The sequence below is a fragment of the Aquicella lusitana genome, from assembly GCF_902459475.1.
In the GTDB taxonomy this organism is placed as follows: Bacteria; Pseudomonadota; Gammaproteobacteria; order DSM-16500; family DSM-16500; genus Aquicella; species Aquicella lusitana.
In genome coordinates, this window is record NZ_LR699114.1 from 1,843,300 (window position 1) to 1,900,970 (window position 57,671).

The window sequence follows — 57,671 nt, forward strand, 5'->3', positions numbered from 1 at the left end:
ATAGCATCAGATCCATCGTAAACAAAAGCTGGTTCTGCTTTGTGGTTTTAAGTGCAAAACTGGATATCAACGCCGATTCCGCAAGCCCGGTTACAAAAGGAAACAATGACTGAAAGCCGCCTTCAATCGCAAAATAAATACGTAAGTGATTGACCGCATCCAGAGAAGTGCCTGTTAATAAGCGAACAGCTCGAACGGATATTTCGTTGAGGTCAGCTTGCACCAGCAAGTCAGACAAATTATCGGCCGGCGCTGCTAAATCTTCATGCGTCTGTTTTTTATTTGCCTTTTCATCTCGCTTTTCTTTTAACATAAACCGATTAATAGCCGCGTATTGTTGAGCCAATTGCTGCGTTCTTGTCGTGAGCTCTTTTAACCTGGCGAAGTGCGGCTGTGTATCATAAAAAAAGCCACAAGCGATCACGATCAGGGTGACAACAAGGGCATACAACCAACGATAAGGATAGAAACGCATGCGACTACTCATCCTTTAGTAGATTTTCCTGTTTCGCCTGAAAACGAAACCGTATTGAATGAAACGCCGAATCATATTCAAGCTGCTCGATTTTAATTTCTGAAAACAGATAAGCCGCGTGCCAATTTTTAAGAAACTGCGTCAAATCAGAAGCGGTACGAGCATAGCCTGAAAAAGTTATATTCTGGTTGGCGCGTACAATCTCACTGAAACAGACGCTGGTTCCCGTTTGCCTCCCCAGCTCCATTAATAGTTGCCTGGCAATCTGCTGGCGAGGGTCGTTAGTTTCCCGTTCTTGAACGGCCGCCATTGATTTTTTGTGTTTTATGTTGTCTTGCATAGCCGGGTAGCGTGCCAACGCGGATTCCAGCTGAATGAGTTGATTACGCTTATTGGTTTCAAGTCGAGAAGCAGCAAGATGCAGCATAAACACAACCAGTAAAGCAAAACCCACGCTTGCAACCAGCATTTTTCTTATCGTGACCGCCCGGTAAATGCGCGCTTTTTCCCGCCAGGGCAACAAATTAATGGCTACCATGGCGTCATCTCCCTCATGGCTAAACCCAGGGCAACTAGAAAATCGCTACCATTTGCCTTCATGTATTCCGCATCACCTGCTGCAGAATAGTCCAGAAACGGAATCATATCGTGATAATGAACCGGATACGGCAATTCATTCACTATCCGGCTGATCTCATCAAAGCGGAGGCCAGCGCACACAATCAACTGGTGAATTTGCAGATGGGGAAATGTCGCAGAGAATAACTGCAAATTCTGATTCAGGCGAATAGAAAAGTCATCAGCATTCGTGCCATCCCACTGTTGATAAAAATGAATTTCATGTTCGTCAAAAACCAGTAAAGTCACATGTTCCTGCATGACATGAACCAGGAGACGGATAGCTTGCGGCTTGTCTAAAAAAAAAGCATGGAAGCAGACAGCGCGCTTTAGCGCATGGCATTCCACGTCTATTATTTTCAATTTCAAACCTGACTGATCAATCAACTCGGCATATTGGCATAAATACTCTTTTCGTGTAGCAGCAAAAAGCACCGTTGAATAGCCTGAATTATTTTGCGGCATGACAGTAAAATCAATGCAAAGGGCTTCGCTAAAACCCGGTTGCGCGTGCTGAATCACTGCTCTGATTTCATTCTCAATCGCTGACGCCTTCATACCGACCGGTATCTGCATTTTTTGCATTCTAACCAGATTGGCTGGCAAACTGGCTGCCACAGGCAAATCACGTAGGCGATGGCAGGAAACCACTTCTGACAGAATCGCTTGCAGAGCGTCCCAACGCCTGACTTTGCCTTCCGCAAAAACATCGCCTGGTAAATCCTGCATGATTACGCGCTCGATCCGTAACCGCTGTTTTATTTTTTTTAACTGTACCAGCCGAATCGCATCCGGTTGTATATCTAGCCCAAGCGACGAGGGGCGGGTAAAAAAATTAAATCTCACGGCGTTATATTTCCTTAATCAGATAAGTTGAATACGAAAAGTAAATGGCTTAAAAGAGGGGACAGAAGGAGACGAAGACGGATATCATTCAGCTTCCGAGGCGAAAGAAGAATGGGCGCCCGCTGCGCGGGAATGTCATGAAGTACCGCTTCCGAATAAAGATCAAGAGGGAAATAACAACGTTAGAAAGTCAGGAATGAAGCTGGTACAATAAGAGGCCACACGAAAAAGACAGGTTGCGCAAACCAATACGATGTTAATATACTTTACGCCTCATAAAATGCAAGAATTTTTATAACTTATGAATCACTTTCTTGGCCTTATCCGAAAAACCATTATTTTTACCCTCCTTTTAAGCGTCGCCATTGTTATTGGCGCACTTTATTATATGGAGTACGAGCTGCCCGACATTGATGCGCTCAACACGGTTCAGCTGCAAGTGCCGCTGCAGATTTACACCCAAGATGGTAAGCTGATTGCCACCTTTGGCGAAAAACGCCGCGTCCCGGTTCCCTACGACAAAATACCTAAGCCGTTGATTGAAGCTGTTTTAGCCACAGAAGACCAGCGTTATTTTCAGCACAATGGCGTTGATATCCAGGGCCTCGGACGCGCTGCGCTGCAGCTTGTCATGACAGGCAAAAAATTGCAGGGCGGCAGCACCATTACCATGCAGGTCGCGCGCAGTTTTTATCTGACTCGACACAAAACCTTCGGGCGTAAATTGCGCGAAATTTTACTGGCCATCAAGATTGAACATAAGCTGAAAAAAGAAAAAATTCTGGAGTTATACCTGAATAAAGTTTTCCTCGGTAACCGCGCCTACGGCGTAGGCGCCGCTGCTGAAGTGTATTATGGCAAACACCTGAGTGAACTGACGATTGATCAATACGCCATGCTGGCAGGGCTGCCTAAAGCACCCTCCACATTAAATCCGCTTGCCAATCCTGAAGCTGCCAAAAAGCGGCGCGATCACGTGCTGGCACGCATGCATGAACAGGGCTATATAGATGATGCGACTTACAAAAAAGCCATTGAAGCTCCGCTTGATGCGAGCTATCACGATCTCCAAACAGAAGTCAAAGCACCTTACGTGGCAGAACTCGTACGCGAACAACTGGAACAAATGTACGGCGACAGTATTTACACAGATGGATTCCGGGTATACACCACCATTCTAAGCCGCCTGCAGAATATCGCCAACGTTTCTGTACGCGACAATCTGCTGGCTTATGACCAACGCCATGGTTATCGCGGCGCCAGCCAGAATATGGGCATCCCCTCGATTGATAATATGGATGACTGGGAAAAAGAATTACGTAAAATCCCGGTTCTCAACGGGCTTGAACCTGCCGCAGTGGTAGAGATGACAACAAAATCCATCACGGTCTTGCGTAGCAACGGCGACCTCACCATTATTCCCTGGTCCGGCTTGTCCTGGGCGCGCAAACAGGTAAATGCAGATTATCTGGGGCCACGGCCAAAACAGCCCAATCAGATTGTAAAACTGGGCGATGTCGTACGAATCATGCCCACGACTCACGGAAACTATCAGCTTGCCCAGGTACCTAAAGCAGAAGCGGGCCTGGTAGCGCTCAACCCGCAAAATGGCGCAATCCTCTCCATGGTGGGTGGATTTGATTTTCAGAACAGTAAATTCAACCGCATTACCAGCGCCAATCGTCAACCCGGCTCCAGCTTCAAACCATTTGTTTACTCCGCCGCACTCGAGAAAGGATTTACCCTTGCCACGGTTATTAACGACGCACCCATTGTGATTGAGCAAGCAGATAACAGTCTGTGGCGGCCACAAAATGAATCTCACAAATTCTACGGGCCCACCCGTCTGCGCACGGCCATTATCGAATCCCGCAACCTGGTTTCCATTCGCCTGCTGGCGCTGATGGGTATGCCTTATACGGTTGATTACCTGAAACGCTTTGGCTTTATGGGTTCCCAGTTACCGCCGGGTCTCTCACTGGCACTGGGCACAGCCCTGGTAACTCCCTTACAGATGGCACAAGCCTATGCCATCTTTGCCAATGGCGGGCTGAAAGTCGTGCCTTACATTATCGATAATATTCGCAACTCGCAGGATCAAGTCATTTATCAAGCACGTCCGCTCATTGCCTGTACGAAAAATTGCAGCAAAGATACAGCCGTTGCTCCACGCGTTATTTCGGCACAAAACGCCTTCCTCATCACCTCCGCACTACACGATGTGATTGAACGCGGCACGGCAAAACGCGCCAAAAATATAGGCCGCACTGATCTCGCAGGTAAAACAGGCACCACTCAAAACCAGGTCGACGCCTGGTTTGCAGGCTATAGCCCGGATATTGTCGCTGTTGCCTGGGTTGGTTTTGACTACAACCAGTCACTGCATGAATACGGCGCTCAGGCGGCACTTCCCATGTGGATGCAGTTCATAGAATCGGCGCTAAAAGGAAAAGCGGAACGCATGATCGAACAACCACCCGGCATCGTCAGCATCCGAATTGATCCTATCACGGGCAAACGTGCTTCAGCCAATGATCCCGCTGCCTTGTTTGAATATTTCATGTTGCCGCATGTGCCGGAAAAGGAAAATATGACAGAGGACACTGTTCCTTCCTATATGGAACATGACCAGGCGAGTGATTCCCTGTATTAAATGCGGCAACTCATGGCTGCTAACAGGCTATCCTGCCCGTAAGCGGCGAGCAGCGAGAGACCGACAGGAATACCGTTCGATTCTCCGAGCGGTATTGAAATCTGCGGAGCACGTGACAATCCTGAAATGGCACCAATTGCTAACGCCCTCGGGTAGTAGATTCCGCCTGCTCTCGCATGCTTTGTTATTGTTCCCCGCTTGGGCGGCAAAGCCGGCACAGTTGGAAAACAAAGCAGGTTACCGCTACTTAAAAAAGTATTCAGCTCGGCAGCAAACTTTTCCCGCTTTTCAACAAAGCGCTGTATGGTTAAGCGATCGGCCCCTTTTGCAAGCTCAGTAAAATTATTTTCCGCAATCTCGCCCAGCACCGGTTGAGCACCTTCAATCCAGCTGCCGAGGCAACTCCATATTTCAGTGGATTGTAAAAGCACATACGTCTCTAATAACCAGTTAAAATCGAGCGGAAGTCCAGCGATTTTTTGTAGCGAAATTCTCTTAACGCTAAATTTTGCCTGCAATCTTTCCACTGCCGGTAGTAAAGCCTGCTGCACTTCGGGATCACAAATCGCAAAAATATCTTCTAATAGAAAAATTGATGTCGAGACCGTTTCTTGCGTGATGGGCATACCCGTTAAAATGGCAATCACTTTTTCCAACTGCTTTCCTTCTCTTGCAAGAACACCGATTGTGTCAAATGAAGGTGCAAATGCGCTCACGCCGGCAACGGAAATGCGCCCATGTGATGGTCGATATCCCCAGATTCCGCAGTTACTGGCAGGCACCCGCACCGAGCCGCCGGTATCTGTCCCAAGCGCAAAATCAACCAAGGAACAAGCCACTGCTGAAGCGGAACCACTTGATGAACCGCCAGGTACGCGATCAGGCGCTTTGGGATTGACAGGCGTACCGTAAAAAGGATTTTCGCCAATTAAACTGTAAGCTAACTCATCGCTCACGGTTTTTCCGCGGCACGCAGCTCCTTCCGATAAAAGCTGATCAACACAAACTGCATTTATAACAGCTTTAGGATGCGTCTCCGCCCAGGAGGGATTGCCAAATCCCGTGATTTCGCCCGCAATATCAATTAGGTCCTTCACAGCGAAACTCAATCCGTCAAGCCGGCCTGATTGATAAGGCTGGATTTGAAATGGCTTCATAAAAGCATACGATGATTCAAAATCGTAAACTTGCATAATAAACTCCTTTTCCGAATCGCTTCCTAGCACTCTATTCCCAACCGTCGCAGTATGCTGATATCTTCTGAGACCAGTTGGGTTCCCACTATTTTGGTATAAGCAAATTCATGGCGGTAATTAAACTGATTGCGCATTTCATCAAAAAGACGCCCCTCATCTTCCGATGGCAAGAGCCGTGAACGCATCATTGCCGTCATGATGAGCGGATTAAAAATGCCAAGGACAATGTCTTGCCAATGGTGTTTTTCGCCCGCGAAAGCGAGCTGTTGTTGCGGCATGATAAATGGCGGGATGGATTGGGGTGCAATGATTTTTTTTTCACAGGCCAGTCTGTAAATCATTTCAATGCCGCGAATCTTGCTCTGAATAGAGTAACCAGCAATGTGCGGTGTCGCGATGAGGGCAGTTTCAAGCATCGCCTTGTCAATGTTAGGCTCGTGCTCCCACACATCATAACAGCCGTGCAGATGAGCACCATGCTGGATCACTGCCTTGGTATCCACCACGGCGCCACGGCTTGCGTTCAGCAAAATACAGCCTGTTTTTTGGCGCGCTAAAAAGGATTGATCGATAAGATGGTAAGTAGGATAAGGACCTGTGCGTGTCAGCGGAACATGCAACGAGATCAGGTCAACATCTGCCAGCGATTCGATGGGTGCAGAAATAAAATCAGGCTCTTCCGCCGCGCGAAATGGATCGCACAAAGTTACTTCAAAGTTTAATAATCGCAACCGTTCAACCACCAGGCGTCCCACATTGCCTACGCCTATTACTGCTGCACGAGGCTGCTGGCGCAGCAGCATCCCCCTTCTTTGCAAGGCTGCAATGACACTCACAACATAATCCGCAACAGGCGGTGCATTAAATCCGGCTGCCACCCCCCATGCTATACCGGATTCATTCAGCCAATTCACATCCAGGTGGTCTGCGCCCGCTGTGATACTGCCCACCAGCTTCACCCTGCTGCCGGCCAGCAAGTGTTTATTGACAGGTGTGATCGAACGGACCAATAGTATATCCGCCTGCTTAACATCGTCATGCGTAATAGCACGGCCCGGCTTTAAAACCAGTTCACCGTAAGAACCAAAATAATCTTTCACATAAGGGATATGGGCATCAGCAACAATCTTCATTGCGGATAGCTCAGAAAGATACCAAGAAAAATAAGCAGGCCGACCCAATTATTATTTTTAAATGCACGAAAACAGGCTTGCGGATCACGACTTTTAATGAGCCACTGTTGATAGATAAACAGGACGCCAACCGCAGCCAGCGCAAGATAATAGATAAAATGCAGCCTGAACATTAAACCCATAATGACCAGCAAAACCACAAACAGCATTTGCAGCAACCCAATAATGAAAGTATCCATCTCGTCAAACAAGATGGCGGTTGATTTTACGCCAATCTTGCGGTCATCCTCTCTATCCACCATGGCGTACATGGTGTCATAAATCACCGGCCAAATTAAACAGGTTAAAAATAAAAACCAGGCGGCGTTGCCAACAGATCCAGTCACCGCAGCAAAGGCCATGGGAACACCCCAGGAAAAAGCAAGGCCTAATCCGAACTGTGGTAAATGCGTATAGCGCTTCATCAAAGGATAGATGATCGTGAGCGCTGCGCCTATAAAAGCCAGTTTAATAGTCAACGCATTGCATAACAGCACACCGGCAAAAGCGGTTAATGCCAACAATGCGGCGAGTACCAAAGCTTCCACTGGTTTTACTCGTCCGCTTGCCAGCGGACGTTCGCGTGTCCGTTTTACATGGCCATCAAAATGCCGGTCAGCAAAATCATTGACCACGCACCCTGCCGACCGCATCAGAACCACCCCCGTCACAAATATTAACAGGATTTGGCTATCCAGACGGCCGTGGCTAGCGAGCCACAAAGCCCATAAAGTAGGCCAGAGTAAAAGAAGCACGCCGATGGGCTTGTCCAAGCGCATCAGATAAACATATTGCGGTAATCGTTCACGTATTTGCATGGTGCAACAGTATAACCCAGCAAGGCGCCTATGCTAAAGAAATTGCGTTGGCGCTTAGTAAAGTGCACTTTCGACTTCCTCATGTTATCATTACAAATCAAGAAAAAGTTAAGCGCATTGCTGTAACATCACATTAATCAACAGTCGACAAACATGACACTTTATTCAGCCACAATAACTTTGATTCTGGTAATGGATCCGCTGGGAAACATTCCTCTGTTCCTCTCGGTTTTAAATCATGTCGACCCCAGAAAACGTCAACGGATTATTCTGCGTGAAGCCACGATTGCGCTGGTGATTCTTGTTATCTTTTTGTTTTTTGGCCAATACATTCTGGAAGGCATGCACATCTCGCAACCGGCACTTGAAATTGCCGGCGGCATCATTCTTTTTCTGATTGCCATTCGCATGATCTTTCCACATGAGAGTCATGAAGAAAGAGCGAGGCGCGATACTGATCCCTTTATTGTTCCGCTCGCCGTGCCGCTCATCGCCGGGCCTTCTACCATGACCATGGTAATGCTGCTGGCAAGCCAGGCACCTTATAACCGATTTGGCCTGTCGCTTGCATTGATGATTGCCTGGTCTATCACCACGGTGATTCTTGTCTTTGCTGATGCCTTGCGCAAAGTGTTGGGCGAACGCGGCCTGACCGCAATAGAACGCTTAATGGGAATGATACTGACAACCATGGCCGTACAAATGTTTCTTTCAGGCTTCGAGCAATTTTTGCATGCATAAGAGAATGTCTATGGCTATCCCCTTAACCACTCCGCCACACGTTTTGCATAATAGGTGATAATAAAATCAGCACCGGCACGATGAATAGCCGTGAGCACTTCCAACACGCCTTTGCGCTCATCAACCCATCCTTTTTCCGCCGCCGCTTTAATCATCGCGTATTCACCGCTGGTATGATAAGCGCCGAGCGGCAGGCCGGGATGCGCTTGTTTCACACGGTAAATAATATCTAAATAGGCATGAGCTGGTTTTACCATCAGCATATCAGCGCCTTCTGCCACGTCCAGCGCGCACTCTCGCATCGCCTCGCCGGCATTTGAAAAATCCATCTGATAGGTGCGTCGGTCGCCAAATTGGGGCGCCCCTTCCGCTGCTTGTCTGAACGGCCCATACAGGGAAGAGGCATACTTAACGGAGTAACTCAGAATGGGAATATGCTGATAGCCAGCCGCATCCAATGCTTCACGTATTGCCTGTACCATCCCGTCCATATTGCCGCTAGGCGCGATCACATCCGCGCCTGCTTTGGCGTGGCTGACGGCCTGCTTGGCAAGAAGAGCCAATGTTTTGTCATTATCCACGTTGACTTCTTTTTCCGTGTGATCATGCTCCACCACACCGCAATGTCCATGGTCAGTATATTCACAAAAACAAAGATCCGAGATGACCAGCAAATCAGGGTTCGCTTTTTTAATCACTGGAATGGCTGTTTGCACAATACCCTTATCCGAATAAGCGTCCTGGCCTAAGGGGTCTTTTTCCGCTGGAATACCAAATAGAATGACGCTGCGAATACCCAAAGCCGTGATGGCTTGAATCTCTTCTTCCAGCCTGTCTACGCTAAATTGAAACTGTTCCGGCATCGAAGCAATGGGGTTTTTAATTCCGGCACCGTGGCGAATAAAAATCGGCAGCACTAACTTATCGGCATCCAGTCGCATTTCGCGAACGAGATTCCGCACCTGTTGGTTCTGCCTCAATCTTCTAAGCCGGGTTTGGGGAAAAAGACCATCGCGCATAAAGAAATCCTCGAATTTTTACCAATTTTAAAGAGATAAATACGATTCGTATAGATAATTTTCATTTCACTTCCTTTCAGGCAAAATAGGAGCCAAAGCACATGATATAAGCCCATGAAATAAACCCAGGAAACAAATGATTCCTCAGCGTATCGCTGTATTAGCCACCTCCCCTCAAAAACGGCCGGAAGCGCAGGCGCTGGCTGTCCGTCTTGGGATCCCCTATATAGCGGATCTTAAAGAATCCGCTGCTTTGTATGATTATTTGCTGGTGCTAACGCCTGACTATCTGGCACTACAGAAAACCAGCGATACAAAGCAGGCGCCTTTTCATATCGACTACCTGTCAGGAAAATTGCGCTATCGAAGTAAACAGGCAGGACTGCGTAACGAATTATTGGCACGTGCAATGGGCATCAATCCACGCTGCCAGCCTGTCATTGTGGACGCTACCGCAGGGCTTGGCAGAGACAGTTTTATTTTGGCCACCCTGGGCTTTCACATCATCTTGCTAGAACGGTCGCCTATCTTATATGTCCTGCTGGAAGATGCACTCCAACGTGCCCAGAAGGATCCTAACATAGCACTCATTACGAACAGGCTGCGCTTGATCGAAACCGATGCGATAACTTGGTTGCAATCCCTTCCTCGTTCCCAACGACCAGATATCATTTATCTTGATCCTATGTTCCCACCACGCAAAAAGTCAGCATCTGTCAAGAAAGAGATGGTAATTTTACAGAATCTGTTGGGAAAAGACGAAGATGCTAATATGCTTTTTGAGGTGGCCTTATCTTGTGCAGCTTCTCGGGTTGTGGTAAAAAGACCGCGAACAGCTGTGAATATCGCTGAACGTGCACCTCATTTTTCGATATTGGGTAAAAGTAACCGATTTGATATTTACTTAACGTCATAAGGCATTATGGAAACCATACAACAACTCTTGCAATATATTCTGCATATAGACAGCTACCTAATTTCCTTTGTTTCTACCTATGGCGTGTGGACTTACATTGTCCTATTTCTTATCATTTTTTGCGAAACAGGCCTAGTGGTAACACCTTTTTTGCCAGGCGACTCGCTTCTTTTTGCTGCTGGGAGCATTGCCGCCAATGCAAGCCATGCCCTTGATATTCAACTCCTTTTTCTACTTTTGACCCTTGCCTCTATTCTAGGCAATAAAGTGAATTATCTCATCGGCAGAATGCTGGGCCCGCGTGTTTTTGTTGCCAATCAATCCTGGCTGCTTAACAAAAAACACCTGGAGGAAGCACATCGTTTTTATGAAAAACACGGTGGAAAAACCCTGATATTGGCACGTTATATCCCCATCATACGCACATTTGCACCTTTCGTAGCCGGCGTGGGCTACATGAGCCTCCGCACTTTTTCGTTCTATAATATCGCAAGCGCCATCCTCTGGATTGGCAGTCTGCTCGGCGCAGGGTATTTCTTCGGCAGTCTTCCTTTCATTAAGGATAACTTTTCTCTGGTGGTTTACAGCATCATTGCCGTCTCTCTTGTACCGCCTATATTTGCCTTTGTTTATCGCAAGGCTTTTTCCGCCTGTCATTAAAAGTGCAAAATTCTGCATGCAATGAGCAATAAATTCCGGTATCTTGTTTTCATCTAGACAAAATTGAGGCGATCATGCAGAATGCTTGCCTCTTTAATAGTCCCATTAAAACAGAGGAGACTACTGTTCCTATGGACATGCGCAAGATTAAAAAGCTCATTGAGCTTATCCAAAGCACAGGAGTGGCAGAAATTGAGATTCGAGAAGGTGAAGAATCCGTACGAATAACCCGGGAAATCCACAAAACCGCGCCTGTCATGATGGCGCCGCAAATGATGCCGCCCCCCATGCAAACTGCGCCTGAAAGCAAGCCGGAACCAGGCCCTGCCAGCAAACAGACGGAAACCCCGGCAGCCGCCAGTGACAAACATACCCTAAAATCCCCTATGGTAGGCACGGTCTACTTATCGCCTAACCCGGGTGCCAAACCCTTTGTCGAAATTGGCCAGACTGTCAAACAAGGCGAAGTCATCTGCCTGATTGAAGCCATGAAAATGTTCAACCAGATTGAAGCCGATAAAGCAGGTACGGTAACAGCAAGATTAGTTGATAATGGTACGCCTGTTGAATTTAACCAACCGCTGTTTGTCATTGAGTAGTAGCCCTAGGTGAAGTGAGAGGACAAGAACAAATGCTAGATAAAATTCTCATTGCCAATCGCGGAGAAATTGCATTACGCATTCTGCGCGCCTGCAAGGAATTGGGTATCAAAACGGTCGCTGCGCACTCCACTGTTGACCGCGATCTTTTGCATGTACGCCTGGCGGATGAATCCGTTTGCATTGGCCCGCATCCCGCAGCCCAAAGTTATCTCAACATTCCCGCTATCATTAGCGCCGCTGAAATCACCGATGCCATAGCCATTCATCCTGGCTATGGGTTTCTGTCAGAAAACGCTGACTTTGCCGAGCAAGTAGAAAAAAGTGGCTTCACATTTATTGGGCCAGACCCTGACACTATCCGTCAGATGGGTGACAAAGTCGCCGCCATCAAACTCATGAAAAAAATTGGCATCCCCTGCGTACCCGGCTCGGGCGAACCTATTGGCGATGACGATGTTGAAACCATCAAGCTCGCACGCTCCATCGGCTATCCTGTCATCATCAAGGCGGCGGGCGGTGGTGGTGGCCGCGGCATGCGCGTTGTGCATACCGAGTCGCACCTGATTAATGCCATTGCCTTAACCCGCAGCGAAGCCAAGGCCGCTTTCAATAATGACAAAGTCTATATTGAAAAATATCTGCAAAATCCCCGCCATATCGAAATACAGATCCTGGGCGACGGTCAGGGTAATGCTGTTTACCTAGGCGAACGCGACTGCTCTATACAGCGCCGTCATCAAAAAATCATTGAAGAAGCGCCAGCGCCAGGCATCACACCTGAACAGCGCAAGGAAATCGGTGAGCTCTGTGCGGCCGCCTGCCGCAATATGAAATATCGTGGTGCGGGCACCATGGAATTTTTATATGAAGACGGCAAATTCTATTTTATTGAGATGAATACGCGTATCCAGGTAGAACATCCTGTTACTGAAATGATTACCGGTGTTGATCTGGTGAAAGAGCAATTGCGCATTGCTTCGGGTGAAAAAATGTCTATTTCACAAAGCGACATCGTTATTAACGGCCACGCCATTGAATGCCGCATTAATGCAGAAGATCCGCGTACTTTTGCACCGTCTCCTGGCACGATCACCTATTTCCATGCCCCTGGCGGCCCTGGCATTCGAGTCGACTCCCATATCTATGGCAGCTATAAAGTCCCGCCATACTACGATTCGCTTATCGCCAAAATCATCGCGCACGGAGAAACTCGTGAGCTCGCGCTTGCGCGAATGCGGCAGGCCTTGGATGAAACCGTTATTGAAGGCATTCGGACCAATATCCCGCTACATCAGGATATTCTACGCGGCAACTCATTCCAGAAGGGGCTGATTAATATCCATTATCTGGAAAAATGGATGAATATGTAGAAGGCATTTTATCCTCTCAATGCCCCTGCCAGCGAAGCCTCATTTTACCGCTGAAGTCATCCTCCGTTGACTTGTCGCAACGCAATGTGGACCTCCGAAGAAATTAACCCGCATTGTGGGCAAAAAGTGATTGATCTAACAAAGAACAATGGATAAAATAGTTGCTGTATCGTGAACAACCCCGCTAGATCGAGGGAAATTATGGCTACTAATACTTTAGAAAAAACATCATTAGCATTTGAATTGACCCAAAAAAACCAGCCGCTGCATGATAGCGTCCGGCAAGCGCTTGAGAATTATCTTTCTCAGCTGAATGGTCAGATGCCTAGCAATTTATATGAATTAATTCTGGCAGAAGTTGAAGCTCCTTTAATGGAAGCCGTGATGGAATACACGAAGAACAATCAGTCTCGTGCTGCCATCGTTTTAGGCTTAAGCCGTGGTACATTGAGAAAGAAACTCAAAATGTACGGCATGCTCGATTAATTCTTGCAACAGAAGATCAAGGCACCACCCTTCGCATCCCCGCTTCTGCGGGGATATTTGTTTGTGTATAATGTCGCGAAAATACAGATTTTTTTGTGAATCCGTGATGCGCTCGCTCAAACGGCGTTTGACGGATTTAGCAGTATAAGGATGGCAATGTAATGCGCCTGACTGACTAATACGAAGGGATGAGCAGGATGATCGCAACACATAACCAACAAGCATCGACAGACGATCTTTCGCCCCCGCTACCACATGAGGTGAATGACTCGCCTGAGCCTGAAAATGACATCGCCATCAGTGTAGTCAAAAACTCACCGCCCGCTTCGCAATTATTATTGCCAAGTCGCATCGTGACACACACGCCTAAAGCTGGATTAAATCCATTAGTTGACGCAGCAGGCTATCTTTTCTCCGTATTGGGCAAATTGAAACAGCTTAAATCGTATCGCCAGCTCAATAAATTGCAAAAAGAATTAATTCAGGAGATTAACACCTTCCAGGAGGCAGTTAAAAATCAAGGCTATAATGCAGAGTATATTGTGGTTTGCCGCTACGCGATTTGCGCCACCTTCGATGACCTGATCAGTAATACCGTCTGGGGCGGACATGGCCAATGGGATAGTTTTTCGCTGCTTGCCACCTTCAATCAGGACACACAACACCAGGACAAATTTTTCACCATTCTTGAACGCGCCATCAAAGAGCCTGCGCTCTATATCGACCTGATGGAACTCATGTATATTTGTTTAAGCATGGGCTATAAAGGACAATATCGGTCAACGGAACATAGCCAATTCCAGCTTGATCAGATTACGAATAGTCTTTACAAACACATCCGAGCTTACCGGGGTAGTTTTAGCAAAACACTTTCTCCCACGCCACTTAAGGCACAAAAGTCCGCAACTGAAACTATTAAAGAGCGCCCCTTGTCACTACTCTTTATTTTCTTTATTACGGGCTGCATCATCATGACTATCTTCATAAGCTTGGGCTATCTAATGGATGTAATTTCGAATGAAGCTTATAAACACATTACACAAATTGAAGATCCGGTTTCTGACAAAACTTACAGGCAATGATGTTTATTTAAAATCGCTTATCTCTCTCGGTGCTTTAGTATTGGTTTCTGCAGTTATCTGGGTAGGCGGCCCTTTTTTCGCATGGAAGGGCTACTTCCCGCTAGCCCAGGCAGATAAACGTCTCTATCTCATTCTTTTCTTTTTTCTTGTTGCCCTACTCAAATTTCTCATATGGGATCTTGCGACGCCGAATCCGCTGCAGCATGCGGATGCACGCATGCGAAAAAAATTGCAGTCGCTGCAAAATCGCTTTCAGGGCGCCTTACAATTTTTAAAAAAAACCACCGTTACCAAACAGGGCAAACTGTCTTCGCTTAACGACCTTCCCTGGTATCTGTTAATTGGTCCCTCTACAGGCGGCAAAACATCCCTTTTGCTTAATTCTAAAGTCAATTTCATCCTTCAACGGCAATTTCAAGGTTCGGATAGGCAGATTGAAGCATCGGAAAATTGCGACTGGTGGATAACACGCGATGCGAGCATTATCGATGTACCCGGAAAATACTTGTCCGCGTGGAGCGCAACAGATAATCCTGCAAAACCGCCGTATCCCATTCTATGGAAGTTATTTTTGCGCCTGATTAAAAAATTTCGCGGCAAAAATGGTTTAAACGGTATCCTTATCACATTGCCCTTACCTGAGATAATGCGGCAGAACGACGCTAAAAAATATCACCTGCTGCTCCGCGATCTATTTCAGCGTCTTTATGAATTAAAAAAAATTTTCTCGCAGCCTATTCCTTGCCAAGTCATTATTACCAAATGCGATTTATTATCGGGATTTAGCGAATTCTTCTCAGAATCCGCCGATGACGAAATTACCCAGGCGTGGGGTGTGACACTATCTCCGCCTAAAAACGGCGAAAAAATACATGAGCAATTCGCGCAACGCTTCAACGGGCTGATCAAGAAACTTAACCAACAACTGCTTTGGCGGCTGCATCAGGAAAGAAACCCAATGGCGCGCCCTTATATAAAAGACTTCCCATTACAAGTTGAACGGCTCAAGGAATTTACTATCGATTTCATTAAAAAATTTGACGCTACTCATTTAGCGTTTTCCCTACAAGGTGTTTACTTGACAAGCTCGCTGCAAACCAAGTCTGAACCAGAAATAAATGTCCTGGACGAGAGCAGTAACACAACACAACGCGCTGTTCAAATTTTCAGGGAACCTTTGCCTGTCTCCCGCGCCTACTTTATCAAACAGTTTCTTAGCTATGGCATTGCCCCCAATCAACGGGCCACGCATACGCCTTCGGCACCTGCGCTACCTGCCTGGAAACGCTATGGCACCATCGCGGCTGCGGTGACGATTATCACGGGTGCGGCATGGATCATGGGTAAAGATTTTGAGCAGGGTATCAAACAAACTTATGCCATACAGAATGAATTGTCCGACTATCGACTGACCATCCAACAATTCCACAACCCGGATGAACATTTGGCACAAACGCTCAAACTGCTCGATTCACTACATCAGTCAGCCAAGCAGATTGAATTTAAACTTGATTTGGCACACTTATTTTCCTTTTACTCACAGAAATCACAATTAAAAGCAGGCGTCGCTTACCGCCAGGCATTACAAACTATCCTGCTACCGGAGATTAAAAATTACTTGCAAGAATATTTAAAAAACCCTGTTAATAAAAATATTGATAAGATATATGCGGTATTAAAAGCCTATCTTATGCTGGGCGACACCTCGCATCTGGAAGCTGAATATGTGCTGGAAACGCTACAAAAAATATTGCCAAAATCAATGAGTGAAGCTGAAAGCAGCCGCCTGATCGACCATGCAACACTTGCCTTGCATTCCTCTCCCCGTGCGGTGCCGCTTGATCCCGCTTCCGTTGATCAGACAAGAAAATTTCTAACCGGTATGCCCAGTCCGAAGCTTGGGTACATCATTCTCAAAAATATCAATGCCAATACAATCGAAAGCGAGATTACCCTGGGCAACAGCCCAGAGACCAATCCTATTTTTGTCACTCAACAGATAAATAATCCCATTCCACTCATGTTCACCGCAAAGGTATTTTCCAACATCTTTTCCCGCGAAATTAATCTGGCAGCAGAAGAAGCCGTTACTGGAAACTGGGTGCTAGGTACAATATCCGCCACTCGTGACCCGGAAAGCATAAGTACCCTCGCAGACCAGCTGCGAACAGCTTATGTTGCCAGTTACATTGAGACTTGGGAAAACCAACTGGCAAACATTGACTTGGCTTCGCCAAAAGACCTCATGCAAGTCGATTCAGTTATCATGAATTTGGTCAGCAACAATTCGCCGCTCTTACAGTTGCTTCAAACTGTATATGAAAATACCTATTTTGAACCTATCATTTCGTCAAGCCAGAAATTGCAAAACCTGGGTTTGTTGCTGGATAAAAGCAAACAGACAAATAATTTGCTTTATGAAATATTTTCGAGTCTGCAATCGCTGCATCAGTATGTTCAATCCGTCCTGAAAGCAGATGACAAAAAGAAAGCGGCATTTGTCATCATTTCTAACCGCGTTAAAAATCTCGGCACTCCTGACGCTATCACTCAGCTGAGGGTGGTCGCGATGAAAAGTCCGGAGCCAATCAAAACTTGGCTGGAAAAAATAAGTAATGACACGTGGCATTTGCTCATGCAGGAGGCGACTCGCTACCTTGATATCTCCTGGCAGGAAAAAGTCATGCGGGCTTATCAGGCAGAAATTGCAAATCGCTATCCCTTTAACATGAATACTGAACGAGAAGTAGAATTAAAAAAATTCGCCAGTTTCTTTGGAAACCCTGGCATCGTTCTAGATTTTTACGCACATTACCTACAGCCTCTGATTGACACCTCCACACCTGACTGGCGGTGGAAAACTACCGACAATGGCAAGCTGCCTTTTTCGGATGAAACCCTGCGGCAGATTCAACAAGCGGTACGCATTCATCGCACCTTCTTCCCGAACGGCGACAATAAATTGCTTGTGCAATTTGGTCTGCAGCCCTACAAATTTGACAAGCAGATTAAAAACGTGAAACTCAGCATCAGTGATAAACAGATTATTGATGAAGGTACTAAATCAAAAGCACCGCACATTATTACTTGGCCAAGCCATAACAAATTAAAAACGACTTCCGTCCAGCTGACGCTGCAAAATCAAAAAGTGATTCAGCGAAATTTCCCAGGGGACTGGGGATGGTTCAAGCTGATCAACCAGTCTTTTGAAAGCGCAGCATCACGAAAGCAGATGCTCATCAACCTTTCATCCAATGAACAGTCCGCCGAGTATTTACTTTTTACGGAAGGACAATTTAATCCCTTTCTGTCACTCAACTTGCGCCATTTCCGTTTACCACAACGATTGACGGAGCAAAAATAATTGCTAACATTAGCTTCCTTTCACAATCTTGTGATTGGAGCATTACCGGTTTTCAGCAGCAAGGAGATGTGTTCTCATGATAAAGACAGAAAAAATTGAATATCAAGACGGCGACGTTTTGCTGGAAGGTTTTTTCGCTTATAACGGTCAAACTACGGGAAAGCTGCCGGCTATTTTGGTTTGTCATGACTGGTCTGGCAAAAATGCCTTTGCCTGTGACAAAGCAGAGCAACTGGCTAAACTTGGTTATGCAGGTTTTGCGCTGGATATGTACGGCAAAGGCAAAACAGGTAACACAAAAGAAGAAAAAGCCGCGCTCATGCAGCCCTTGATTGATGACCGCACAAAATTACAGCAACGCATTCTGGCAGCTTTTGATACAGTAAAAAACCTCGCTCCCGTTGATAGCAAGCGGATAGGTGCGATAGGTTTCTGTTTTGGCGGCCTCTGCGTGCTGGATTTAGCACGGAGCGGCGCTGATGTAAGAGCGGTAGTCAGCTTTCACGGCTTGCTGCATGCTCCCGATACACTTGCGCAGCCTTCAATCAAAGCAAAGATCCTGGCGCTGCACGGTTATGATGACCCGATGGTAACACCGGAAAAAGTGACAGCATTCTGCAATGAAATGACACACGCAGGCGCTGACTGGCAGTTGGATATGTATGGTCATACCATGCACGCTTTTACCAATCCGCAAGCCAACGATCCAGGCTTTGGCACAGTTTACAATGAAAAAGCAGACATGCGCTCATGGGCTGCCATGAGAGAATTTTTTAAGGAAGTCTTTGAAATTTAATGGTTAAATAAAATGACGGCAAGGATGCTCGTTTCTTAACATTAAAGCATGATAAAATTAAATTATACCACCAATATGATAAAAATAAATCGCGTATAATTCTTATAATAATTTGCATAAGTTATTAGCAGCGAACTAGGTAATTAGCATTTAGTGCTTATAACTCGGGGGAGTTGCATAATGAACGAAGTTCAAAACCAACTTCTTAACCGCATAAAAAAAATTGAAGACCTATTGATAGCGTTAAAAGAAAAATGCTCCGATTTGCACGATGAGAAAATCACCGACGCGTTTGCTGAGATTGATAATAGCATTAGCAATATAAAAGCAGCAGAATTAAATGATGAGGAATATCATCGACTGATGAGCGCACTGCAACAAATTAACACAATCAAGACCTTATTTTCCCATCCTGATACCAAACAAATGGAAGCTTTTGAAAATACTGTCAAAACGATTACAAGCAACCTTAAAGAAGTTATAAAAAATTTATATTTTGCGTCTCATGTGATCGCTCACTTCAATAATGTGGAAACTACCCTTCGCAACACAAAACGCCACCTCATGGTACACGTAGCCATTATCGGCCAATCAATCACTGATAATGCCGATGCCCGCATTAAAAAACAGCACGAATTTGTGATTGATACTTACTATAAAATTAGACAATCCACCCACCCCGAATCCCGCTTTTTTGACAAGCGGAGTGGACTCGAGGAGCCATTAGGCGATGCGCTGGAAAAATTTATCAAAACCGAAATGGGTGTCGTTATGCCGCACACTGTAGAAAAAGGGGAAAAAGCACCTTCTATCGATGCATTTGAGCGAGTGCGATTACGATAGGTCGCATTACCTGCATTTTATCTTCATGAAACACAGGTTTGCAAAAACATTAACTTTTTCGCTGATTGTATGCAAAATCTTCTTCATCATCATCGGAATCAAACTGCAGAGGATGCCATTCTATTCCTGTTTCTTGAGCGACACTCCTTTTTTTATTCTTGGTAGTCGGTGGGTTAGCAAGATACGGTGATCCAAGTTGCATGATTGTATTAACTAATTTTTTTTCCGGTGGAATTTCCATGTTTGATTCCGTGACAGCCGTTACCAAATTCATCGGAGGGGACACCATGTTATCCGGCACCACTGTAGGTACGGAGTCCTTTTTGCTATCTCTGAAAAGATTTAAATTGGTCGATGAAACACTTCTATCTTCAGATAAAAACGGCCTGAAAATGTTCTTCATGTCCACTTCTTTTGCGCCTTTAGGCTTTTTATCGGCTACAATATCGGAAGGCATACCCAGCAGGGTATCAATACAAACAATATTTGCTGGCTTGGGATCACGCGACGCAAACCAGTGCAATAATTCTTCTGTGCGATAAGCGGAAACATAAAAATCAGCTTCTTTCTGATTTAAAATCCTGGCCAGATCTTGCATACTTTTAAGCTCGGTAATCGGGCTATCTGGGTAAATCGCATTAAAGATGCTTCTTATTTCTTCTCTATCTTTCGTTGCTTTTTTATGATCGAGATACAAAAATAATGCTATAAAAAATATTTTTCGATCAGTAAGGTTCCTCAAATCAAGCATAATGCTTACATTATCGGTTTCATTTTTAGAGCGGTAAAGAATAGAGGGATCAAGCAAGTCTAAATCTTTTAGTATCCCTTTCAGAGCAGGAGAGACCGCTTTGTCTGATATAAGCTCCTGCATTTTCGCATAAAAAAATTCATTTTTAGCGCTCCGCTCTTTACGCAAGCTAGCTTCTTCTATTGACTCGATGGATTTTTTCTTCTCTCGTGACTTTTCTGTTTTAATATTTAATTTGTTTTCAAGATCTTGCTTTTCAACGTGCAGAAACTTCAATGTTTCCCTATATCCTGTTAACTGCTTAATGCTTTCAAAATAGGGCGACGTATGGAGCTTCGGCAAATTCAACGCTTCTTTGGTTAAATAAAAGTAATTCTGTTCGATCTTTTGCTGAATAATCTGGATTTCTTTGTTGATCCCCTCCAGTCTTAATTTCATTGCATTTATCACACGATTGTCCCAGCGCCGCTCCGAAACAGCAGGTTTAAGATTGACATGCTTTTCAGGGAATTTAATTTCCATTCGATATTCGGGATCGATTTCTTTTTTGGTCCTGAAAGCCAAATAGTCTTCAAGAAACCTAATGTAGCCATCAACTTCACGAAGAGTTGGTTGATCCTCATCCATTCCGTTAACCAGCAGTTCGGGTTTTGTTTCATTTTTATTTTCAGAAAGCGCCTTTCGCATCTCGACATAACCCGCAAGCAGCTCAATCAGTTCTGGTATATCCATATCAGCAAGCCAATGCTCAATATCATCATAGGATTTTGCAAAATATGCGGCAGAAACATAATTCTCCAAAAATTCCTGCGTCACTTTTTCCGCGGAACTAATCAACTTGACCTTACCATGATTGTCTATTGTAAATTCCAGTGTTTCCACATTCCCATCTTCTAATGGCAAAACCAGTCTCGCCTCACGAAGCTTCCTGATGTCGGTATTTTCTGAAACAGCATTATAGACGGCTTCGCCAATCGCGCTGGCTCCATCCAGATTTCCCTTTTTGTAAATGCCCCAAATGAACTGTTCGATTTCTTCTTTTTTGTCAACTTTTATCGATAAAGTTCTTGGATTGGCGAATTTCTCGTTTTTATATCCCTTTGGCCAGAATCTTTCTTCATCAAACACGTCAGCCGGTAGGTTCTTTTTCATGCCGCCGTCCGCGTGCCCTTTATAGAGCTTGAACATAAATGGAAAACCACCCGACATGCGCACTGCATCGGCAAGTCGCATATCCGGTGTTGTTTCATGACTAAATACATCGCATTCCGGCAATCTAAATTCTAAATTAGTCGCAGGTATATAAAGATATTTGAAAGGGGATTTACCGTCTTTTTTAGTTTCTTCGATCAAATCAGCAAGATCACGGAATGTCGCGTCTTTACCTGCTTTAGGAATATTTTTTTCTTTAAAAATCTCATCAAATCGTTTTGCGACAATTTCGGTTTCAAGCCATGCGAGAAATGCCTGACCTGAAGAGAGGGAATGATCTTTCCCGAACACAACAGAAAGGCTTTGTCTCAGCTTCCTGAGCATAGCAGGTGTCGTCGACCAGGAGTCTGATCCTTCCATGAACTTTTTCAGAGGCAAATCATAGAGTATTTGCCCGCCTTCTTTCGCAGTAAAACCGAGCGCGACAATCAATGAGGCAATCGCTCCTGCCGATGTGCCAGCGATTGCTTCGATATCTGCGAGCAGACCGTATTCTTCCAGAACCTTTAGGGCGCCTGCATAAGCCGTGCCGCGAACGCCGCAGCCTTCGAGTGCCAAATAAATGGCGTCGGGAATAGATTTTTGGTAGAGAATTTTTTTTATTTTTTTTGTTTCGCTGCCCGCATTTATTTCAACTTCTATTTGAAGCGCGCTCGATCGGGTTTTAGGCATAAGATTTGCACCTTATTTAGACTTAATCCCATAATGAAGTTCATAACACAAAACAGCTACAGTTTGTATCTTCTTTTTTCTGCGCAATTATGTGCCGCCTGGCGCGCTATCCTGCCATTTTTGGGCTAACTCATCCAATGCGGTATCAGTAACTCGGTAAACCGTCCACTCATCCATGGGCTTTGCGCCTAGCCGCTTGTAAAAGCCAATGGCAGATTCATTCCAGTCTAACACCCACCACTCAAGACGTCCGCAGTGCCTTTCTTTGGCAAGATTTGCAAGATAGGCAAGCATTTTTTGGCCGATGCCTTTTCCTCGCGCAACCGGTCTGACGTATAAATCTTCAAGGTAAATACCCGGTTTTCCCAAAAAGGTAGAATAGTTATGAAAAAAGAGCGCGAAGCTCACCGGCTCCTGATCCAGGTAGCCGATCAGCACTTCAGCATAAGCCTTAGGACCGAAGAGCGTATCCCGCAGTTGCTGCTCCGTAGCAGTCACTTCGTGCGATAATTTTTCGTATTCAGCCAATTCTTTGATAAAAGATAAAATCAACGGCAAATCTTCAGGGGTGGCAGCCTTTATCTGATAATAATTCGGCATAGATGACTCCTCGTTATTATTAAATAAAGATACCGATAAATTAATAGCATTTCTACCCTCTTATAAAATCAAATAAGCACCCTCCGACTTGCGACGGGTTTAACCTTGCATAAACTCTGTACACGACAAAACTTCTAACCGTTCGCCCTGAGGAGGCCGCGAAGCGGCCGTCTCGAAGGGCTCGCTGGTATTTATAGAAATCCATATAATCCTTCTCGCCAAGGAGGAAATATATGGAACATATCAGCCAGCATTTCAAATGGAACAAGGCTAGGATGACCTGCTTTGTGCAGATGCTGCTGGTACTTTTTACGACATGGACAGTCAATTTGAACAGATTGGCTTGTATGATTCAAAGTGGAGCGACTGGATAAACATCAAGATATCGACGGCTCCCAAGATTTTTTTCAGAATTCAAAATTGAGACGGCCGCTTCGCGGCCTCCTCAGGGCGAACGGTTAGAAGTTTTGTCGTGTACAGAGTTGCATAAATTAAAATTGGCATCTCAATGGAAATTCGGCTCAAATTGACAAAAAATGAATGAAAATTTATTAAAATTTTTAACTGAGCGGCCGAAGAAAAAAGCGTGCTGTTTTTGCTAATACTTATCTTGGCAAACTTTTCACATCCGGATTCTGGGAATAGGCTTCGATAATTTCTTCAAGCAATTGATCGACGACACTCAAACCAGCACCCTCTTCAATCACGCCCTGCTGTTCCTTAAGAACAGCTAGCCGTGTTTCAATTAATTTTTTAACGGATCCTGAAGGGAAAAGATTGGCAAGCAGTCTGCGCGCCTCTTTAGGGCCAATTTTTTGATAGAGCCGATTACGTAAGCGTGCATCTTCTGCTGTGGTGCTAAAAGCCCAGAGTTCGATAGGACCCAATGTATTGGTTAGCAGCTGGGTATTCATGCCGTGTTTTGTGGAAAATTGCGCGAGAAAGGTTGCGCCGCCTTCGCGCGGGCCGTGCACACGTGTTTTCAATGCAATGCGGGCTGTTTCAGAAAGACCAAAAATCTCAGTCGAACGCCGTATAGCCTGCTCAGGGCCGGCATCCATAATGAAGATGGACGTGGCAAACTCAACCATTACCGGATCAAAGTCATCCAGCGATTGTGAAATCAGCGCAATTTGCACGTTCCATTTTCGGCCTTCACGCATGTCCAGAATGACTTGATCGCGCACCGCGCGCGCCTTGGAAGTTCGATGAAATTCATCATACACAATGCGCTTGGCATCCTCGCGGATTTCTGCAATGCGCTGGCGATGGTATTCCCGATACGCCTCGGGGATATCCCCCAGCGCATCTTCCGTGAGGTAATAATGGCGTGCGAGTGTATAGCGCGCGAGCATGTACATGACAGCAGTTTGGCGTTCTGCAGCATCGCCACCGCTTTTTGCAACCTCATCCAAATCCAGCGACACTACACGGGCATCGCCTATATCGAACTTGGTAATATTCGACAAAATTGGGTATTCACGCACCGCGCTTGAAATCATGCGGCTAAATGCCTGAATAAGCGGTTCACCCGTAGGCGCGCGCACCTGGCCATATAAATCTTCAATAACCTGCGTACGACAAATCGCTGCAGCATCAGCCAAAAGCGGCATGGCATAGCGCTGCGCAAGCATGGCCTGATGATGAAATCCTGCTAAAAATAACGCATCCGTGACTTCCCACCATGTCGTGCGTTCGTCAAACACAAAGCCGATTTCACTTAGAATATCATCGACAAGAGGTTCAATTCCCTGCGTAAAAGGATGCGCCTTGCCCGCATCAGCAAGATGCTTATACATTTCATCCACCACCAGCCCCGCCATGTCTGAGATGCCGTCATAAGGACGTTCTGCACCGAGGGGTGTTGCTAACAGGGTAACAAAGTTTACTAAAAAGCTGCGCTCTTGAGGCGAGGGAAATCGGCAGCCAAGTTGGGTGTCAAATGGATTCACAGAATAGTCTGGCGTCATGCGCAGGCGATGATACGCCACAAAATGCCTCTGCTCTTCCGGCAACGCTTCTTTCAGAAGCGAAATTAGTCCGCTGCTTGAAGGACCAATATCAATAATAGCGATACGCGGCAGACGCATAATACCGCCGGACAGACACAACGCCAGGTTGATGGCATTGGATAATACGGATTTACCTGAACCAGGCCGCGCATACATCAGATCAATCCAGGTGGTTTGTTGCGCAGAACCCGGCTGATAGGGCCAGGGTTTACCGTCAGGTGAACGCAGCAACAAAGCGCCGTATTCCCAGGCTGAAGCAGGCCGCGTGAAGGGCAGCATATACACCACATCGGATAAAGGAGCAACCGATGCTGTAGCAACACTGTTTGCGCTAAAACCCAAAAGACTTGAAGCAACACCCGCAAATACATCACCGCAAACTTCAGAGACTTCGCAGGTCCCCCAGCCTTCTACCGCCTTCGCAAGCTCTGCGGTACGGGTCCGTAATAGCCGAATATTGCCTTCCGGCGCCCAAGTTGCGAGGCTTACCTGCAGCTTCACCACCGCGTCATCAGTATTGACTTCAATGTCCCGCAGCAGTTTGGCAGCGTCATGCATCAATCCATTTTGTGCCGAGGTAAAACTCAAAATAGCCGCCATGACTGATCGAAAACGCAAAGTCGCCATACCGCCGCTTTCGATGAGAAATGAAATACGCCAGGGAATACGTGTAGGCAGCGTACGCCCAAAAAGTGTAATAAATGATTTAATATCCTGAGGAAACAGGTCAATGAAGACAGGGGTATAAATTCGATCACCTGCCCGAAGCGTACGCAAATCCATGATAACAGCATCACGTGGAAACACTTGCCTTGCGAGCGGTGGATACATTAACCCTGATAATTCGCCAGCCGATGGCTTTGCTTCATGCAATGGAATCTTGTCACCCGGCAGTACCGGACGCCAGTCCTTTGCGGTGAAATCGGGGTCGGCGGAATAGCGGGCAGCGTAGACTGCATCATGCACTTCTAATAGCTCGCAATAAACGTTGAGCCCGTTTAAATCGGTGACGACAGAACGAACAAATGATGCGTGCGATTCGCGCAGATCAGGAATAGCTGCAATTAGGTTTTGACCATTCTTAAAAGGCGGTATTTTATGCTCGCGAATAAAAGCCAGTTTATCTTTTGATGCACGCTTCAACTGTTCTGAAGTTAGCGCATAAGGGCGGGTCCAGAGCACAAAATAAAGCTCTTCATGCGCACAAAAACGGGAGATGTAATTCGCGCGTTCCGCAAACAGGTCATCCAGATCCAGCCGCAACCGTTTTGCTGTCGCACGCGCCGGAGAAAGAATCTCTTCGATTTCCGGCTTGACTTCATCGCGGTCATAAGCAAAATAGACTTGCACAACATGGCCGGGTCTTTTCAGTGTCGCCTGCAGGCTTTGTGTTATGCCAGCATGAATAGTGTCGAATTCTTCCTGCCCAATTAATTTGGTGACACCATAAATACGAATCACGGAAATGAGCGACCCATCGCGGGCCACGAGGGTATTCGGGTCATCCGCTGTTTCCAAATCACAATAGGACTCAGTGGTTTGTTTCAGCTCGGTACTGAACCAGCTCAAAATAGCATCAATGCTGTCCAGCAATGGATCTACAAAGGTGCGATCACGCATTCCTTTATCCTTGTTCAAATAGCGTTTGAACTCTCAAGCCTTTTATTCTAAACGTCTCTTAATAAAAGCAGCAACGCACGTGCGCCCGGCTTAGGCTTATACGATCATGCCAGCAAAAGCCTGTATGCAAAAGGCACTAAAATCTAATACTAGCCTTTAGCCTTTGCTCGCATGACACAGTTAACTCACTACTCTCTAACTTATTCATTTTGGGCAGACGTTGATTCTTCAGCACCCAACTCCTGCAGTGCCGCAGCCGCCCACGCTTCCAGTTGCACACGAAACCTCGTATGAGAAGGAAGTAACCGCATATCTTTCAATATTTCAAGCTGCTTATCCGGAAAGCGGGTTTGATATTCAATAATCATTTGCCCTATGGTGCCAGGATTGCTTGTGCCGGAGCCAAATTTGTTTTCAATAATTTGGCTGCGAAATTTGAGGCTACGGTAGATTGATTGCGCACTGTCCTGATACCCTGTGTTATTCCCCATTGCACAAAAAAGCACGTGACAAAAACTATTGAGATCTGCCTGGCTCATTTCTGGTAAATAAATTAACTGCCCGCCGCCCATTTCATCCAAACCCACTGCCTGGAGGAATAAACATTGGGTACAAAAGCAACAGGCAGTTATCATGTTGCTGAGTTTATTATTTAGATAATTGCCATCAGCATTCACAACTTCCTGGTATTCCTTCGCCTGAAAGCCGCAATACTGGCAAGTATAACTATCCCGTTCTAATACCCGCTTCGCGACTGGCAGGAATGCTTTGTCTTCCTTGCGTCTGACGAAAATACGCCATCCCGTTAAGTTCACTGCCAGTTGAAGTTCATGCATAGTTTATTTAATTAAGCTTGTGGTGCGCCAAATGAGGTAATACCGGAAACACCTGCTACCGTACCACTTTGACCGAAAAGTGTAGCGCCGCCCACTTTAAACACGGTTGGCATAAAGATCAGCGCAGCACCAACAAACAGGAGCGCGATGGGCGTACCAATCGGAATTTGGGTTGGATTATCTTTGTGTGCCTTGAATTTAACAATTGCGCCAACAGCAAACGCCATGCCAGCAACATAAGAAGCAGCTGTGACAAGTCTAGCTATAGCGCCCACGTTCGTGGTCACTTGAGCTGCAACGGACCCTACGCCCGAGATGGCAGCGAAAGCTGCTGTTCCTGCCACAAAACATGCAAAAGCTAATAACGCTAAAATCACTTTCTTCATTGCTATCTCCTTTTAAATAATAAACCCCACAACAATCTTCCTGGTGTTACAACCATCTTGTATATCTTGAGTATTTTATAATGGCTGAAGCCCTAATGTAACCAAAATCACTTGCACTGTCTCATAAATATTGATGCAAAGCACGCCGCCAATGATATGGGTCAGGCCTCTACTGAATTGGCCCGGCTGACCGTGTCCGCCCAAATGCGTCATGATCACCAGCCCTTTAATGAAGGCAATCGTGCCCACAAATTGAATAATCAGGAAGCAGACATTGAGAAATTCTGCCCATTGATCAGTGTATTCTTCATAGCCGTACGGATTAGGGTTGGTCCAGAATGTACTCATCCCCACCCAAACTGTGGTGGGCAAATAAAGCAGTAAAGCGCCTACTGTTAGATAAATCAGTGGTCCTTTGAGACTATGTTCCTGAGACATCATGGTACGCTGCTCACCAAAACGCTTCAGATGCAAAATGCCCAGAAACATAAAATACATTCCCATGACATAGGCAATCGCCGTGATCATTTGCATCAATTGCGGAATTTGCTCGGCGATATTCTCAAGCATGGTTTGAGCAGAAACAGTAGCTGGCACTAGGCTACTAATTTGCTCATCCTGAGCATAGGCAGGCAGCACAAAAAATGTGGCAACAAGCAGCAATAAGAAACGACCCACACCAGCTATCCGCGCACTTCGCAAACCTGTCAGTAACATTTTCGCCACCTCATTTTTTCTACTGTTGGTTTCGCTTCCGATGCCTGCATCTTGTCCCTACTGCCAAATCGGCTGTCATGGCCGTCATGATTTTTTATCCCTCTTCGGATGACACCTTGACTAAGCAGCGTATTTTATCCCCCATTTCCATATGACAACGATACCACCCTGTTGCCCGTGTTAATTTCCACTACACCATCATAGGGATCGATCTTTGTTACGCGCCCTACACCTTTGATCAAGTCTCCCTCGGCCACCGTCAGGGTTTCGCCGCTGTCTGAGCGCAGCCAAGCCCGCCCAGGGATGATAGCTTGAACATTATAAGCAATTTTCGGCTCTGCTGCCTGTGGCTGGGCTTGTGCGGGTGCCGCGGCACCGGCACCCTGGCCTTGACCGCGCGTCAGCGCCTGAATCAACTGGGTCATTTGTGATTCCATGCCGGCAAGCCGGGAATTTAAAGCCTGCAGCTGGTCTTGCATGGCTTTATTTTGCGCCGCATAGTCATTTAGTTTTTGAGCATAATCCGCCTGAAACTGATTCATGAGTCTATTACTTTCCGAAGCAACTGCAGCCATTTGTGCGCTGGCCCCACCGGGAACCTGACTTTCCAAAGGAGGAGTAATAGCCGGCTGAGCCATGCCAGCATCTGGCGCTGCCATTCCTGACGTGGGAGAAACAGCCTGTTGCATGGGAGCAGTAGGCATGGTTTGTTGCGGCGGTATCGGCTGCGGTGATATGGGTTGCTGTGCCATTTGCTGAGGCGGCATAGCCTGTGATGGTATTGGCGTGGAAGCAGGCTGCGGTTGTTGGCCCGGCTGCTGTGCGGCCATCATGCTGTCTGCTGGCTGAGTTGGCTGCGAGGGTATGACTTGTGTTGGCATTGGCTGTTGCTGCATCGCTGGTGGTTGCACGGTAACAGCAGGTGGCACCATGGCAGGCTGCTGAGCAGGTGAAGCTTGAGCAGGAGGCGGCCCTGCAGGTTGCTGGGCAGGTGGTAACGCTGCTGCCGTTTGTTGCGTCGGCGGTATCAAGCTGGGTGGCTGAATGCTGGGAGCGCCGGCCTGAGCACCAGGCTGCTGCTGTGCCATGCTGGGTCGTTCTGCAACGGTTCTTACCGGCGTGATATCTGTTGAAGGTGTAGGAATAGTGGTAGGTGTTACCATTTTATAAACCACAAATATCAACACCAGAAAAACCACCATACTGATCAGCATTCGCTTTGACCGAGTCAGACGGTTAAATATACTTTCCTTTTGTTCTACGGCAGCAACCGGTTTTGGGGTTTCGGTTTCTACTTCGTAGCTAACATCTTCATCAGAAAAGTGATATTCGCTTTCCTCTTGTCCTTCATATTTGTCATCTCGATCATTCAGCATCGTTTATGCCTCTCTTTTCCCTAAATTTGCTTCTATTTTATTAGTATAGTCCATTTAGGATACATCCCTGGCATTACTTATCCTAAAAAATCCTTAACTTACATCTGCCATAAATAATATACCCAGACCAACACCGGAATCCACTCTTACGGTAGGCGGCCTGTTTATATAGTTCTGGGTAGCCTCCCCCAGGGTTTGGCCCATCTGACCTAATGCGACCGCCAGTTTTTGAGAGGGGCTTAATTCCGGATGGGTAGTACTCGTTCCAAATATGCCGGTCGTTGACGTACCAGCATTAGTAATGGCGGAGGCGTAACCCTGCAGAAAAGAAGTTGCCATCATGGCACCAAATCGTTGCAGATAATGGTAGTCCACCTCACTCGCCATGACAGTGCGAGCCGTGTCAGGATCGATCGCGTAGGCTGTAACGGTTTTTGACGTTGTCCAGTCGTCCATATTCATCATGGTGAAATTCAGGCTAACTCGATCAAGCTGGCCCGATACACCTTTTGTAGTAACGATCTTGCCTAACAGTTTAGCGCCTTTATACTTCCCATCCACAATAGTTGCCATAACCGGACTATCAGGATAATCACTATTAATCGCCGTATCTAACACAGCAAACAAAATGGTTCCCGCTTTGATAAGCGGTGGCGTCGCTGGACCGGCCTCTCCCGCCGCGGCCGCAGCACCTGCAGCGCCCGCCGCTTTTCGCTCAAGCGCCTTGCCATTTTCATCCTTGCCGTTTCCATCCTCGCCTGCACCTTCCGTGTGCGCCATAACAGGCGGCTGCCAGGAAGCAATCAGTTGCTGGGCCTGTCCTGTCATCGCCGTCATTAACGCCTGAATACGCGCCTGTCTATCTTGTGCGGCTTCTTCCTCTGCACGCGCCTGTGCGACAGCAAAGTCAGTCTCTGCCGCCGCTGGTGCAGCCACAACATCTGCTTGCTGAACACGCTGCTGCAGCCTTGCAAATTCTTCTGTTGTTGGGCCGGCAGCTGCCGCTGCGGGCGTTGCTGTCATTGCCGCATATTCCTGCATTAATTGCGATGCCTGTTCAGGTGTAAGCGCGCCCGCCTGCACAGCCTTTTTCAATTCTTCTGCATAAACCGATGCAGGCGCATTGTTTCCTTGTAGATCACTTAATTTTTGCGACATTTCTCTTAAATGTTTTACAGCTTCATAGTCACCAATTTTAAGCTTGGCGATCTCAGGCGTAATTTTTTTCTCTTGCACCAGCTGATTAATTACACCTTTATATTGTTCAAGCGGAATGTTTTTCTGGATGAGCGCGGTCAATTGCGCGCCAACCGCTTGCGACATCTTTCCTTCTCTCATCAAATCATTGATCTCACCATACGCGGCGGCTTCCGCCTGCTGCAGCATTTGGTTAATGGATCCGGTAGGACCAATCTCCGCCTTTTGGCTTTTGTATTCGTCTAAGATCGCCTTCGCCACCACGGGTGTCAGTTTGCCTTGTGACACGTTTTGCTGCAGCGCCCTTGTGTAGGTATCTACCGGCACCATGCGGTTTTCCAGATCAATCAATTCCTTTTCCACATCCGGTGTAATTTTTCCTTCACGCGCCATTTTTTGTAAGGATGCAATGCTTTTCATTACAATTTCTTTCGCACGCTGTTGGGTATACTGTGCAAGCAACTGTTGGGCAACAGCAGGGGAAATCTTTCCCTGGCGGACCATTTCCTGCAGCATGGCGGCATATTCAGCCGGCGACATTTTCTTTTTTTGTGCATCCAGAAGCTGGTTTGCGCTATCGATAGGTAATTGACCCGATTTGATCAAGCTATCCATTGTATCCGCACTTTGCTTCAACAGTCTGTTTGCATGCTGCTTCTTATACTGCTCAAGCAATTGTCGTGCTTGTTCGGGTGTTAATTTTCCTTCCCGCACCAGTCGATCCAGCTCAGCGGCATATTCATCCACTGATGCATTTTTATCCGCCAGCTGCTGTAAAGCACTAGCAACCTCCGGCGTCACCTCTCCCTTGCCAACCCAGTTATCCAGTGTATTTTTTACATTCGCTTCTTCTTCGTAACAAATAACACATTGACTGGTCGCTGCCTGAGGCTGCTGGGCAATACTAATCATAGTAGGAACGGCACTGGTCCCGGTAATTTGTGCTTGTCGCGCACGTTGGGCACTTGCCTCTTCCACGGCGCGCTGGTATTCAGGTGTGATCGCTCCACCGGGTACAGACTGCAACCCAGGAGGCGCAGAAGCAATACGGGAAGGTCCGGCCGCTTCCTCACCGCCGCCCAAAAAAAGTGATGCCACATAAAAAAGCAGAGCAATCGCCACGACACCCGCAAGCAGAAAGAAGACACGGGCTCGAGCATTGAGGCGATTAAAAAAATTAAATTTCGAAAAATCAAAAGCCATTAGAATCCCTCAATTTTAAGTTCAGCTGGCTCTCCATAACGTGATACTAAAACAGAAGAGGTTCTCGGGAGTTCGTATGCCTTCATCCCATCCGGACTGGTCATGGTGCCAATCCATCCCGGAGAGAGTAAGGTAAAACGGGTTCGAAGATACATTTTTTCTCCCAGCAACCATGCTTGCGCATCTGCGCCGCGAACGGCCAAAGGTTTGCTCCCTGCCGGCGCAATTCCATCCAGCACACCCAACAGCAACTGACTTGCACTACCCGGCAAAGTGGTTCCGATCGGAACATCTTTTGTATTAGGGCCGATACCTGACACATGCAAGTCAACCCGATAGTCCACCACGCGCTGTCCCGTCACAATCTCGAGGGTAATAGGCGTAGGAAGTCCCACCAGCCTAACCACAATATCGCCGTAACTATAAGGTGAGACAGCCTGCAAGAGGATAATATTGCTCTTGCCATCCCATTGAACGTTCACGGATTTAGGGCTGCCAATATCGAAAGCCGCGATAGGCCAGGGTGCACCGGTGGAATCTACGAATACCAAAGAAGAAACATAGCCTTGTGCCAAGCGAATAGCAGGCGGCGTGGTTCCGGGTGCCAAATTAATCATCAATGTAGTTGATACCGGCTTGGGTGGAATGTGGGGGGGCACGGCTGCCGCACGTTGGGCAGTATCAATTTGCTGACGCAGCCTGACCACCTGCTGCGGTGAAAGCGGCATATTTTGCTGCAGCATGGTATTAAAAGCAGTCGCTGCATCCGGATTAGGCGGGATACTGGTCGGCGGCACGGAATTTAACATGACTTGTTGGCTTTGCTCATAAGAAAGCGGTCCTGGAGGAGGGCTGGGGATGTTTGAAGGTGGCAACTGATTTGTCTCAAAAGGATTCGCATTTGCCGCTGGAGCAGGCGGAGGCGTTGAGGGAGCATTATTTTGCAGCCACTGTTCGAACTGACTTGATGAAAACTGCCCGGGAGGAGGTGTCTGAGCAGGCGGCATGTCCTGCTGCGCAAACACAGGTAACATCAGCGCCTGAAAAAAAATGATAATGAGTAAACCTGTAATCTTTGCCATTTAGCTCGTCCCTGTCCGCTCAGCCCCTGTGCCACCTGCCACAATTACATTCTCAATCCCTACACCATCCAGATTATTCAAAGTAGGCACGCGTACTACCAACACTTGCAGCGTGATAGCGCGAACCGACGAGCGGTTGTAACTTGTATAGGTGATGCTAATTGGCATCTGCACCCACCAGGCATATCTCCCTGATAATAACCCTTGCTGCAAAATAAATGGCGCACCTGTTGGTGCGGCGCTCACAAACTGTTTATTTGTTTGAACACTATTATAGTTCACATAGATGTTCAATTGGTTCAAAAACACTTTCCATCCGCTAGGGGTAAAGAAGTGTGCGGCTTTTTGCAGCTGATCGTTGTAATGATAAAAATCGAAAACAAACACCTTCTGCAGGGCATCGCTCACCCATTGCAGTAAATCCGGTGTTTCCAGATAGGGCTGATTGATCGGCACCGCTGCTTGCACGCGCCACTCAGGATCCACACCAAAAGTGATTGGTTGCGGTTTATTCAGATATAAATATAGAGAAATACCAATCAATAAAAAAATAGCTGCGCAAATGCTCAGGATAATAAAAACAACCTTACCGAAACTATCTCGATAAAAATCATTCTTTATCTCAACGACAATCTCTTCAGCCATTTTCCCTCACTCTCTCATGCTCATATGAGTTTCGGCTTTAACCTATCATTTTGCGCGATCTTTCAACGTTCTTCAATCGAAAACAGAGTAAAAACTATGCACTCAAAAAAACCATGAGTTTCATTACCCCGTGGGTGTTCTTGAAATTTCCTGCGGCTGAGTAGAAGGAGAAGTCGCAAATCTCGCGATAACTTGCAATACACCGAGCCCTTTATAGCTTTGAAGAATTTCCTGCCTTTGGACAATCATAGTCACATCCAGCGGATTAAGCACCTTGGATTCATTATCAAAAGGCGGCTCCCAATAGGTCATCAGCACACGCATTTCAAATTTCCATGCATAAGCACCGCCCAATATGCCTTGCGCCACGATTTTAACCGGCGGTACGACTTGCGCAATCACGATCTGCTTGCGCCCCGTCACTGCGAGCAGATTACCGGAGAGGGTAAGCCCCCTCATGTAAGTTGACCACCCATAGGTCGTAAAATATTTTTGTGCCGATTGCAGCTGCCCGCGATAATTAACGAAATCATAAGAAAAAGCCGTTTGCAATGCTTCGACTGCCCAGTTAATCACTTCATCATTGCTCATGTTTGGCCTATCCACTGGGACAATCTGAATAAGCCGCCCAACGCTATCTGCAGCGAAGTAGAGAGGACGCTGGGGATTGCGAATAAGAAAATAAAGAATGCCAATTAAAACACCAATGATGATGATCGTTAACGCCAAGGTACTTAAAGCCAGATAATGCAGCTGTTTATAAAAAATGTTGCGCGAAAAAACTGTCACCATCGGATCTTTTCGGTTTGTCTTCATCGCGGCACCATGACAAATTGATCAATACCTATCCCTTGCGGGTTCTTATAAGTAGGTACCCGCACGATCGTGAGTACGACAAAAAAATCACGCTTGGTCGTTGTATTGGCACTTTGATAAGTTACCAGAAATGGAATCTGTACCCGCCAGGCATAGTCTTTACCGGGTAACGGACCTTGATTGGAGATCACCGGCGTGCCAGCAACGACGCCATTTATAAACAACTTGTTTTCCCAAATTGTATCGAGAAGGCCACTCACGGAACCTTGATAATCAGCCCACCCTGCCTCAGTAAAATAGGGCCTTGCCAGTGCAAGCTGTTCCCGGAAACGGGAAAAGTCAAAAGTATAGGCCACCGTCGCCGCCTTGCTTCCCCACTGCAACAGCGTCTCCGGCAGCAGGTTAGGTTGAAGATAAGGCGTTAAAACCATTCTATCTCCATCCGGCTGCACGGCATGGAATGCTGGCAACGGCCGCTTGAGCATCTGAAAAAACACGACGCCTACTGCAATGATCATCAAAACAATGACCGTCATCAAAACGTAAATAACATGATGGTAATGCTTACGGTAAAAATCATGCTCCCGCGGCATATATTTTTCTTCGGCTGCGCTTATCGCCATGCTGATTGTCCCGTTTGTGTTTGTGGCGGCATGGGTAAAATCTTTCCTTCAATGGTATTAGCATAATGCTGCTGTGAAGGAATAACCAAAATGAAATAAATAATGGCTGCAATTAGCGCAAACATGATGAAAACGGTCATCATCAGCCAACGTAAAGTTTTACGATACTGATCCCGGTAAAAATCACTATGCAAGCGCGCTATTTCATGTCGTCGTCCCCACATGGGTCAGGCTCCGTTACCAGCGATTACTGCTTTACACATACAATTTTTCTAATGTAATTTCGATGCGGTAATTATCCGTATCCCAATTCATGGTGTTTTTAGTGACCAGGCGTGTGCCGCCATAACCCGTTGCATATAAAACGCGGGCGTCAACGCCGCTTGCCAGTAAGATCTTGGCAACTCGTTCAGCCTGCTGCTGCGATAAAGCGAGGTCTGCGCTGCTGGTACCGCTTGCGTCGGTATAAGCGGATACCTTCACCAGCATTTTTGTGTACTGATTAATATACTGAGCCACCAAATAAAGCGTGGAATAAGCTTGCGCTTTCAATGTCGAAGTCATGGGATTAAAAAGACGTGCGGAGGGCAGGACAATCAGGATTTGATCGCCCAACACGACAATATTTGCGCCGCGATTTTCCAATCGGTCATCCAGCGTTGTGGTTGAGTCGATGTAAGAACCATAAGCCGCACCGAGAATGGCACCAATGGCAGCGCCATGAAAAACGCCGATACCGGAAGATAAACCGCCTGTTACCGCACCGGCTGTACCGCCAATAATAGCGCCCTTGGTGGCTTGGCTGGCATTCTGGTAGGAATCTGCGATATTCCCTTCAGTGGCATTGTTATAAAGATTTTTAGCATTTTGTACGCCCATATCCATATTGGAAGCGGCTTCGCGGGAAACATCGGAAGAAGCGCAAGCACAGAGAAAAAGGCAGAAACACGTTAACAGAAAGAAACATCCGTATGGCTTGCTTCTCCAAAAAAAGAACAGGGGATTCATCCTGCCAACCTTGGCGATCACCAACTTTTGCACTTCGTTATGCACCCTCTTCTTGAGTCTTCGTCTTAAGAGAGGTTACATAATCACATAGCTCATTGGCAATAGCCACTACTTCCTCGCTGGGCAAAAAGATGCCTTCAATAGGCGGTGGATAATCGGTAGCGAGCGCCATATCTTTAAGGATTTCATTAGTCATTGGGTTCGCCTGAGAAGCCGGTCGCCCCATCAATCTTTCAAGCAATTCGATTTTATCTTTGGCTATTCCCTTATTCACTAAAGGCGAACTGAATTGATCAAACTGTGGCGCACCCACCAGCGCCTTGACGGGTTCAGGCAGGGCAACTTTGGCAAAAATATTAAGCCTTCCGTCACCGACTTCTTCTTCAGGCGCCTCCACTTTCTCAGTCGCGGCATGACGATTATGAAATGCCAGTAAAGCAGATAACGCGCGCTCAATGGGATTCGCCTCGGGCTGAGAAGTGATGGAATCAGAAATGATCTGGATTTCTTCGCCTTCGTCCTGCGGCAAAGTAAACACAGCTTCATCTGTTGCCAAGACTTCATCAAAGCGCTCAATTCGTTCTTCAAGATCGATCAATACGCGTCCTGGCGGTCGTTCTACTTTCAGGAATTGATTAATTCGCATTCTTTCAACCGGTGCAGGGTTTGCGAAAAACATTCTCGCGCGTATGATTTTTGATTTAAAGAAGATATGCGCTTCGCCCTCGCGCTGGTCTTTTAAATCCTGCAGATCAATACGCTGCCGCTTTTCAGATGAAGCACTGCGGCTATCCATATAATTATTTAACAGACTACCTGCATTGGTCTGAAAAGAATCTACTTTGGTGACATACGATTCACCGGCCGTTTTTTGGAAAAAATCCCAAGTATCCATGGGATCTTCCAGTTTCATACAAATCTTGATGTTTGTATTGGCGCCGATAGAGGCAGCTTCTTCTTTGGAAGCCTTCTGGAACGCCGGTAAATCTTGTCCGGCAAAAATAACAGAAAAGCCGAGTGAACGGGCTTGTGCGGGCACAACGGCAAAGCCTTTGACCGCATAATAACCGTATTCATCGAGAATACACATATAAGGCGTGGGTGCATTGGTTGGCTTGCGAGTGATTACCTCACGATAGGAACCTTCCACCGATTCACCGAGACCCGCTGCCATCATGGCCTTGAGCGAGGCAATAATGGTTTTACCGAGGTTTGCCAACTCATCAGGTGATTTTTCAAGCGCCGGCAGCAACACAACTAGAATGCGGCGATTTAAGACCACATCTTTCAAGTCCACTTCTGCTAGATTAGTACGAATGATATGCCCATAGGTATCCGCCAATGAACCGAAGGCACGTGTCAATTGCATGGTGATAAATCCGTGCTGTTCAAGCACTTGTGAACCCTGCTTGCCTTTTTTAGACCGATCATAACCCGGCAAGTTGATAATATAGTTTCGAATAGGCTCAAGGACGAGATCCGGCGTTTCCGCAAGACTGACCGGTTCTTGATTGTCGCGCGGAAACATCTTGTCCATGGCTATTGCTTCAAGGCGTGTCAATTCAAAATAATTACGGATGGTGTTCGCATCCAGCAGAATTTTGCCCTGATCGCGCATGTACACCAGCACTTTCATTAACGCTTCGACGAAAACAATGGCACGGCCTTTCCACATATCGCCATCAGCACTTTGCGTGCCCTGGTCCATCAGGCTCACTACCAACTGCGACAACATACTGGAAGAACCATTGCAAAACGGGTTCATGGTATTGGACAGGCGCTTTTCCTGGGCACCCACAATATCGCGCGCGCCTGTCATGAAGTTAATCAGCAAAAGATCATCTTCACGGCCCATGCTGCGGCACATAGAAAATACTTTTGCGAATAAAGAATTGTCGCCCTTACCGTCCACATACAAGAAACCGCTGCCTTGCACTAATGCGTTGTATGAGAGTGAAACAAGCGCTTCTGTTTTACCGCTACCGGTTGACCCAAAAATCAAAACGTGGGTGCGCATATCGTCATTATTAAACCAGAGCTCATCACTATCCGATCGCCGGTTACCAAAAAATGAAATGCCTCTTGCAAGACGAGGCTTGTTAGAACCTGGCAAGGGGTCATTATAGTCATATGCCTTGGAGCGTTGCGGCATGCGAAATGGCAGTGTACTGCGGCGAGTATAGGCGTAGATAAAAGTACCAATACCTAAAATCCCAATAAATTCGGCAACCGCGGGGAAAAAGAAAGCAGCAAAGGCAAAAGATGCCATCAAACAAGCACTATTGACGGGGTCTTTGAAAAAATCAACAACCTTCATTCCCAATGTACGTGTATCACGCAGCAATAATTGGGGCTGAAGTTCATGCTGTTCTTCTAAGCCGCGTATTCCCATTTTTCAATACCTCGCTAACACCTAACTGTTATTGCTGCTCATCCGGATGATAAACCACTTCTTTCAGAGCCAACTCCAGCGCATTGGTTGCTTCTTCAACCATGGGGACCATTAATTTTCTTCCTGCTTCTTTCTCTGCTACCCAGTGAGCAAAAACACCCGCTACCTCTGCGAAGGGTGTTTGCCTGCCTACTGTGTTCAATGTATACCAAAGCCGCCGATCCATTGGTTTTAGCCATAAAAAATCAGCTGAGGCTTGTACACCATCCTCTCGCGCGCCTTCCAGCATGGACGCCATCACGGTTAATACATAAGCATGCGACTGCACGATCCGTTGCACTGCCTTTGAACCCATATGTTTTTTTAATAACTCATTAACGCCTGCTACATTGAGCTTACCTGAGCCTGACGAAGCAGCGAGCTGCGCCAACAGATTTGCGGCACCTTTGCTGTCCGCATTAATACGCGCAGCAAAAGCAGCAAATAACGCTTTTGCATGCGGCGGCAATCTCTCTACGCCCTTCCATAATTGGCCCAATTGCATGGCAAAAATCTTATTAGATTCGCCACGCTTTAATACCACCTCCACACGGTCCCAATCTTTGCGGCTCATCCCTTCACGCCGTTGTGGACGCACTTCTTCGAGCAACTTAAACCGTTTGCAAAATTGCAAAGGTGACATCGCCATGGACCAAGGCCCTTTGTCGATGTCTGTTTTGACCAAATCGAGTCCGATCACGGGTGAAATTTGCGGCCAGTTTCCTTTCTCGAGCACGGCCAAATCCTTCATGGAATAAGTACGCCTAAAAATACGCGTGCTATTACCAAAATAGACAGCAAAGGCAAGCGCGATCAAGATGACGATAAAAGGATAACGAAGCCAGTCCCCGACAGTGATACCAATATTAATCAGATCGTTGAAACTGGTTTTGTCTACATTCACCTGCATAGCCTGAATATTGGCTTGCACGCGCTCAAACCGGTCGCTGAAAATAGTTAAAAACTTGGCTTCGTAAAGTTTAATCTGAAGATAAAAATAGGCGATTTGGTTTTTAAAAACATACCAGACAGCACCCATCGCAGCAAAAACCGCTGCGATACTCCACAACATGGCATTGGAATTATCAGATTGATTACCCTGTGGTGCTGCGGCCATTGTTAAACCTCTCTATAAATCCTTACCAATCCTTTTAATTATAGATGATTTTGTGAGAGTGCAAATTACCAGGCATCGACCTTGTAGTCAAAAATTTTAGAATAATCAATTGCATAATAAAATGACCGGGTTTCTTGATGGCATGGGAGCAGAAAAATGCAAGCTCCATTCTCCCTGTCATGCCAGCGGAAGCTGGCATGACGCAGCCCGTTAACACAGGCACATTCACTGCTTATTGACTGATAAAAGAACTGAAACACATCACGTTACGCTTAGTATTCTTCTTCCTGTTTTTGCTGCTTTTCTTTAATTTCATCCAATGTCTTGCAATCTATACAAAGCGTTGCTGTGGGGCGCGCTTCCAGACGGCGCAGGCCAATCTCAACACCGCAGACTTCACAATAGCCATATTCCTTTTCCCGTATAAGCTCGAGGGATTCTTCAATTTTCTTCAGCAGCTTCCTCTCTCGGTCACGCGTCCGCAGTTCCAGGCGGAAATCTTCTTCCTGGCTTGCGCGGTCATTGGGATCGGGGTAATTAATTGCTTCTTCTTTCATATGAGTAACAATCTTGTCACCGCCTTCCAGCAATCGCTGCCGCAAAGCCATCAGAATTTTTCGGAAATGCTCCAGCATTTTTGCACTCATATAATCTTCGGTCTTTTTTTGCTTGTAAGGCGAAATGCCTAAGACCTCTAAGCTGGGCTCTAAAATGTCTTTTTCTTTAGTTGCCATAATAATATCTCCTACCCTGAGATTAATTGTAGTCCAAATTTGACACCTATACCAAAAAAACCTGTGCGCCGGCAATGAAATTCTGCCCTTCGGCAGCGCTCAAAATCGGCTCGTGGCAGCAAAATGCAGCCTGTCACCCTAAGCGCCTGCATAGCGTCCAAGCGTCACGCGCGTCTGTCCCTGCAAATCGCGAAGCGAGTGAACATGACTGTAACCGTTTTTGGAAAAGAGGCGCTGCACCGCTTCGCCTTGCGCAAAACCATGCTCAATGAGCAGATAACCCGCTTGTTTTAAGCGGGATTTGGCAGTATTAATAATTTCGCGAATAGCCGCCAAGCCGTCTTCTCCGGACAATAAAGCGTTTTCCGGTTCATACGCCAAGCCATCCGCATACCTTCTCCATTCATCCGTCGCAATATAAGGCGGATTACTCACGATGACATCAAATCCGCCGGCAGGCAGCGCTTCGCACCAATTACCTTGGTGAAAAATAATATTTTGCAACGTCAGATGCCGCCCGTTTTTACGGGCCACACTGAGAGCCGCTTCGCTAATATCAACCGCATGGATTTGCCATGCTGGACGCTCGCTGGCAAGTGCTAGGGCAATCGCGCCGCTGCCTGTGCCAAGGTCAGCTACTTGGACTGCCTTATCTTGCTCGGGAAATAAATTTAAGACAGAAGCGACCAACAACTCTGTCTCCGGGCGGGGAATCAGTGTGTTTTCATTAACAAAGAGCTCCAGCGACCAAAATTCTTTTTTACCTGTAATGTAGGCAATTGGTTTGCTGCGGGCGCGTTGTGCAAGCAAATGAATAAAATGCTGCGCGTCTTCAGATGCAACCGTCTGTTGAGGCCACGCATACAAATAGCTACGTGACTTCTTGAGAGCATGCGCCAGGAGGATTTCAGCCTCTAACTGAGGCACATCTGTCACCGCTGCAAGCTGATGTGTTGCCTGTTGAAGCCATTCCGCAATGGTCATTATGCTGGTCATCATTCCCCTAGGGACGCAATCAAGTCTGCGTTGTATTCGTGAACCAGCGCATCAATCACGGGATCCAGCTCACCCTCCATGATTTGGGGTAATTGATAAAGTGTCAAGTTGATACGATGATCCGTCAATCTCCCCTGCGGAAAATTATAGGTGCGAATCCGTTCAGAACGGTCACCGGTACCCACAAGATTGCGTCGCGTTTCCGCTTGTTGCTTTTGTTGCTTCTCCCGCTCTGCGGAAAGGATGCGCGCTTTTAGCAATGACATCGCACGCGCACGGTTTTTATGCTGCGATCGTTCATCCTGACATTCAACCACTGTGCCAGTGGGGATATGCGTAATCCGTATCGCAGAATCGGTTTTTTGTACATGTTGGCCGCCTGCACCTGACGCACGAAATGTATCAATGCGCAAATCAGCAGGGCTGATATCGATTTCTTCAATTTCTTCCAGCTCAGGTAAAATGGCTACCGTGCATGTAGAAGTATGAATGCGACCCTGTGCTTCCGTTTCTGGCACGCGCTGCACGCGGTGCACGCCGGATTCAAATTTGAAGCGCGAAAATGCGCCGTGCCCAACAATGCGGATAATAATTTCCTTATAACCGCCGTGCTCGCCATGGCTCTCGCTGATCACTTCCATTTTGAACCCTTTTGCCTCTGCATAACGCATATACATACGCGCAAGATCACCGGCAAAAATAGCAGCTTCATCACCGCCTGTGCCTGCGCGAATTTCCAAAAAGATATTGTTATTGTCGTGCGGGTCTTTGGGCAATAGATCAATCAGTAATGCTTCTTCCAGTGCCGCAATATCATCCTCTATCTGTTTGACTTCCTGCTTGGCCAGCTGCTGCAGCTCAGGATCTTCCTCTTCCAGCATGAGCGTTGCCTCTTCCAGTTCCTTGAGAAGCTGCTGGTATCGTTCGTATTTCTGCACAAACGGCTCAAGCTGCGCGTACTCTCTGGAGAGATCGCGATAACGATTGAGATCGCTGGTCACATCAGGATCCGATAGCAAACGTTTTAATTCATCATGGCGTTGAGCCAAATTTTCTAACTTCGTTTTAATAGATGGTTTCATAACCGCTCAGTTTCAGGATCCGGTATAGCAAATAATTGTTTGGCAAAACGCAGCAGATCGTAACGCCCTTCCGCCCCCGCCTGACGTAATTGTACACTGGGCGTATGCAATAATTTTTTAATAAAAGCACGGGCAAATGCATCCAATACTTCCGCCGGATCTGAACCCAGGCGAAGCTGCTGTCTTGCCTTAGTCAGCTCCGCGTGGCAAATATCTTCAATCTGGCCGCGGTAAGCGCGAATGGTATGCGCCACTTTATCAAGTGACCTGAGCTCGGTCAGGAATTCAATGCTTTTCTTGCGAATCATTTCTCGCGCTTTCTCTGCCGCATGCTCCCGGCCTTGACGGTTTTTTTCAATGATCGCCTTCAAATCATCAATGCAATAAAGTTCCACGTTCTCTAAATCAGCCACTGCCGGTTCAATATCACGTGGCACCGCTATATCAATGAGTATAGTTGGTTTTTCCTGGCGCATACGCGTAGCTTCCGCCATCATTTCTTTTTTAACGATAGGCTGCGCACTGCCGGTTGCCGAAAATACGATATCGGCCTGTGCCAGCGCAGTACTCAATTCTTCCAGGCCATAGACATGGCCGCCCACTGTTTCTGCGAGGCTGGCGGCTTTTTCTGTACTGCGATTAACTAGCGTCACGGGTTTGCTGAGAAGCGGTTGAAGATAACGTATCAATAACTCGGTGGTATCGCCTGCACCGATCAAGACCACGTTAGCCTGTGCAAATTCCACCAACCGCTGCCTTGCAAAGTAAACAGCGGCAGAGGCCACAGAAACAGGACAGGCCCCGATAGCGGTGGTCGTGCGGATTTCTTTGGCTACCGCAAATACCTGTTGAAAAAGCGCATGAAAAGCTGTGCTGACCGCAGAGGCAGCGCAGCTTTCCGAAAATGCTTCTTTCATCTGACCCAGAATCTGCGGCTCGCCGAGCACCATGGAATCAAGACCACATGCCACTTGCATGATATGCGCGATGGCTTCTTCATCGCGATAAGTATAAATCGCCGGCGCGAGGGCCTCGCGGGATAACGAAGTTTGCGCGCAAAACCAGTCGTGAACGGCATGAATATCATCGGCACAACAATACAGTTCCGATCGGTTGCAGGTGGAAAGCAACACAGCCTCCTGCGCATAGCCCCGATTCAGTAAATCCTGCAAGTAGAGCGAAAGTAGATCTTGCGCAAAATAGACCTTCTCCCGCAAAGTAATAGGCGCTGTCTTATGATTTATCCCAATTGCAAAAATAGACATGTGAATAAAGTTGCCAAGTTGTAATTTTGGGCATATTTTATGCTTAAACACGGAAGAAAAACAAAGGATTAATTCATTTTAGGATGCCAAAGCAATGCGCACACTGATTCTGCTCCTGTCATTTTGCACCTTCACATTCGCATTAGTCAGCTGTACTACGGTGACGCCGACCGCGCCCACCCCCGAAATTCCCTGGAAAAACCGCGAGCTGGCTCTAAGCCGCATTCAGAGCTGGCAGCTGTCCGGTAAAATTGCCGTTCAAACAGCTCGGGAATCGGGCAGCGCAACAATGAACTGGACACAGCAGCGCGAGCGCTATCAGGTCGCCTTACAGGGGCCATTAGGCGCCGGCTCACTCAGGCTCTCAGGGCAGCCGGGCATGGCCTCGCTTGAAACGTCGGACGGGAAACGCTATACGGCGAACAGTGCGGAGCAATTACTGGCTCAGCAGTCAGGATGGAATCTTCCGCTTTCCCATCTAAAATATTGGATCCGCGGCCTGCCCGTGCCAGGCGTTTCCTACCAGGGCCAATTTGATCCTTATCACCGCTTGAGCTCACTGGCACAGCAGGGATGGAATGTGCAATTTTTAAGTTACCGCCAAGTGGGAACCGTGGATTTGCCTGACAGATTGGCGATCACCTCCCCCCTGGTAAAATCCAAGATTGTGATCCACCAGTGGAATGTGAACGCAGTGAGAAATCCGTGAGTACTTAGTGATTATTGAATCCAAGATGAATAGATTCCTCTTTGTGCGGAATCAGGTTGCGCCCGTAGTGGAACCTTGTCATCGCCATTAATCATATAAATTATTAGCATTCCCATTGACACTCATCACCTCTCTCAGCAAAATAGCGCTTCCTATAATGGTGGGGTGTAGCCAAGCGGTAAGGCATCGGGTTTTGATCCCGACATTCCTAGGTTCGAATCCTAGCACCCCAGCCAAAATTTTCGTGACGTTTATATCGCTTCGCGCGCACTAGCAAAACAAAAATGTCTATAGCAAAGGATAGTACCGTGCCAGAAATAATGATTTTTAACGGTAACGCAAGCCAAGAATTAACGCAGCACGTTGCTGAACATCTTAATCTGCCTATCGGTAAGGCACTGGTTAGCCGTTTCAGCGATGGTGAAACCATGGTTGAAATTCAGGAAAATGTACGCGGTCGAGATGTCTTTATTATCCAATCTACCTGCGCCCCCTCGAATGACAACCTGATGGAGCTTATCCTGCTTGCTGACGCATTGCGCCGCGCTTCCGCAGCAAAAATTACAGCCGTTGTTCCTTACTTTGGTTATGCGCGTCAGGACAGACGCGTCCGCTCAGCCCGCGTGCCCATTACAGCTAAAATCGTTGCCGACATGATGGCAGCCGTGGGTATTAGCCGGCTGGTAACCGTTGACCTGCATGCTGATCAAATACAGGGCTTCTTCTATATGCCTGTTGACAACTTATACAGCACACCGATCATGCTGGAGGACATTCATCAAACAGATTATAAAAACATCATGATCGTATCGCCCGATGTAGGCGGCGTGGTTCGCGCTCGCGCCATTGCGAAACGAATCAATGGGGCAGACCTTGCCATCATTGATAAGCGGCGGCCAAAGCAGAATGAAGCCCAGGTAATGCATATTATCGGGGATGTCAAAGACCGCGACTGTATTATAGTTGATGACATCGTAGACACCGCAAACACGTTATGCAGGGCGGTAGAAGCATTAAAAGAACATGGCGCATCCAAGGTTGCTGCGTATATCACGCACCCTGTTTTATCCGGCGAAGCCATCCATAATATTGAGCATTCGTTGTTGGACGAAATGGTGGTCAGCGATACTATTCCTCTTAGCGAAGCGGCCAGAAACTGCCATCGCATTCGATGCCTAAGCTTGAGCCACACCATTGCAGAAGCTATTCGCCGTATTAGTGGCGCAGGATCGCTTAGCAGAATGTTTCTCGATTAGCGGCAAATATATCGCACCCCTTCACAGAGACCCTCCGGCATCGTTCACTTCTCTGCTGGATAGGCGCCCAAAATAGGCCCTACGGCAAGGTTACGCGATCATTCGACTAAACAACCAAATTCCATTACGCTGATAAAGCTAACCGCATTAATAGGAATATAAATATGGCAATGTCACAAGAACAGTACATGAGACGGCATTTTTTTATTACAGCAGCGCCGCTTTTTCTGGTGTTATTTATAGACAGTATGGGATTGGGCCTTGTCTTTCCTGTGCTCAATGAATTGGTCATTAACCCCAACACGAACTTTATCTCAGCGACTGTCAGCGCCAACATGCGCAACATTATCTATGGTGTAACCATTGGTCTCTACATGTTTTGCTGGTTTTTCGGCGCAGCATTTCTTGGCGACCTGTCCGATCAGATTGGACGCAAAAAATCCCTGATGATCTGTCTATTGGGTGCATTTCTTGGCTATCTATTTTCCGCTTTTTCAGTGATATTCAACAGCTTCACTCTTCTACTAATTGGCCGCATCATTGCCGGCTTCACCGCAGGGAGCCAGTCTATCGCCCAGGCTGCCATTGTCGATATCAGCACGAGTGAACATAAGGCACGTAACCTGGGACTCATCCTGTTTGTCATTTCGCTTGGATTTATTTTTGGCCCGCTCGCGGGCGGAATTTTATCTGATAAAGACCTCCTGGCATCGTTCAGTTACGCAACGCCTTTTTATTTTGCAGCAGCGATTTCACTGCTAAACGCCATCCTGTTACAGTTTCTTTTTAAAGAAACTTTTACGCACACTGAAAAACTCCGCATCAAACTTAGCCATGCGATTGAAATCTTCATATCGGCCTTCACGAATGAAAAAGTACGTGAACTGTCCATTATTCTACTGGTGATGATTTTTGGCTGGAGCGGCTTTTACTCTTTTATTTCCATGTTTCTCTTGCGTGTTTATCACTTCAGCGCGTTACAAACCGGATTTTACATGGGCCTCATGGGCGTAGGATTCGGCATAGGCACAGGATTTCTGGTCGATCCTTGCACCCGTTATTTTACGCTAAAAGCCTGCGTGATAGGTGGATCCTTAATCGCCGGTGTGTGCACTTTGTTGACCCTTCTTGCGCCGAATACGCTTTTCCTCTGGATCATTATTGTTCCGCTCGCTGCCGCCATCGCCATTGCCTATTCCACTATCCTGACCCAGTTTTCTAACCAGGTAGATGAAGATTCACAAGGCTGGGTCATGGGTATCACGGGCGCTATTATGGCATTTGCCTTTGGAGTAAATGGCGTACTGGTGGGCGCGCTTGCAGATCTGGATACACGTATTCCGCTCATTATTGCCTTTGCCGGCATGACGCTCGCAGGAGTGCTAATGAAGCTTATTTTTAAAGGAAATCACGATAAAAAAAATTAAATCAGGCCCGCTTCCCGCGTTAGCCTTTCATTCCCGCCAGCGCGGGGATGATCAGCCTGTGATAAATTCACTCGAATTAAAGGGCCACAGGGACAAGCCTTACGCTACAAGCATAAGCCTGTTTTCGTCCGGATGATCCAATTTTTCTCCATCGTCAGCTTCCGGCGCTTCTTTTGCCAGCCTATGATCAATAAAATGCGTAATGCTTTCCGCAAGCTTGGTAGTGAGGTAGGTTGTGCCTGCCACACTCAGGGCAACACCGGAACTGGACAGAATCAAATTTTGAACATTCTTTTGCGCCCACTCATACGTCGCCTGAAACACAATTTGCCACATGGCGCCGCCAGGAATACTCAGCAATAACTCGACACTGCGCTGCAAGCCATGATTGAGATCGAGCTTCCACTTCGCTTTTTCTTTCGCATCCAGCGCAGCAGAAACCGCAGAAATCACTGCATACTGGACCACTGCTTCGAAAATCCCCGTGTAGATACTTGAATAATAATTTGCTTCTTCCGTGGAAAGGTTCAAATCATTCTCGCCTGTTTCAGCCCCCAGCGACTGAGCATAATTCCAGGGAATAATTGCCAGCAGGGAAGCTGCCGCATACATGCTGATCACGGCTGCACCCGTGCGGGTACGGAATTTAGGGTTCAGTGCAAACATACCCAGCGAAGCCGTGGACAATGCTGCTGCGCCCATTCCAAACTGATTTAACCAGCTCCCCCACGTTTTTCCTAAACGACTGAATGGCCAATCCCATCCCTTGAATGCTGAAAGCGCCCAAAAGGTGTCGCGGCTTATCCCTAATCCTACCTGTGCGGGCAGGCTAAAAGGGACATCGTTTTTTACGCTCTCGTCAGTTGGATTTTTATCGGTTGACAGCAAAGGCTGTGCTTCTAAGTTAGTTGGTGACAAAAACTCACTTTCTTTTATATCTATATCAACTTCTTTTATATCTATATCAACATCCGACTCGGTAGAAATCGACTGGTTTGGCAGCATACCCATCCTCGTTATTTATATTTTTTAATGGCTTCTAAAATCGCAGTATAAAGAAGCTAGCTTAATGTTTTCTTAGACATTCTGCCGTCCAAAATGCGACTGGCTATAGCATCTTCATCAATTCTGTGTACAATATGCGATCCCTTATCCTGGTCGCGGGGTAGGGCACAAACTATTTATATCTCAATAAAGTGGAGTCAAAACAATGGCATCGAAGAATCACACGTTTGAAATCGAGGCTGCTGTTCGCCACGATAAAGGGAAAGGTGCGAGCCGCCGCCTGCGTCGAGAAGATAAAATACCCGGCGTTGTATATGGCGGAGGCAAAGAAGCCGTTTCCTTGTCGTTCGAACACAAAAAACTTGCAAAATCACTCGAAAATGAAGCTTTCTATTCTCATATTTTAACACTGAAAACCGGTACGGATTCAGAGCGGGTGATTCTCAAAGACCTTCAGCGCCACCCCTATAAGGCGCGCATTCTGCACGTTGACCTTCAACGCGTCAGAGCGGATGAAAAGCTCCATATGAGCGTACCGTTGCACTTCATTGGCGGCGAAAAAGCACCAGGCGCAAAAGATGCTGGTGGTATGATTTCCCATATTGAGACTGACGTGGAAATCGCGTGTCTGCCAGACGATCTGCCAGAATACATCGAAGTCGACATCTCTGGTATGCAGCTGAATGATATTCTGCATCTCTCTGATATCAAGGTGCCAAAAGGGGTAGAAATTGTTGCCCTTGCGCATGAAGACGACAAGCCCATCGTGTCTATTCATATGCCACGTGAGGAAGAAGTTCCAACAGAAGCGCCCGAAGCATCGGAAGTTCCTGCCATTGAACAGGAAGCTGAAGATAAAGGCGAGGAACCAGAAGAGAAATAATGACTCAAGCTCACGCAGGGCGAGAAAACCCGCCCTGCTGATCTTGGCAAATCACGGGGGCATCAGTGTCATTGCCTATTCAGTTAATCGTCGGATTAGCCAATCCAGGCAAAGAATATGCCGATACACGTCATAATGCTGGCGGCTGGTTTGTTGAAGCCCTTGCCCACTCAGACAATGTCACGCTTCGCCTAGAGGCTAAGTATCATGGCCTGCATGGCGTGATCCAGTTACATAATCAATCCTGTCATCTGCTTATTCCAACAACGTTTATGAACCATAGCGGTCAGGCAGTACGGGCTTGCATGCATTATCATAAGATTCCGCCCGAATCCATTTTGATCGCGCACGATGAAATTGACTTACCCACGGGAATCATACGCCTCAAATTCGATGGCGGCGATGGCGGACACAATGGCTTAAAAGATGTGATCCGGCACTTGAACACGCGACAGTTTTATCGCCTGCGCATCGGCGTAGGCCGTCCGGCAAACAGTAAAGATGTAGTGGATTATGTGTTAAATAATCCCTCTAAAGCGGACAGGCAAAAGATTGACCGGGCCTTATTGAAAGTAAATGATATATTGCCCTTCCTCATGGCAGGCGAAATGCAAAAAGCCATGCAGGAATTACATACAGAGAAATAGAATAATTTAATCACACCAAGCTATTCCACCGGAGAAACAGATATGGGCTTGAAATGCGGCATCGTTGGCTTGCCTAATGTAGGCAAATCCACCCTCTTTAATTGTTTAACCAAGGCGCAAGTGGAAGCCGCCAACTATCCTTTTTGCACCATTGAGCCCAATGTTGGCATAGTGGGTGTACCGGATCCGCGCTTAAACCGGCTTGCTGAAATCGTCAAGCCGCAGCGCATTCTTCCCACTACCGTTGAATTTGTTGACATAGCCGGCATTGTCAAAGGTGCCTCTCAAGGCGAGGGCCTGGGCAATAAATTCCTTTCGCATATTCGCGAAACGGATGCCATTGTGCATGTGGTGCGCTGTTTTGAAGACTCTAACGTGACCCATGTAGCGGGCCAGGTTTCGCCCGTGCAGGATATTGAAGTCATCAATACCGAACTGGCGCTGGCTGACCTTGAAACAGTAGACCGCGCCATTCTTCGCACACAAAAAGCGGCAAAATCGGGCGACAAAGCTGCACAGGCTGAAGCAGCCTTGCTTGAACGCATCAAAAAACAGCTGGATCAAGGCAAGCCTGCACGCGCACTCAGTTTTTCAAAAGAAGAAAAGCCTTTATTAAATTCATTCCATCTCTTGACGTTAAAACCCACACTTTATGTTGCCAATGTTTCCGAAAGCGGATTCACGAATAATCCGCTCCTGGATGAAGTCAGAAAAATAGCCGAAAGCGAAAAAGCAGAGATAGTGGTGATTTGCGCCGCACTCGAAGCAGAAATCGCGGAACTGGATGATGCTGAAAAGCAGCTTTTTTTGGCTGAATTAAACCTGGAAGAGCCAGGCCTCGACCGTCTTATTCATGCAGGCTACAAATTATTGGGCCTTGAAACTTATTTTACCGCAGGCGTAAAAGAAGTGCGCGCCTGGACCATACATGCAGGCATGACCGCGCCGCAGGCAGCGGGTGTCATACATACGGACTTTGAAAAAGGCTTCATCCGCGCTGAAGTCATATCCTATGATGATTTCGTGCGATTCGGCGGCGAACAGGGCGCAAAAGAAGCCGGCAAGTGGCGGCTGGAAGGCAAAGATTATATCGTGCAGGATGGCGATATCATGCACTTTCGATTTAATGTTTAGCTGATAATGAGGGGTCGCAATAATGGCTCTGCCTCCGCATTTTGCGGAGGCGTGGGATGCATTTTAGTACGCGAAGCTCTCAATTGATCGCCCAACACAATAATTTTCTGCACAATGCCGAACATTTTTGACTGCTTTACTGCCTCGATCTCGCCTTTGGTTTGTTCATCCTGAGCTAGAATGTTTTGCCATTTCAGAATGGCAGCCATCTGTTTACATAGCTGGTAGAATTCATCATGACCCGCGATGCGGGAAAACTCCGTTTCCTGTTTATATTTCAAAATCATCAAGTTAATGCTATCCACTATCAAATGACAAAATCGCTCCACCAGGGCAGCGGAAAACCCGGACGTTCCCGTGACGACGCCAAGGAGAAGCGCTGCAAGTAGTACCGATGTATCTTTATCGAGCGAAAATAAATACTGCCAAAAGCGCGTCAGCGGATCGAGCATGCATTCTATTCTTTCATTGCCAGTGGATTCATGAACAAAAACACGGCTGCACTGAATAAACTGCACATAACCATAAATGAGACCCGTCAGTAACATAAAACCAATAGCGTCGCTCAAAATTCGTGATGGTTTGCCGCCAGGCATAATAAAACGGTTCCGCTCAAAGACACCCTCACGAATTTTTTTTGCCCTGATAACTCTCTCAAGCTCATCACATCGACTGAACAAATAAGATTGGTAGGCTGGGTGACTGCGATGATTAATTGCCAAAGCAGTGCTATCCTTAAATGATTTCATGCTGGCAAATAGTGTGGTTATATTTTTTTCTCCATCCTTACCCTTAAAAAGAGGAGCATCCACCAGGGCTGAAGTTAATTTCTGGAAATGATGAGACACGGCTTCCAGTCGGCCGATGGTTTGTAAAAAAGTCGGCATTTCAAATGAAACGGCGCGGACAAGAATATCCAGTTGTAACTCTCTGGGCAGTAACGCAAAAAAATCTACACCGGATTCTTGAACAATAGGCTGAAGTTGAACACTTCCCGTTTCATTGACTGTTACTACTTCTTCATTATTTTTTTCTAGCATCATTTTCCCTGGCTAAACGGCAAATAAATCCCAACCTGGATTACACAAACATAAATCAACAAAGTTATGACGTTTTGCGCTGCCGCACGGCTTCAAATAAAAAAATGCCCGCCGCCACTGACACGTTCAAACTGGAAACCGCTCCCTGCATGGGAATCTTTAATAGCACATCACAGTGTTCGCGCGTGAGACGACGCAAACCTGTACCTTCCGCTCCCAGCACAAAGGCAACAGGCCCTGACAAGTCGGTTTGAAAAAGCGTTTGCTCGGCTTCACCTGCAGCGCCATAGATCCAGATCCCGAGCTCCTTCAGCAGCTCCAACGCGCGCACTAGATTGGTGACCTGGACAAATGGAACAGTCTCCGCAGCACCACTTGCCACCTTGCTCACAACAGGTGTAATGCTCGCAGCTTTATCTTTGGGAGCGATGATGACATGCACGCCAGCCGCGTCCGCTGAGCGAAAACAGGCTCCCAGATTATGGGGATCCTGCACACTGTCCAGTACCAACACAAAAGGAGGCGTTGTTGTATGCTGCAGGAGTTGTTTCAAGTCAGATTCCGAATAGGCACGCGCTTTAGAACAGAAAGCCACTATCCCCTGATGATTAGCTCCTTGAGTTAATCGATCCAATTCAAGCCTGGGAACCACGTCCACGACGATCCCCTTCTTCCTGGCCAACTGCAAAAGAGAGTCAATTTTTCTATCCTGACGCTCCTGCTGCACGCATAGACGGAGAACACGCTCCGGGGAATTGTTTAGCAGGGATTCAACAGCATGCAATCCAAAAACAAATGAGCTGGTCATTTTAATCTCAAGTCTAAAAGAGGGAATGCGCCATAGTATACTGAGGACACCACATCTGCATCAATAAAAGCTAACCTGCTCTTTTGTTAAAAGCATTTTCGCTTCAAATGCTTTCAGGTGAGCGCTGATGGAACCGGCCAATTCGCTAAAATTTTCAGCATACTTTGCAATCATATGAAAAGGAAAATCGTCATGCTCAAGCGACGGCGAAGAAAAAAATAATGGTTTTTTTGGCATATCACCTGCTTTTTCCTCCCTCACAGCCTGGATAAATTCATCCTGATTGATTTCTCCCTTCAAAAGCTGCATGACGATCTTGTTTTTAGACTTAGATAATTTGCACAGTTTAATCAGTTCAAAATTAAACACCTGCTTACGCAAGTCTTTCTCCAGTTTTTTTACTGCCTTTTCACGGAGCGAACTGGATCCACCCGACCCTTTGTCATGGAATTTCTTCCAGGACTCGACTGCGTCCAGCGCACGCTGCAAATAGCTCAGTGCGTTATCAGGGTCTGAAATGATCGCATAAAATGACAACTTTTCTACCGCCCGATTGAGTTCGAGGGTAACCCTAGAGGGCGTGCTTCCATACACTTTGCTGTCGCTCATCCAGCGTGCGTAGAATTGATTAATTTCGTCTTGCCATTGATACGCATGATAAACAGGCTTTGCCTCATCTCTAAAGGTCTTTAACAGAGTTTGCTTGACTTCCTCGATGTAATCTTTTTTATTGTACTTAATGATAATGTCCATTAATTTTTTGATATCACTGTTTCCGTTTTCAAGCGCGTAATCAAACAACATCTTCTCATTTTCAGTCGTGTGTAAATGCGTAAAAACTCCCTCCCTGTCATAGAAAGTTACTCGGGTCAGGTTATGAGCGAGACCCATATCTCTCAAAAACTGGACACTGCAACGTGCCTGCTGATATGAAGGTTTGAAATGGCCGCTGGCTGCATCGATTTCCCCTAACACACCTTTCACGGCATCCCCTATCTCGCCAGCCATATAAGGAGCCAAGTTAGGATAGTTTTTATCTTTTGAATCTTGTTTAAGACAGCCTCTATAGGAGGGGTGAATAATCGGTTGTTGTCCTCGAAAAAATAAATCGAGCAAGGAGACTCGCTGAGGATGAATTGACGAGCCTGCAAAGAAGCTGCCATCCGCATGAATAAGATAAATACCGCGATTTTTTAAATCCCATTTTTGTTTTAGGGCAGGATAATATCCCTTCATGACCAGTTTCGTTGATTCGAAAAAATCAAAAGACAAATGCTGGTTATCACCACTCCCTTCCATGAGCATTTTAATCAATTTTCCCTGATAAGGGTAAACGCGAAATTGCTCGAGCTCCTGATAATCAAAGCTTTTTATCTCTATCGTACTTTTATCATCGCTACATTCCTGCATGTAATTTATATTTAATAAATCATCAGAGTCATTAATCCGTTTATAAAAATTCTGAACAGCGTCAAATATCGTCTGCTCACTCTCATTGTTCTGCGTCGCCTGCTTTACCATTGGATACGGGTCAATAAAGGCGCCTGAAACCGTTTTGGGTCTGGCCCAGGGAATATATGAAGGATCAAAACGTCGCATTATTTTTCTGCGCGCCAATTTTTCACCCACCTCGTCTGCAGACTCGACATTTAAAATATGCTTGAAAATGGCGAGAACCTTATCGGCAAGGTCCTGATACTCGACATTCTTTTTTCCGGAGCAAAGATCATAAAGATCCAACAGGGCATCAAAGCGCTCGGGCAGCGTGCTGAATAAACCGATCTCAACGCTTCTTCCACATCACTTGCAGCGCAAGCTAGCTTTGCACTCATTTTCCGCCATTCATTAACAGAAAGTAACCGTGGGAATGTCATTAAAAAATGCCTCGTTTTGGAGATTAATTTTGTCGTGTACAGAGATTAAGAAATAAAAAATGCCGTCTTGTTGCACAAGGCAGATCATTTTAGTAGTGAGAGATTAGGAGAATATTAAGGAGACAGCTGGAATGGCATAATCTATTGATCAATCTGCTAATTTAAAAAGCTTGCTTGAAAATTTGTTATTCCCGCGATATGGGAATAACAAATAACGTAGCAATATTAATCTATTGATTATGCACCTCACATTAGCGTTTTTGCTTTTTCTTTTTGGTTTTTTTTCCTTTTTTAGCCTGCGGCCGTCGACCTTTTGCCTTGGTTTCGCTGCGTGGGGGCTCACCAGCTAACACAAAGTCAATTTTACACTCATCCAGGTCTACCCGTGCCACTTGTACTTTGACAGAGTCGCCCAAACGAAAACGTCTGCCGTTACGCTCGCCGGTGATGGTGTGTTTAATTGCATCGAATTGATAATAATCATTGGGCAGCGTGCTCATATGCACGAGCCCCTCAACGTAAATATCAGCAAGCTCCACAAAAAAGCCAAAACCGGTGACACCTGAAATCACACCCGAAAATTCCTGGCCAACTTTATCCATCATGAATTCACACTTTAACCAGTCGCTGACTTCGCTGGTGGCATCATCCGCGCGCCGCTCAGTCATGGAACAGTGCTCGCCCGCTTTATTCAAGGATGCTTCATCCAGCAACGATGGCTTGCGCGAGAGTACCTGCTTGATAACACGGTGAACCAGCAAATCTGGATAACGGCGTATGGGCGAAGTAAAGTGGGTATAAGCTTCAAAGGCAAGACCAAAATGGCCTCTGTTGTCTGGATCATACACCGCCTGGCTCATTGAGCGTAGCAGAACGGTTTGTATCAGATGCGCATCGGGACGGTCTTTCACCACACGCAAAATGTGCGCGTAATCAGCGGGCACGGGTTTGCGATGGCCCGGCATTTTAAGTCCCATCTCATTCAGAAAACGGCGCAAATCATGCAGCTTTTCTTCTGTAGGGCCTTCGTGAACACGGTAGAGACCCGATTGCTTGTTTTTTTCCAGAAATCGCGCCGCAGAAATGTTGGCGCTCAACATGCATTCCTCAATGACGCGATGCGAGTCATAACGTTCATAGGGAACAATTTTTTCAATCTTGCGGTCTTTACCAAACACAATTTTGGTTTCCGGCAAATCAAAATCAATCGCGCCGCGTGCTTGCCGTGCTTTATGCAGAGTGCGGAAAAGATCATATAAGTGAGTCAAATGAGGCAGCAAGGGCTTGAAGCGCTCGCGCATGCGATTGTCATTTTTTTCCATCATCGCATGTACCTGAGTATAGGTAAGGCGTGCGTGCGATTTAATCACCCCCTCATTAAACTGATAACGCATAATCCGGCCCGTGGGATGAATTGTCATTTCGCATACCATGGCAAGGCGGTCTACATTGGGATTAAGCGAGCACAGATTATTCGACAAGGCCTCGGGCAGCATGGGAATCACGCGGCCCGGAAAATAAACAGAATTTCCTCGCTTATAAGCTTCTCTATCCAGTGCCGAGCCCGGACGCACATAATGGCCAACATCCGCAATGGCCACATACAATAACCAGCCGCCCTTATCGCGGGGGGCACAATACACCGCGTCATCAAAATCTTTAGCGTCTTCACCATCAATGGTGACAAGGGGTAAATGGCGATAGTCCGTGCGGCCTTCTAAATCTTCTTCTTGCACTTCAGCTGGAAAACGTGAGGCTTCCAGGCTGACATCATCTGGCCAGAGATAGGGTAGTTCGTGATTGCGAATGGCCACTTTAATTTCCATGCCAGGCGCCATGTGGTCACCCAGAATTTCTACCACCTTCCCAAGCGGACGTGTATGTGCCGTTGGCTGAGCAGTAATCGCTACGACGACCATCTGTCCATTTTCCGCACCGCCATTTTCATCGGGCGGAATGAGAATATCGTGATGGACGCGTTTATTAGTGGGCTCAACGAAGGCTGCACCGGATTCCTCATAATAGCGGCCAACCAGCTGCTGGGTATTCTGTTCCAGCACCTCAACAATAACGGCTTCACGCCGGCCGCGATTATCAATGTTGGAGATGCGGGCAAGCACGCGGTCACCGTGAAACACATTTCGCATCTGTCGCGGGCTCAAAAACAAGTCTTCTTCGCCGGGATCGTCTGGTTCAACAAAGCCAAAACCATCTTTGTGGCCGATGACACGTCCCGCAATGAGTTCCATTTTGGAAAGCGGACCGTATGCGCCTTTACGATTTTTTAATAATTGCCCATCCCGCGTCATCGCAATCAGACGGCGCCGTAAAGCCTCTTCCTGCTCGGCACCTTGGATCCCTAATTCAGTCTGAATCTGCTGATAATTCGCAGGACGCCCTCGCTCTGCAAGGTAATCCAGAATAAATTCTCTGCTGGGGATAGGATTTTGATATTTTTGAGCCTCCCTTTCCGCATGGGGGTCTTTTTTACGCTTAAATTTTTTAGTCATTGAGTAACCTATACAAATAGCCCAAACACTTCCTTTTTCAGCTCTTTACCATTCCATTTAATCAGTCTATCGCTGCTTTTTGAGCCCGCATGCCAAGCATGCCTTCCGTCCAGAATAAGCGGGAAAACAAATCATTGCAATCACTTGGAAGATTATTAACACCCGAGGATTCCCTTCTATTATAATAAAAAAATACAGTCTTGCAGGGGATCATCCAGAGGCTGTTCAAGGAGAATTTCTTATCATGAACCAATATATATCACACTTTTTCTGTTTATGCCTTGTTTGTCTGCTCTGCTCCTGCGCACCTTTCAGGCCCGGTGAGCCGCAGTCTGGCGTC

Annotated in this window: 49 protein-coding genes and 1 tRNA gene (1 of these 50 running past the window's edge); 18 read left to right on the top strand and 32 right to left on the bottom strand. The window is 46.8% G+C overall.

Going from position 1 to position 57,671, the window contains the following annotated elements:
* The 3 genes in view from AQUSIP_RS08600 to pilM are tightly spaced (at most 4 nt apart) and all read right to left on the bottom strand, a layout consistent with a single transcriptional unit that may run on beyond the window.
* A protein-coding gene (locus tag AQUSIP_RS08600) for a pilus assembly protein PilP (RefSeq protein ID WP_170131728.1) crosses the window boundary here: on the bottom strand, positions 1-475 show its 5' portion. 359 nt of this gene lie to the left of the window's left edge; 475 of the gene's 834 nt are visible here — the first part of the coding sequence; it begins with the start codon at positions 473-475; its stop codon lies off the left edge, out of view.
* Positions 476-479: 4 nt separating this feature from the next.
* A complete protein-coding gene (locus tag AQUSIP_RS08605; RefSeq protein WP_114833447.1) occupies positions 480-1,013 on the bottom strand; it encodes a PilN domain-containing protein in 534 nt (177 codons plus the stop codon).
* Positions 1,007-1,939, bottom strand: coding sequence for a type IV pilus biogenesis protein PilM (gene pilM / locus AQUSIP_RS08610; RefSeq protein WP_114833446.1), 933 nt, complete (start codon positions 1,937-1,939; stop codon positions 1,007-1,009). Before pilM ends, AQUSIP_RS08605 begins: the two co-directional genes overlap by 7 nt.
* A gap of 301 nt (positions 1,940-2,240) precedes the next feature.
* Between pilM and AQUSIP_RS08615 the strand changes: the two genes are divergently transcribed.
* Positions 2,241-4,592: a penicillin-binding protein 1A gene (locus tag AQUSIP_RS08615; protein WP_114833445.1), complete on the top strand. Its 2,352-nt coding sequence runs from the start codon at positions 2,241-2,243 to the stop codon at positions 4,590-4,592.
* Here the strand turns inward: AQUSIP_RS08615 and AQUSIP_RS08620 are convergent.
* The 3 genes from AQUSIP_RS08620 to ubiA are packed head-to-tail and all read right to left on the bottom strand — an operon-like array spanning position 4,589 to position 7,778.
* On the bottom strand, positions 4,589-5,785 hold the full coding sequence (locus AQUSIP_RS08620) for an amidase (protein ID WP_114833444.1): 1,197 nt from the start codon (positions 5,783-5,785) through the stop codon (positions 4,589-4,591). The two genes, AQUSIP_RS08615 and AQUSIP_RS08620, sit on opposite strands and share 4 nt — an antisense overlap.
* A 26-nt stretch (positions 5,786-5,811) precedes the next feature.
* On the bottom strand, positions 5,812-6,921 hold the full coding sequence (locus tag AQUSIP_RS08625) for a 4-phosphoerythronate dehydrogenase (RefSeq protein WP_114833443.1): 1,110 nt from the start codon (positions 6,919-6,921) through the stop codon (positions 5,812-5,814).
* A complete protein-coding gene (gene ubiA / locus AQUSIP_RS08630; protein ID WP_114833442.1) occupies positions 6,918-7,778 on the bottom strand; it encodes a 4-hydroxybenzoate octaprenyltransferase in 861 nt (286 codons plus the stop codon). Before ubiA ends, AQUSIP_RS08625 begins: the two co-directional genes overlap by 4 nt.
* A gap of 153 nt (positions 7,779-7,931) precedes the next feature.
* Between ubiA and AQUSIP_RS08635 the strand changes: the two genes are divergently transcribed.
* On the top strand, positions 7,932-8,519 hold the full coding sequence (locus tag AQUSIP_RS08635; RefSeq protein WP_114833441.1) for a MarC family protein: 588 nt from the start codon (positions 7,932-7,934) through the stop codon (positions 8,517-8,519).
* A 14-nt stretch (positions 8,520-8,533) separates the two neighbouring features.
* Here the strand turns inward: AQUSIP_RS08635 and hemB are convergent, their stop codons facing one another.
* Positions 8,534-9,538, bottom strand: coding sequence for a porphobilinogen synthase (gene hemB, locus AQUSIP_RS08640; RefSeq protein ID WP_114833440.1), 1,005 nt, complete (start codon positions 9,536-9,538; stop codon positions 8,534-8,536).
* A gap of 136 nt (positions 9,539-9,674) precedes the next feature.
* Between hemB and AQUSIP_RS08645 the strand changes: the two genes are divergently transcribed.
* From AQUSIP_RS08645 to AQUSIP_RS08685, 9 genes are all read left to right on the top strand, one after another.
* Positions 9,675-10,454, top strand: a complete 780-nt coding sequence (locus tag AQUSIP_RS08645; protein ID WP_114833439.1) for a class I SAM-dependent methyltransferase — start codon at positions 9,675-9,677, stop codon at positions 10,452-10,454.
* Positions 10,455-10,460: 6 nt separating this feature from the next.
* The gene (locus AQUSIP_RS08650; protein ID WP_114833438.1) at positions 10,461-11,114 is read left to right on the top strand and encodes a DedA family protein; all 654 of its coding nucleotides are present in this window, start codon (positions 10,461-10,463) and stop codon (positions 11,112-11,114) included.
* 131 nt (positions 11,115-11,245) lie between these two features.
* Positions 11,246-11,713 carry an acetyl-CoA carboxylase biotin carboxyl carrier protein gene (gene accB, locus AQUSIP_RS08655; RefSeq protein ID WP_114833437.1) on the top strand — a complete coding sequence of 156 codons (468 nt, stop codon included), beginning with the start codon at positions 11,246-11,248 and terminating at the stop codon, positions 11,711-11,713.
* 32 nt (positions 11,714-11,745) lie between these two features.
* Positions 11,746-13,086, top strand: coding sequence for an acetyl-CoA carboxylase biotin carboxylase subunit (gene accC, locus AQUSIP_RS08660; protein ID WP_114833436.1), 1,341 nt, complete (start codon positions 11,746-11,748; stop codon positions 13,084-13,086).
* 201 nt (positions 13,087-13,287) lie between these two features.
* A complete protein-coding gene (fis, locus tag AQUSIP_RS08665; RefSeq protein ID WP_114833435.1) occupies positions 13,288-13,572 on the top strand; it encodes a DNA-binding transcriptional regulator Fis in 285 nt (94 codons plus the stop codon).
* Positions 13,573-13,769: 197 nt separating this feature from the next.
* The gene (gene icmH / locus AQUSIP_RS08670) at positions 13,770-14,654 is read left to right on the top strand and encodes a type IVB secretion system protein IcmH/DotU (protein WP_170131727.1); all 885 of its coding nucleotides are present in this window, start codon (positions 13,770-13,772) and stop codon (positions 14,652-14,654) included.
* Positions 14,590-18,018 carry a type VI secretion system membrane subunit TssM gene (tssM, locus tag AQUSIP_RS08675; RefSeq protein ID WP_114833433.1) on the top strand — a complete coding sequence of 1,143 codons (3,429 nt, stop codon included), beginning with the start codon at positions 14,590-14,592 and terminating at the stop codon, positions 18,016-18,018. Before icmH ends, tssM begins: the two co-directional genes overlap by 65 nt.
* 34 nt (positions 18,019-18,052) lie before the next feature.
* Positions 18,053-18,814, top strand: coding sequence for a dienelactone hydrolase family protein (locus AQUSIP_RS08680; protein WP_267896338.1), 762 nt, complete (start codon positions 18,053-18,055; stop codon positions 18,812-18,814).
* 180 nt (positions 18,815-18,994) lie between these two features.
* The gene (locus AQUSIP_RS08685; protein WP_114833431.1) at positions 18,995-19,657 is read left to right on the top strand and encodes a hypothetical protein; all 663 of its coding nucleotides are present in this window, start codon (positions 18,995-18,997) and stop codon (positions 19,655-19,657) included.
* A 49-nt stretch (positions 19,658-19,706) separates the two neighbouring features.
* On the opposite strand, the gene AQUSIP_RS08690 is transcribed toward AQUSIP_RS08685, so the two are convergent.
* From AQUSIP_RS08690 to hemA, 20 genes are all read right to left on the bottom strand, one after another.
* Positions 19,707-22,292, bottom strand: coding sequence for a patatin-like phospholipase family protein (locus AQUSIP_RS08690; RefSeq protein ID WP_114833430.1), 2,586 nt, complete (start codon positions 22,290-22,292; stop codon positions 19,707-19,709).
* Positions 22,293-22,379: 87 nt separating this feature from the next.
* The gene (locus AQUSIP_RS08695) at positions 22,380-22,892 is read right to left on the bottom strand and encodes a GNAT family N-acetyltransferase (protein ID WP_114833429.1); all 513 of its coding nucleotides are present in this window, start codon (positions 22,890-22,892) and stop codon (positions 22,380-22,382) included.
* A gap of 605 nt (positions 22,893-23,497) precedes the next feature.
* Positions 23,498-26,524 (bottom strand): type IV secretion protein IcmB, encoded by a 3,027-nt coding sequence (locus tag AQUSIP_RS08700; RefSeq protein WP_114833428.1) that lies wholly within the window; start codon positions 26,522-26,524, stop codon positions 23,498-23,500.
* A 200-nt stretch (positions 26,525-26,724) separates the two neighbouring features.
* A complete protein-coding gene (icmJ, locus tag AQUSIP_RS08705; protein ID WP_114833427.1) occupies positions 26,725-27,360 on the bottom strand; it encodes a type IVB secretion system protein IcmJDotN in 636 nt (211 codons plus the stop codon).
* A gap of 11 nt (positions 27,361-27,371) precedes the next feature.
* Complete coding sequence (locus tag AQUSIP_RS08710; RefSeq protein ID WP_114833426.1) at positions 27,372-27,746, bottom strand: type IV secretion protein IcmD; 375 nt, start codon at positions 27,744-27,746, stop codon at positions 27,372-27,374.
* A gap of 75 nt (positions 27,747-27,821) precedes the next feature.
* Complete coding sequence (locus tag AQUSIP_RS08715; RefSeq protein ID WP_114833425.1) at positions 27,822-28,463, bottom strand: hypothetical protein; 642 nt, start codon at positions 28,461-28,463, stop codon at positions 27,822-27,824.
* A 134-nt stretch (positions 28,464-28,597) separates the two neighbouring features.
* Positions 28,598-29,839 (bottom strand): hypothetical protein, encoded by a 1,242-nt coding sequence (locus AQUSIP_RS08720; protein ID WP_114833424.1) that lies wholly within the window; start codon positions 29,837-29,839, stop codon positions 28,598-28,600.
* A 93-nt stretch (positions 29,840-29,932) separates the two neighbouring features.
* Positions 29,933-32,239 (bottom strand): TrbI/VirB10 family protein, encoded by a 2,307-nt coding sequence (locus tag AQUSIP_RS08725; protein ID WP_114833423.1) that lies wholly within the window; start codon positions 32,237-32,239, stop codon positions 29,933-29,935.
* Positions 32,239-33,321, bottom strand: coding sequence for a DotH/IcmK family type IV secretion protein (locus AQUSIP_RS08730; protein WP_114833422.1), 1,083 nt, complete (start codon positions 33,319-33,321; stop codon positions 32,239-32,241). The genes AQUSIP_RS08725 and AQUSIP_RS08730 overlap by 1 nt, the downstream gene beginning before the upstream one ends.
* Positions 33,322-33,966 (bottom strand): DotI/IcmL/TraM family protein, encoded by a 645-nt coding sequence (locus AQUSIP_RS08735; protein WP_114833421.1) that lies wholly within the window; start codon positions 33,964-33,966, stop codon positions 33,322-33,324.
* Positions 33,967-34,089: 123 nt separating this feature from the next.
* Positions 34,090-34,782 carry a DotI/IcmL/TraM family protein gene (locus tag AQUSIP_RS08740; RefSeq protein ID WP_114833420.1) on the bottom strand — a complete coding sequence of 231 codons (693 nt, stop codon included), beginning with the start codon at positions 34,780-34,782 and terminating at the stop codon, positions 34,090-34,092.
* The gene (locus AQUSIP_RS08745) at positions 34,779-35,405 is read right to left on the bottom strand and encodes a DotI/IcmL/TraM family protein (RefSeq protein WP_114833419.1); all 627 of its coding nucleotides are present in this window, start codon (positions 35,403-35,405) and stop codon (positions 34,779-34,781) included. Before AQUSIP_RS08745 ends, AQUSIP_RS08740 begins: the two co-directional genes overlap by 4 nt.
* A complete protein-coding gene (locus tag AQUSIP_RS08750; RefSeq protein WP_114833418.1) occupies positions 35,396-35,629 on the bottom strand; it encodes a hypothetical protein in 234 nt (77 codons plus the stop codon). The genes AQUSIP_RS08745 and AQUSIP_RS08750 overlap by 10 nt, the downstream gene beginning before the upstream one ends.
* Positions 35,630-35,660: 31 nt before the next feature.
* Positions 35,661-36,446 carry an OmpA family protein gene (locus AQUSIP_RS08755; protein ID WP_147277453.1) on the bottom strand — a complete coding sequence of 262 codons (786 nt, stop codon included), beginning with the start codon at positions 36,444-36,446 and terminating at the stop codon, positions 35,661-35,663.
* 4 nt (positions 36,447-36,450) lie between these two features.
* Positions 36,451-38,805: a TraM recognition domain-containing protein gene (locus tag AQUSIP_RS08760; RefSeq protein WP_114833416.1), complete on the bottom strand. Its 2,355-nt coding sequence runs from the start codon at positions 38,803-38,805 to the stop codon at positions 36,451-36,453.
* 28 nt (positions 38,806-38,833) lie between these two features.
* Positions 38,834-39,961, bottom strand: coding sequence for a type IVB secretion system coupling complex protein DotM/IcmP (icmP, locus tag AQUSIP_RS08765; protein WP_114833415.1), 1,128 nt, complete (start codon positions 39,959-39,961; stop codon positions 38,834-38,836).
* Between the two features lie 272 nt (positions 39,962-40,233).
* A complete protein-coding gene (gene dksA / locus AQUSIP_RS08770) occupies positions 40,234-40,695 on the bottom strand; it encodes an RNA polymerase-binding protein DksA (protein ID WP_114833414.1) in 462 nt (153 codons plus the stop codon).
* A gap of 138 nt (positions 40,696-40,833) precedes the next feature.
* On the bottom strand, positions 40,834-41,679 hold the full coding sequence (prmC, locus tag AQUSIP_RS08775) for a peptide chain release factor N(5)-glutamine methyltransferase (RefSeq protein ID WP_114833516.1): 846 nt from the start codon (positions 41,677-41,679) through the stop codon (positions 40,834-40,836).
* Positions 41,680-41,690: 11 nt separating this feature from the next.
* The gene (prfA, locus tag AQUSIP_RS08780; RefSeq protein WP_114833413.1) at positions 41,691-42,773 is read right to left on the bottom strand and encodes a peptide chain release factor 1; all 1,083 of its coding nucleotides are present in this window, start codon (positions 42,771-42,773) and stop codon (positions 41,691-41,693) included.
* Complete coding sequence (gene hemA / locus AQUSIP_RS08785; protein ID WP_114833412.1) at positions 42,770-44,038, bottom strand: glutamyl-tRNA reductase; 1,269 nt, start codon at positions 44,036-44,038, stop codon at positions 42,770-42,772. The genes prfA and hemA overlap by 4 nt, the downstream gene beginning before the upstream one ends.
* A 94-nt stretch (positions 44,039-44,132) precedes the next feature.
* Here hemA and lolB point away from each other — a divergent pair, with 94 nt between their 5' ends.
* The 4 genes from lolB (at position 44,133) to AQUSIP_RS08805 (ending at position 47,430) form a co-directional block, all read left to right on the top strand.
* Positions 44,133-44,747: a lipoprotein insertase outer membrane protein LolB gene (gene lolB / locus AQUSIP_RS08790; RefSeq protein ID WP_114833411.1), complete on the top strand. Its 615-nt coding sequence runs from the start codon at positions 44,133-44,135 to the stop codon at positions 44,745-44,747.
* A 161-nt stretch (positions 44,748-44,908) separates the two neighbouring features.
* Positions 44,909-44,983 (top strand) — tRNA-Gln (locus AQUSIP_RS08795).
* Between the two features lie 48 nt (positions 44,984-45,031).
* Positions 45,032-46,003 carry a ribose-phosphate pyrophosphokinase gene (locus tag AQUSIP_RS08800; RefSeq protein ID WP_332066534.1) on the top strand — a complete coding sequence of 324 codons (972 nt, stop codon included), beginning with the start codon at positions 45,032-45,034 and terminating at the stop codon, positions 46,001-46,003.
* Positions 46,004-46,167: 164 nt separating this feature from the next.
* Positions 46,168-47,430: an MFS transporter gene (locus AQUSIP_RS08805; protein WP_232058659.1), complete on the top strand. Its 1,263-nt coding sequence runs from the start codon at positions 46,168-46,170 to the stop codon at positions 47,428-47,430.
* 99 nt (positions 47,431-47,529) lie between these two features.
* Here AQUSIP_RS08805 and AQUSIP_RS08810 read toward each other — a convergent pair whose 3' ends face one another.
* Complete coding sequence (locus AQUSIP_RS08810) at positions 47,530-48,435, bottom strand: hypothetical protein (RefSeq protein ID WP_114833409.1); 906 nt, start codon at positions 48,433-48,435, stop codon at positions 47,530-47,532.
* Between the two features lie 205 nt (positions 48,436-48,640).
* Here AQUSIP_RS08810 and AQUSIP_RS08815 point away from each other — a divergent pair, with 205 nt between their 5' ends.
* From AQUSIP_RS08815 to ychF, 3 genes are all read left to right on the top strand, one after another.
* A complete protein-coding gene (locus tag AQUSIP_RS08815; protein ID WP_114833408.1) occupies positions 48,641-49,318 on the top strand; it encodes a 50S ribosomal protein L25/general stress protein Ctc in 678 nt (225 codons plus the stop codon).
* Between the two features lie 65 nt (positions 49,319-49,383).
* Complete coding sequence (pth, locus tag AQUSIP_RS08820) at positions 49,384-49,965, top strand: aminoacyl-tRNA hydrolase (RefSeq protein WP_114833407.1); 582 nt, start codon at positions 49,384-49,386, stop codon at positions 49,963-49,965.
* 42 nt (positions 49,966-50,007) lie between these two features.
* Complete coding sequence (ychF, locus tag AQUSIP_RS08825) at positions 50,008-51,099, top strand: redox-regulated ATPase YchF (protein WP_114833406.1); 1,092 nt, start codon at positions 50,008-50,010, stop codon at positions 51,097-51,099.
* On the opposite strand, the gene AQUSIP_RS08830 is transcribed toward ychF, so the two are convergent.
* From AQUSIP_RS08830 to rnr, 4 genes are all read right to left on the bottom strand, one after another.
* Entirely contained in the window at positions 51,096-52,142 is a 1,047-nt protein-coding gene (locus tag AQUSIP_RS08830; RefSeq protein ID WP_147277452.1) for a hypothetical protein, read from the bottom strand. The genes ychF and AQUSIP_RS08830 overlap by 4 nt on opposite strands.
* Positions 52,143-52,203: 61 nt before the next feature.
* Positions 52,204-52,947 (bottom strand): 23S rRNA (guanosine(2251)-2'-O)-methyltransferase RlmB, encoded by a 744-nt coding sequence (rlmB, locus tag AQUSIP_RS08835; protein ID WP_114833404.1) that lies wholly within the window; start codon positions 52,945-52,947, stop codon positions 52,204-52,206.
* A gap of 60 nt (positions 52,948-53,007) precedes the next feature.
* On the bottom strand, positions 53,008-54,546 hold the full coding sequence (locus AQUSIP_RS08840; RefSeq protein ID WP_148326093.1) for a hypothetical protein: 1,539 nt from the start codon (positions 54,544-54,546) through the stop codon (positions 53,008-53,010).
* A 526-nt stretch (positions 54,547-55,072) separates the two neighbouring features.
* Positions 55,073-57,331, bottom strand: coding sequence for a ribonuclease R (gene rnr / locus AQUSIP_RS08845; protein WP_114833402.1), 2,259 nt, complete (start codon positions 57,329-57,331; stop codon positions 55,073-55,075).
* Positions 57,332-57,671: the final 340 nt, after the last annotated feature.

Coding starts and splice junctions, on each gene's coding strand:
- AQUSIP_RS08605 (WP_114833447.1), bottom strand. CDS start 1,013: ATGGTAGCCATTAATTTGTTGCCCTGGCGGGAAAAAGCGCGCATTTAC.
- AQUSIP_RS08615 (WP_114833445.1), top strand. CDS start 2,241: ATGAATCACTTTCTTGGCCTTATCCGAAAAACCATTATTTTTACCCTC.
- AQUSIP_RS08620 (WP_114833444.1), bottom strand. CDS start 5,785: ATGCAAGTTTACGATTTTGAATCATCGTATGCTTTTATGAAGCCATTT.
- AQUSIP_RS08625 (WP_114833443.1), bottom strand. CDS start 6,921: ATGAAGATTGTTGCTGATGCCCATATCCCTTATGTGAAAGATTATTTT.
- ubiA (WP_114833442.1), bottom strand. CDS start 7,778: ATGCAAATACGTGAACGATTACCGCAATATGTTTATCTGATGCGCTTG.
- AQUSIP_RS08635 (WP_114833441.1), top strand. CDS start 7,932: ATGACACTTTATTCAGCCACAATAACTTTGATTCTGGTAATGGATCCG.
- hemB (WP_114833440.1), bottom strand. CDS start 9,538: ATGCGCGATGGTCTTTTTCCCCAAACCCGGCTTAGAAGATTGAGGCAG.
- AQUSIP_RS08645 (WP_114833439.1), top strand. CDS start 9,675: ATGATTCCTCAGCGTATCGCTGTATTAGCCACCTCCCCTCAAAAACGG.
- AQUSIP_RS08650 (WP_114833438.1), top strand. CDS start 10,461: ATGGAAACCATACAACAACTCTTGCAATATATTCTGCATATAGACAGC.
- accB (WP_114833437.1), top strand. CDS start 11,246: ATGGACATGCGCAAGATTAAAAAGCTCATTGAGCTTATCCAAAGCACA.
- accC (WP_114833436.1), top strand. CDS start 11,746: ATGCTAGATAAAATTCTCATTGCCAATCGCGGAGAAATTGCATTACGC.
- fis (WP_114833435.1), top strand. CDS start 13,288: ATGGCTACTAATACTTTAGAAAAAACATCATTAGCATTTGAATTGACC.
- icmH (WP_170131727.1), top strand. CDS start 13,770: ATGATCGCAACACATAACCAACAAGCATCGACAGACGATCTTTCGCCC.
- tssM (WP_114833433.1), top strand. CDS start 14,590: ATGAAGCTTATAAACACATTACACAAATTGAAGATCCGGTTTCTGACA.
- AQUSIP_RS08685 (WP_114833431.1), top strand. CDS start 18,995: ATGAACGAAGTTCAAAACCAACTTCTTAACCGCATAAAAAAAATTGAA.
- AQUSIP_RS08690 (WP_114833430.1), bottom strand. CDS start 22,292: ATGCCTAAAACCCGATCGAGCGCGCTTCAAATAGAAGTTGAAATAAAT.
- AQUSIP_RS08695 (WP_114833429.1), bottom strand. CDS start 22,892: ATGCCGAATTATTATCAGATAAAGGCTGCCACCCCTGAAGATTTGCCG.
- AQUSIP_RS08700 (WP_114833428.1), bottom strand. CDS start 26,524: ATGCGTGATCGCACCTTTGTAGATCCATTGCTGGACAGCATTGATGCT.
- icmJ (WP_114833427.1), bottom strand. CDS start 27,360: ATGCATGAACTTCAACTGGCAGTGAACTTAACGGGATGGCGTATTTTC.
- AQUSIP_RS08710 (WP_114833426.1), bottom strand. CDS start 27,746: ATGAAGAAAGTGATTTTAGCGTTATTAGCTTTTGCATGTTTTGTGGCA.
- AQUSIP_RS08715 (WP_114833425.1), bottom strand. CDS start 28,463: ATGTTACTGACAGGTTTGCGAAGTGCGCGGATAGCTGGTGTGGGTCGT.
- AQUSIP_RS08720 (WP_114833424.1), bottom strand. CDS start 29,839: ATGCTGAATGATCGAGATGACAAATATGAAGGACAAGAGGAAAGCGAA.
- AQUSIP_RS08725 (WP_114833423.1), bottom strand. CDS start 32,239: ATGGCTTTTGATTTTTCGAAATTTAATTTTTTTAATCGCCTCAATGCT.
- AQUSIP_RS08730 (WP_114833422.1), bottom strand. CDS start 33,321: ATGGCAAAGATTACAGGTTTACTCATTATCATTTTTTTTCAGGCGCTG.
- AQUSIP_RS08735 (WP_114833421.1), bottom strand. CDS start 33,966: ATGGCTGAAGAGATTGTCGTTGAGATAAAGAATGATTTTTATCGAGAT.
- AQUSIP_RS08740 (WP_114833420.1), bottom strand. CDS start 34,782: ATGAAGACAAACCGAAAAGATCCGATGGTGACAGTTTTTTCGCGCAAC.
- AQUSIP_RS08745 (WP_114833419.1), bottom strand. CDS start 35,405: ATGGCGATAAGCGCAGCCGAAGAAAAATATATGCCGCGGGAGCATGAT.
- AQUSIP_RS08750 (WP_114833418.1), bottom strand. CDS start 35,629: ATGTGGGGACGACGACATGAAATAGCGCGCTTGCATAGTGATTTTTAC.
- AQUSIP_RS08760 (WP_114833416.1), bottom strand. CDS start 38,805: ATGGGAATACGCGGCTTAGAAGAACAGCATGAACTTCAGCCCCAATTA.
- icmP (WP_114833415.1), bottom strand. CDS start 39,961: ATGGCCGCAGCACCACAGGGTAATCAATCTGATAATTCCAATGCCATG.
- dksA (WP_114833414.1), bottom strand. CDS start 40,695: ATGGCAACTAAAGAAAAAGACATTTTAGAGCCCAGCTTAGAGGTCTTA.
- prmC (WP_114833516.1), bottom strand. CDS start 41,679: ATGACCATTGCGGAATGGCTTCAACAGGCAACACATCAGCTTGCAGCG.
- prfA (WP_114833413.1), bottom strand. CDS start 42,773: ATGAAACCATCTATTAAAACGAAGTTAGAAAATTTGGCTCAACGCCAT.
- hemA (WP_114833412.1), bottom strand. CDS start 44,038: ATGTCTATTTTTGCAATTGGGATAAATCATAAGACAGCGCCTATTACT.
- lolB (WP_114833411.1), top strand. CDS start 44,133: ATGCGCACACTGATTCTGCTCCTGTCATTTTGCACCTTCACATTCGCA.
- AQUSIP_RS08800 (WP_332066534.1), top strand. CDS start 45,032: ATGTCTATAGCAAAGGATAGTACCGTGCCAGAAATAATGATTTTTAAC.
- AQUSIP_RS08805 (WP_232058659.1), top strand. CDS start 46,168: ATGGCAATGTCACAAGAACAGTACATGAGACGGCATTTTTTTATTACA.
- AQUSIP_RS08810 (WP_114833409.1), bottom strand. CDS start 48,435: ATGCTGCCAAACCAGTCGATTTCTACCGAGTCGGATGTTGATATAGAT.
- AQUSIP_RS08815 (WP_114833408.1), top strand. CDS start 48,641: ATGGCATCGAAGAATCACACGTTTGAAATCGAGGCTGCTGTTCGCCAC.
- ychF (WP_114833406.1), top strand. CDS start 50,008: ATGGGCTTGAAATGCGGCATCGTTGGCTTGCCTAATGTAGGCAAATCC.
- AQUSIP_RS08830 (WP_147277452.1), bottom strand. CDS start 52,142: ATGATGCTAGAAAAAAATAATGAAGAAGTAGTAACAGTCAATGAAACG.
- rlmB (WP_114833404.1), bottom strand. CDS start 52,947: ATGACCAGCTCATTTGTTTTTGGATTGCATGCTGTTGAATCCCTGCTA.
- AQUSIP_RS08840 (WP_148326093.1), bottom strand. CDS start 54,546: ATGCGACGTTTTGATCCTTCATATATTCCCTGGGCCAGACCCAAAACG.
- rnr (WP_114833402.1), bottom strand. CDS start 57,331: ATGACTAAAAAATTTAAGCGTAAAAAAGACCCCCATGCGGAAAGGGAG.